This window comes from Sphingobacterium sp. (assembly GCF_039596235.1).
In the GTDB taxonomy this organism is placed as follows: Bacteria; Bacteroidota; Bacteroidia; order Sphingobacteriales; family Sphingobacteriaceae; genus Sphingobacterium.
Genome location: NZ_JBCNKE010000003.1, coordinates 346,029 through 403,699, shown reverse-complemented (window position 1 = coordinate 403,699; position 57,671 = coordinate 346,029). Strand labels below are relative to the sequence as shown.

The following is a 57,671-nucleotide window of genomic DNA, read 5'->3' as shown; positions in this document are numbered from 1 at the left end:
GCCCCGAAGGAACAGTAAAAGAAAGGCAGGTAATAGGCAAAAAATAGGAAGGTATTGGTCAGGTATTGATGCGAATAAAAAAGGCCCTTCAAAAACGAAAGACCCCTAATGCTATAATCTCAATTTTACGGGTAACTCACAGGTTCCAGTAAGCACGTTTAAAACGTTCGACCGCTGTGGCGAGAAAAAGACGTTTTCCATTGTGCTTCCTTACGGTTCCCAGCATCCCCTTATGCTGATAGCGATACAATGTCCGTTCACTGACACCCACATAATCCTGCACATGGGCAGCGTCCCACCAGACCGCTTCTGTGTCTCCCGCTTCGCTCTGGTTATGTTTCATGTTATGCAGCTGCTTGTAGAGCATATGCAACGCAAATAAAATAGCTCCTTCATTCCCCCTGCGGATGCTATTTCTGGTTTTGTTTAAAATAATCCTCATAAATCAGTTTTAATCCGTTAATTATTTTTATTTTTTCTCACCTGCCCTCGTTATCACGGACAATACCATGCCTGCTACGTTTGCCTGTGATTGTGTTCTGTTCGATCCACTCATCAAAATAGGTATACTTCCCTCTTTCACCTCTTCTTATTTCTATCCCTGATAGGATCACAAGCTTGGGCGTAATCGCGGTAATATGCTTGAGTGACACTGCAAAACTCCTATGTACCTGAGCAAAGCTGGCCTTAGGTAAGCACAAGACCATATCACCAAAACTTTCGTTGACTTCGATATAGGTTTTGTCTTCGATCCAGATCCGGGTCTGATCATTTTTAGCTTCGATATAGATAATATCATCATAATTGAGCCGTTGTTTTTCCGTCCCTCGGGTCCCATAAAAAAAACATTTATTCTCCTGGTCAAGGTCATTCAGTCCACGTCCCTGAATTTTGTCTTTTGCTTTGGCTATCGCTTTATAATAGCGCTCCTGTTCAAAAGGTTTAAGAAAGTAATCGGTCACTCCATAATGGAACATTTTATCGCCCACCTCTCTATTGGTACTACAGACGATGACCTGAAGATTGGCAATTCCCGGATTGATACGCTGCAAACTTTCCAGCTGGCCCAACACATCCAACCCACTCACGATAGGCATCTCAATGTCCAGAAATAAGATATCCAATTTGAGACGTCGCAAGGCTACCAGCGCTTCTTTCGGATTGGTCGTTGCATAGGCACATTCGACGCCGTCCGTTAGATCTACGTATCTTTTTAATTCTGCGACAATGTCAGGGTCGTCATCTACTATGGCGATGCGGATTTTTCGCAGCCGCCCCTCCTGTTTTAATATTTTCTTTATCGTATCCATGTTTAAAAATTTATTTCCAGATTCAAATAAAATATGCCTTCATTCGTCTTTTGGACCAACGAGAATGCCTCACCATATTCGAGACGAAGCAATTGCATCAATTTTTCCAATCCTGTCCCGCCATCCTCAAAGATCCATGCCGATTCGGCGGCCACTTTATTTGTGCAACTAATTAATACCTTATCTGTATCGCTAAAAACACGAATAATACCCAGCTGTGCAAGATCACTAAAATCACCATGTTTGATCATATTTTTATACAGACTCAGGAGCATAATGGGAATAATTGGCTTATTCAATTCTCGAATGTCGGTAATAAGCTCAATCCCTCGCTCGTCATACAAACGCATGAGCTGTTGGAGGTAAAAAAGCTCATCTTCCAGCTTCCCCAGCATGCTTTTACCAAAATTTAGCTTACGCATCGCATAAGCCTGTATGCCAAAAAACAGATCGATTCGAATCAATGCTGCACTTCTTTTCCTTGCCAGCCGGGTGAAGCTCTGTGTAAGATTGCCCATAAAATGAACAGTCCAGTCGCGAAAGAGCTGCGTTTTTCGATTTTCTGCCGATTGTCCCCTCAACAAGCCCAAATGCCGGAATAGGCCAATTGTCAAATTATACCCGACTTCCATGGCCGCGATGATCAGCCCTTTAAGCGCAAATGAAATATAAAAGGTCAGCACATCAATGACAAAATCAACAGACTTGAAAAGATGAGGATTCTTTAGTACCCGCCGGCTCAATTCCGTTGGGAACTGATAAAGCAATAAAAATACAGCCAGCGCCGTTATCAAAAAATAACTGAGCAGGGTTAATATGGTACTTATCGAAAACTTCCTGAATAGCATACGTCTTAGCCAAGCCCGATTGAGATAGCTAATAATCAACATGACCAGCCCTACTGGAAACATGAGTGGCAGATGTCCCCATCCATATTTGTAAACGTTCACAGTGCTGACCCAGATAAAGTAAATTGTCCAGCAAATCGCATGAATACGGTACGGTAATGGTTTTAGAATATTGCCCTTGGTCATCATTGGATTAGGTTACAAGTCAAACAAATCTTAATTTAAACAGATTTAAAATTATTTAAAAAGACAATTTATAAATTAAAAGGGATTTTCGCAAAACTGTAACAAGACTGGGACATTAAGTAATGGCCCCGATTTCCTTAAATTTCTGGCAGGCTATTTCAAATTCCTTTGCTCCTATACCCACCGAAATACCAGTGGTTATATCAAAGAGCATCCCTGCATCACCAGCCAGAAATGGTAGCCAGATCGCATTCCTGAGTTTCATTTTGGCTGGATCAGCCTGTCCGTCAAAAATTGTCGGTAAGCACTCCCATTGGAGCAGTTCCTCCACATCTAAGTCCCGCAGCAACTCAATTATATATTGCATGGCTACGGAATAATCTGCCTTACTTTTCACACAAAAATCTTCGGTAATCCGCAGCTTGATTTGTCCGGCTATCGTAGTCACTATAAGTGGCCTAATGGGCATACCCGTCCAATGGGCTAAAGCAGTGACACCCTCACGTAGCAGTAAATCAGTGTCATGCAGTTTTATCCTGGCCCATCCCCTACTAAGATCACCAATACGCAGTTGCCCGTCAATGAATATGATTACATCATAGCCCCTACGAAGGGCCTCCCCGAGTTTTAGCAATGGATTGCCGCGATCAGCTTTAATAAACAGCAGTTCAGCTGCAGTAGCTTCACGGCCAAAGGACAGTTTGTATTGCTGCCTATAGATCTGTCCCTGTTCTTCAAAGATATCTTCACGGAGCAGTATAGCCAGCTTTCGCCCCAGTGCCATGAGCGCTCTGGCAACCATCCCATATGGACCAATATGCATGCAGGACCAGATACGAGGCTGCCGATCGAGCAGCGGCAAGGAACTGGTCAACTGATCCAATAAAGTGTCATCTGTCCGATAATGCTGTTGCGCCAGCCAACTTTGCTGCATCTGCAGTAGCCTGATCAGATTATCCTTGCTATGGATCAATTCCCAGCGGTATAAAACAGAAATGCTTTTGAGGATCCGGTACCATCGATCGGTACCAAGGAATAATTTTTCGCTTGTTATTTCAGGACTTTTTTCCTGCTGTTTAGATATAGTATTCATGGTTGTTCGAATAAATTGGTTATTAAAAAGAGGGTGTCCGGATCACCCAGTATTTTTTTGCTGAAGCGTTATAAGTAGTATAAACTACATTTTTCTTCCGCAGATTCGATCATGAGCTTTACCGTTTCCGAATTGGAAAATGTATAAAGTGCCTGATCAGCCAAAAGCTGCATTTTCATAAAAAGCTCTTCCATAGCTATTGCATCTCTTTTTATCCATACTTAGCACCAAACTTGCCTTGTTCGGTCACTTTGCTTCCGGGCCAGAAAAGCGAGGTGATCACTTGGCTAATTTGGCAGAAATGCAAGAGTTAAGGATCATTTTTGGATGCATAGGTGCTGCGAACCTGTGAATCCTAAATTTGGCTAACCGTCAAATTCCACCGTATCTCACAACCGGTCCAACAGCTCTCCAATACCATGCACAGTTTTTTTTGGTCGTATTCCCTGTTTTTATTAGAATCTATGATTCAGGCCATTACAAACAGTAAACCAAACAGTTAAGAAAACCTATGTTAAAACCGATCATTTTATGGAAAGAAGTTATGACTTTAACCTACCCGAGGAATATCAGCTCGTCGAGCTGCAAAAGCATGAATTGAGTTATCCCATTCGCCACGCTCAAGAGCGGCATTGGATATCGCCCGACAATTGCATCAGCGAACAGACCTTTGACGGCCGCTATGGCTATCTCTATTACTATGAGTTTTGGATAGAAAAAGAAGCAACTATCCCAGTGTACATTACATTGGGTGACCTACATCTTAGCTATTCACTACAAAGCAGCTCGCCGATCCGACAGCATCACGACATCGATAATTTTGTGATGGATTTTATCGAAGGGCAAGGCGCTTATCTCTATCTGGCCAAAGGCGAATATAAGGTTAGCTTACCACAAGGTCATCATATCTTAGTCGGTTTTATATTAGATGCAGGGCTGTTCAGACCACCTGCCAACCGGCATTTTAATTTTTTACAGCATCTCGTCAATGCCAAAAAGGAGCAGTCCATCCGATCGGATAAAAGTGTTACATTTCGTGTAGGCGAGGTGACCAAGCGTCAATTGCAATTACTTTTTAGCAAGATCAATCCCCACATTCTTGATAATGAATATATGCTCTTAAAGCACCTGATCTTTCTGATCCAGCTGAGCCGGTTTAAGATAAGCGAGGATGGTGAGGAACAACTGATTGACCAAGCACGTAATTTATTACAGATTATGATTTTGCATCAAGGGGCTAAAGTCAGGTTATCGGATGTTGCCGCAGTGCTTTTAAAGTCCAGAGATCGTATCAACGAAGAACATAAAAAACAGTATGCTTATACATTTCATGACTACCGCAATCAGTTGCTCCTGGACTATATTGCTTCCATTATTGTGGGCAATGAAAAATTAGCTACCACTGCTGAGGAATGTGGCTTCAGCAGTATCAATGAGCTTCATAAATTTATCAAAAACCAGACTGGACTTACTCCACTGACCTTTAAGCAACAGCAGGAAAATGTGGGCAATGACCCATCGTCTAAAAATGATCTTCAAGAACCGCCCTCCTAGCCAATCCTATTTTCTACCAATCGACAGCTTGTTTTCTGCTTAACGCTCGGCCTTTTATCATTGTAATTTAGCCTAATAAAAGGTAGTAAGAGATTGAACAAAACAAAAAATGAAACAACACGAAAAATACAATCAAAACGATGGGATTGGGGCAGAAGCTAGAGCGCCAAATAATACCCGAAGAAATAGATGGGAAACATTTATAGAAGTCTACATCCTATTTGCATTAGTGATGTTGATCTTATTGTTTTTCGTGACAGGGCTAGGTAAAGTGTTTAGTCGTTCGGTTTTTGTAAGTCAGCTGAATAAGCAGCCTCTTCCTGACTGGTCAACAGCCATTTTAAGTTATCTATTGCCGATACTGGAACTGGGGACGGTAGCATTGTTATGTATTCCCAAATTAAGATTTTGGGGATTGGGACTTGCTATTTTGCTGATGACAGCATATACAGTTTATGCATATTTAGCTTTCATCGAAATCTATGGTTATGTTCCCTGTGCCTGCGGTAAAGTATTTGAAAAGATGAGCTGGAAGCAGCATTTCTTTTTCAATCTGGGCATTACATTACTAGGCTCTCCAGCATTCTTTATGGAGTATAAATTAAAAAGGAGATTAAAAAAACTATGCATAGTGAACTCTGACGGGAGTTCAACCAACAGGACACTGGTCAATAACTGATCTAGATCTTCGCTCGGGATTGCGACAATTCAGATATATCATAAGCATAACCTAAGGCAAGTCACCGGGACAAGATTTGGAATAATTAGAAACCAATGATCTGTATTTATAAACATTAAAATATTATCAACATGAAAAGAGTAAAATTATTTGTTCCAATTTTGGGAGCAATCTTAGGAATGGGTGTCTATGTTGGACACGCCAATGTAATGAGTAAAAAAGCAGCTAGTACTGCCGAACAATCATGGGAAGTTATTGATCCTACAGGAGATTTGACTGATCCCAACAACTATCAATCGTATTCGGGCGATATCGCAGATTTATGTCCGGAGGATGATGTTTTTTGTGGCATCAAAGCTGAAAATAATGCTGGCAAACCACAAATGACTCCACAATTGGAAGCTGAAATCAATAGCGGAGTGCCGACATCACATGTATTTTATCGAGGTGAATAGGGGCGATTAAGAAAAGAGAGGGCATTTAGCCCTCTCCTCTTACTATGGATTTTGCAGCAGATCGCCTTCGACAATAATCGTTGGCGGAATCCACATGGCAAAACGTTTATCATTCGGCTCTAGCACATACGCTTTTCCATCGACAATCCGTTTTATGCTTATGCCAGCATCATAAAGCTTATTCAATCGCTTAATATCAGCCCATCTGATCCCAAATCGAAAAGCCAGTTCTCTTTCACGTTCACCCAATATAAAATTGGTCAGTCCGGATTTATCTTTGGGTATGATAGGTAGCTTACCTGATTCAAAGCGTACTTTCAATAAATCCGTCATGGTATTGTTTGCATCAAGCAACTTATTTGATCTCGCTTCACATTCCGCTTTTATCAGATAAATTTCATCTGTGGCCAGGCCCGCAAACTCAGCCGTTCCTGTTGGTCCGCCATAGCTTCCCTTGAAATTAAAGAATCCATTTGTACTCTTTTTAAAGTATAGTGATTTCCTCAGATCGCCCTCAGGGTAACTTTCGAACAATAGCGTGTCAACATAAGATTTTGTTCCACCAAATATTTTGTCTGAAGCGGCCAAGCTACAGTGGAAGATCACTTCGCTATTCATGAGTTCAAAAGGTGTCGCAGCATTCGGCGGGATAAGATTATAGTTGATCAGATCAGGTTGGATCTGCAGGCAAAGGGTCGCGTACTTTAAAGCTTCATCCAAATTCCCCATATAGAGCAGTGTCCTTGCCAAAAGAGCGTAGACAGCAGCTTTGGAAGGTCTTGTTTTTTTGAGCGGCAAATCGGGAAGCAATGAAATTGCTTGTTTCAGATCGCTGATGATCTGTACAAATGTTTGTTCTAAGGTGGCCCGCTGGAAACTGATATTGATATCCGATGTATTACGAAGTGGTATCCCTAGTTCAAGCTTTGCTGTACCATCGTCATAAGCAGGTGAAAACTGCTGTACAAGCCAAAAGAAATTCCAGCTGCGATGAAACAATGCCGTTCCTTTTGTCAAGTTTTTATCTGCAACCGTTAATCCATCAAGCGCGGCCTCGTCGATATTGTCCAAGACAATATTGGCATACATAATCTTTTTATAACTTTCAGACCAGTCAGAAAGTTTCGTCTCTTTATTGTTCAATAAGTAGATGTCGCTGAGCTCGCTCCCTAGGCTTTTCACATCATTATCATTCATGAAATAATAGTCAGCGGCCACATCCATCCCAACGGGAAAACTACGAATGGTATACAGTTCATAGTCCATTAGAGCCTGCAAGTCTTTGACCGTTTTGGGAATTGCCAAAGAGCTCTTGGATTTTTCCTCCAAAAATTTATTACATCCAGCCGTAGTTACCAACATGCAGCCTAAGATCAGCCGAGTTAAAAATCTGTTCATAATTTTAAAATTGAGCGTTAACACCTAAGGAAAATTGTGCTGGAATGCGTATCGTGATGCCATTGGGATCCAGGTCAGTCTTTGTTGCTTTCCAGATAATACCAAGATTACGGGCATAGGCCTGCAGTGAAATACGTTTGAAATAAGTCGACTTGGCAGGAATCGAATAACTCAAACTTACATCCTGAAGCGAAATGTTATCCCCCTTTTCGACCAGGATATCCGAATTGATATAAAACTGATCCCTATTCGAGTTCAACGGATAGATAAATGCAGGCACATTGGTCGCGGCTTCGTCCCCCGGTTTTTGCCAGCGTTTGTAATAATCACTATGCAGCGGCGTATTGGATGACAGAGACGAATAGTTGACCGATTCCCTTCTGAAAAAATAGTTGAAGCGATAGGCAATGTTGACACCTAGCTCCCAAGCCCCATAAGTAAAAATATTCCTTAGGTTGCCAAACTGCTCCGGTACTGCCGGACCATGAAATACCAGGTCTTCGAGCGTTACCTTTGATTTTAGATTCGCATAGTTCATATAAGGCTCACCTCCCACGCTAAATTGTGGACTGCCAGTATCCGAAGTGAGCCCCATAAAGCGATAACTGACGAGATTATAAGCTGAGTACCCTTCTATTGGCGACAGGTTTTGTCCCGAAGCTACCAAATTGGCGATCACATTCGATTTATAGCTATACTTGGTAATCTTTGTTTTATTAGATGAAAGCAAAAGGCTTGTTCGCCACTTCAGAGCCGCATCAATATTCAGGGAATTGAGCTGGAGTTCCCAGCCCTGTGTTCGCAAACTCGCTGCGTTTCTATTGAGCAGATCGACACCTAGGGTCGGGTCCACATTGACAATAGCAATTAAATCTGTTGCATTTTTTCTGAAATAAGAAAACGATCCCGTTATACGATTCTTGAAAGCTGCAAAATCCAATGCGCTATTTAGTTGGCTCACGTTTTCCCAACGCAGATCAGGATTGGGAGGATTATTCACATAAGCGTTGGTAAACCCTCCCAATGAGCTCGCGCCGGAACTGTATGTTATAGTCGTCTGGGCAGGAATGGTATTATTGACATTTCCGCTTTTTCCATAGGTAGCCCGCAGAGAAAGGCGCGGCATCCATGTCCAGCTATAAAAACTTTCCCGGTCAATATTCCAAAGACCACCGACTGACCAGAGCGGTTTCCATCTATTATTGGTATTCACCCCAAATAAGTTGGACGCATCCCGGCGGGCACTTACAGAAATTGTATATTTCTTTAATAGATTATACGAGCCGTTAAAATAGACAGATACAAAACGGTCGACATTACGTTCATTATTGAAATTATACCAAATCCGCCCCCTTCCCAGCCCGGCATAATAATCATAAATGTTTCCATAATCAACAGGCTGGGATATTTCAAGATCCGGGTCATAACCATATTGCCGATAGGTATTCCCAAGTCCTCTATTATCCCTAATCTCCGTACCAACCAGCATGTTGATATCTCCGAGGCGAGCCTGCTTATCGTAAGAAAGCTGTGCCCTTACATTGTGTCCATATTGCCGGCTCGAAGTTCGATCCATGATATCACCCAGTGGAATGGGACGTTCGGGTAAATTTCCCTTCAATTGCGTGTATTTATTGACCAGGTCCCGTACATAAAATGAATTCCGATCCATGCGGTCCTGGTCGAGTCCATTTGACGTAAAATATTGATACCGCCACTCCGAGCGAAGTCCTTTACCCCATTCATATTGTGCCGCAAAGTCAAATTTGAGCACATTTGAATTATTGACTTTATCTAAAAACCTCTGATCCACCAACGGATAATAAGACCAGTCCAAGAGTTTACCTGTACCCAATGTATCCAGAAACCGACTTCTATAGTTCTGTTCCACACGGTTTGGATTCCCCTCCGTGTCTACAAGACGTGTATAAGGATATGCTGCACCAGCACTTCCGATCCGAACGGAAGTAATTCCATTGTCTGAGGTTTTATTCGCATTAAATTGTAAGCCACCGTTCAATATCAGTCGAGGTACCGGCCGCCATGTCTGTTGCGTGCGCAGCGTAAAACGGCTATTACCATTTCCTACGATATTGCTTCGTACCTGATCAAAACCCACCGACCATATGGATGCCAGCTTCTCGTTTCCGCTACTCAGCTGCATATTATACTGCTGATTGATTCCTTTTTGACGGAGGTATTTTGAGATGTCTCCCCGCAGATCACCCTGAGCAATTGAATTAAGCTTCGCATTAAGAGACATATCATCTATGAGGTTATTGCGGTGATCATTTAGCAGCTCCACGACGGGACTGATTACCGGATAATTGTTCCGGTTATTGAGCAGATTGTTGTAATAGCCCTGATCGAATAAAAAACGCTCCGTATTGATATAGGTCATATTGTCAACCTGTGAACGATAGTAAGGATCTTCTTTACTGACTACGGATAAATTGCTGGTCACCGAAAGGCGTATCGGCACATTAAATTTTCCTTTTTTTAGCGTAATGACTACTACCCCATTCCCCGCTTTGGCTCCCCATATGGAAGTTGCTGCGGCATCTTTGAGTACCGTAATATTTTCGACGTCATTTGGATTGATATCACTGATATCGCCTTCGTAAGGGAAATTGTCTACCACGATCAGGGGTCCCTTGATCGCAGCTGTAATGGTACTCAGCCCTCTGACCATAAAATCATTCTGCGCATTGCCACGCTTTTCAAATAATATCGCATTACTTAAGCCATCGAGCCTACCTAGGATATTCGTGCCTATCTGTCTATCGAGTTCCTCCTGCCCGATCACATCAAAAGCACCTGTTGCCCGTTCTTTTGGAACGGTCTGATAACCCGTTGAGACCTGTACCTCTTCCAGCTCATTCACTTTAGGACTTAGGTACACTAACCATTTGTATTGCTTTAAAAGTTCCAAAGACAGGGTATCAGGTAAATAACCCAGCCTGTGAAAAGTAAGACAGGTGACCTCTCCTTTTAAGGTCAGCTCCCCTTGTGCATCTGTAGCACCCAGCAGCTTGCCGCCACAGTCTTTTATTGACACAGCAGCTAGCGGTAATCTTGTATCTGCATTTTGAATTCGGATGACTTCTCCCTGCGCCAATGTTTTTAAGCAGGTAAGGACACAGCTGATTATTATGAGCAGAAAACTTTTCATCGTGCCCCCTCCTTTCCCTGAACTGCGACATAACCCTGCTCTGTCAGTTGCAGTACAGTGCTGTCGCCCCGATATCCATCTTCTCTAAGTACCAGCATGACCAGATTTCGGTTTTCAAGCGACAAAGTCATTCCCCGGGCAGCAAATGCTTGCTTTAATTGCTCCAGGTCATTGATATTATCCGGCAATGTGATACTGACCTGATCGCTGAGCCCCGTCTCATCAATCATAAACGGCAATGCGGCAATCTTCCTTCGGTTGAAAAGGTTGGGGATATGCTTGACCGCAATACCTATAATGGCGTTTTTTACCTGCTTGTAATCATTCTCCGCTTTTTGCAAAAATTTTCCGTTTGCAGTGCCATCACTCTCCATCAGGCCATTTAAGATCACTTTTGGAGATTGAGTGGATTCCTTGTTTATGATCAGCTTCCTAGGGTCTGCAACACGTATCACCAGGCAGTTTACATTCCGCTTCTGATATGATGCTGTCATGCCTAGATAGAAATTAAGGTCACGCTCCATTTTCCTATAGATCGCTTTATCCTCATAAGTGATCGGGCTCACAGACTCGTAGGTATATTCCCAAAAATGCTGAATAGTGCTCAGCTTATTGACTATACGATCGGGATCACTCACTTCCAATATACATCTGGAAGGGATCCTGGCTATACCCGCGCTATAATTCGAGCTATACTGAAGGGCGACTGCATATTGCATAAAAACATTGAGATTAGGTACGACTAATTGTTTGTAACCCTGCAGGGAATCCACATTAAACACAGAGGCCTGAGAAATTCCCCTACCGTAAGGCAAAAGTGTACTGTAATAATAATTGTGGATTTTATTATCATAATATGGGCCAAGCAGCGGTCTCTTAAATTCGATGACCTGGGCTGCTACTGGTACAGCATTAGTATCCCGGATCATTTGCCGCAGCGCAGGAGCATTCAGCTCACTGGGCTCCGACAAAGAGCGCACTACCCCCCTGTTATCGATACATACTGTGAATGGGATACCACTCTTCTCAAAATATTTGGTCAACAGCTTATCACCTACGACAGAGGAAAATGTATTTTTCAACCCCTGCGACCGGATAAATTCACTTTTATTGATGAATTTTTCGATCGCTGCACGGTCCTGATAAGTAACTGAAAGTACTTTTATCTGATCACCAAGATCATTCTGCAACTTATAAAGGCCTGGAAATGCGGCTATGCATGATGAGCACCAAGTAGCCCAAAAATCTAGGATGATTAACTTTTTACTACTATAATCACGCAGGGTCGTCTGCTTTACTCGAGCCGGGTGTCCTACGACATCAAGTTTCAAATCCCAAAGAGCCTGAGGGATAGTATCCCCTATTTTGAGATACTTGATTGGTAGCCCATCGGCCCCGCTGTCCTTGCGGGGCGTCTGAGCCGATAAACTAAACATAGAAACTAGAAGGTATAAGGTCACAAGTACCGTAATTTTTAGTATTTGAATATATAGTAGTGCGCTGCTATTGGATTGTAGTTTTAATTTTTTCATCATTTTAGGAGTTGGTATTGGATGGGGGTACGATTAAAGAAATCCGAGATTGCTTTAGAAGTATCTATCGCTTCTTTGTTTACCTCTAGTGAAATAGATACCTTACCGAGATCCAACTGAGTCATACGGATCATAAAATAGGCTATCAGGACGCGGAGAAGTTCGATAGAAAATTCAGACAATTTTGGATTATCCTTTTCCCTATCACCAATGTCAGGTTGCAATGCAACAATATAGTCATGAATTGCGATTAAGGGATACCGTTCCCAAAAGTTCTGAACATTCTTAACAGGATCATATCCTGATTGATGCGTCTCGAAAATCACTATATCAAGTAGGACTAGGTGGACGTAATTAGATTTCATTCTTAAGATTTTAATGGCGAGCTTAAGGCGTAGCTTTTCCTGTCCGACTAAATCAGCTATTTTTTCAGGCTATACGCCAGGTGTAATAAAATTGATTAATTGGGGGAGCTAGAATTCTTTTGAATAAGTATCACTAGGTAAATAATTGGGCGTCTCGAATTCCATAGCTGATGTGACCAGATCATTGCTGGCTGAATCGTACCGAGCTACTCGGGAGATTTAATAATGTTTTTTGTGGTTTGTTTTTTCATTTGATATAAAATAAAAAAGCATTGATTACACTATAACAATACATGTAATCAATGCTTTTTGTAGTATTTATACAACAAAAGTTGGGTGATCGCTTACTGTCGCCGTAACAAAAGCCCTGGCGAGGCCCCTAATCTCTGAGGAGCGATTAGGATGACAATACGGCGCTGATAAGTAAGCGTCAACCCTACCTCAGGAAATATTTTCCAAAGATAATGAATTGACGCATTACCACACTCGTATTGTCATTAATTAAATCGCCAGATTTGTTACGAGTATTGTTATGAGTCTATATTTATTAGCTTATGTTATTATTAATGTCTTTTCTATAATTTCATTTTTTTAATACAATAACAAAGATAAAATTAAAATGTAATACATGCAATACATTTTAATAATATTTTTTGAAGTCTTTAGTCTTTATGGAGAGTAAAGCAAAAATTAGTAAAATTGAACAATATATAATTGACTTTATTTATAAACTGAGGAAAGAGAAAAACTTAAATCAAGCTGATATCGCCACAATTATTGGAGTAAGCCGAGTTTTTGTAACCAATGTAGAAAATCCATCAAATAGAGCCAAATATAATATCGATCACATCAATGCCTTAGCTGACCATTTTGGAATGTCTCCAAGAGATTTTTTGCCAGAAAAAGCTATAATCTAAAACAATAATCAACAAATTTGGACAAGTACTCAACTGGAAATATTACCCTATTTCCCATTGAAAACAATTATAAAGTCTTATGGAATTTTTAAGGTAGTAGGGAGTTCAGATATTTTATGTTAAAACTTCACGTTATTACTGTTAAAGCAAATAATCCACATTTAAATTTCTTACGTTCATCATTTGCTCTTGCTGTACATAAATGTTTCTAAAATCTATCAAGTTCTTTAGGTCTTCGTCATCTGGATGAGGAAGAATTACATGGTAAATATATTCCTGATCATCCAAATTATAACAAACCTTTGTTACTAGTAATTTAAATTGTTCATTTTCTACAATACCAATATTATCAGGCATGTTTACTCCTAAATTATTAGTAAATATTAATGGAAAGTCTTCGCTAACTTCTTGTTCTGCTAGCTCTTTTATTATAATCCCATAAGAATTATTCTTTATCCCTTGAAAATTAAACAATAAACGATATCCTAGCTTCGAGAACGCTATTAGGTATGCCGCTTTTAATAATGCACTTTTATTGATTTCCGGGGTATAATCAACTTTAAACCTCAACTTTAACCCAGACCAATTATCTATAAGCCCCCTCTCTTTTAACATATTCACGGTTTTATTTGGAAAGCCGAATTTAACTTCCGCTTTTCCACCTTTTATTGGCCCACCATATAGTTTACCAGATAGTGCACCATTAATTATACCAGGCACATAAAATTTTGCATCTATTGGACCAACTCCATCTTTAAAATTTCTATACTTAAAGTAATTAAGTATTTTTTTATCTTTGGTTCCACCATCATTGTTATTAAACTCTTTGTCTGTCAGGATTAATGCTTTACCATTTAAACTGTATTGAGGAACATGCTCGATAGAAAGTTTATCGATATCCTTCCTATGGTAAGTTCTCAAAGACAATGGACATATGTAATGGTCGTGAAAATCGATTTTCACACCATTATCGTCTACGAAAATCAAATTAAACCGTTGAATTGTTTCGGTCAAATCTTTCGATAATTTTTCAAATATCTTTATTTTTGAATCTGTCTTCATATTCTTTTAAGCAAATTAGCTGCAACTACATTGTCTAAAATACCATAATATATCTGATTTTCTAGAGTATAGATTATTATATACAAGTTACCTTATCGCATTACTCATTATAACTAGTTTGGATTACAATTTCAGATAACTTTATTATTTTACGGTTTTCCTTTTTTTCATCTCTGTATACATGAATATATTTGAGATATTAATTTACTTTAATAATGTATTATGAAAATTTTCTCTGGATGGATCGTATTGTCCGTCATTATTGGTGTAATCGGGAAGAAAAATAAGTTTTGCTAACGGACTCTTTTTATCGCTAATATTTTCCTGTCATAGTTCTCATTCAGATACTTTTATCCAAAGATTCATGTTGAGCATATCGCCATATTTAAGCTACAAAGTAATTTTTTTCTTGACCTTTCTAAAATGGTACAATTCAACTGTAATATTCATTAAAGAGGAATTGTATTCAACTGAGAAAATAACTATATTAGAATGAATGTATATAGCAACTTTGCTAAAGCCTTTTATATAAGTCGATAACTATTTTAAAAAGGAAACTTTATTCGCTGTATTTTAATCAATTCTTTAAACATGAAGCTTGTAACCAAAGACAATCTTGAAAATTGGGCTAAGACTACTTTTTCAAAATCAAATCTACCATATCTTATTTCAAGATTAGTTAGAGCAACAACACCTAACAACACCAAAGCTGACTTCCCTTCTGGAAGTTCAACATTTATAGGCGGTTGGGATGGAATTGTTAGTTGCGAAGTTGAAACTGCTTACGTACCTCAAGGGATTTCATTATGGGAATTTGGAACAACGGACGACTGTAAAGGCAAAGCAGATGATGACTATGATAAACGAAAAAAAGACCCTTTAGAATTTAATCCAAGTGAGTGCACTTTTATATTTATCACGCCAAGAGTGTGGACGAAGAAGAATAAATGGATTAAAGCAAAGAAAACAGAAAACTATTGGAAAGATGTATTGGTATATGATGCAATAGACATCGAGCAATGGTTAGACAATGCTTTATCTGTTTCAAGATGGTTTGCATCTCAAGATGGGGTCGACTCGTATCCATTTGATGGGATAATGACAGCAGATGAGTTTTGGGAAGAGTGGTCAATTGGAGGGAAAAAGCTGGTGCTTCTTCCCGAATGCGTAATCTCTGGTAGAGATTATGAAAAGAACCAACTGCTCTCGACTTTACAAGGTGAACCAACTATTAAAGGTGTTAAAGCCTCATCAAAAAATGAGGCTATTGCATTCATCATCGCTTCCGCCAAAACATTTCCTATTGAAGAAGCAGACCGTTTTTTTTCAAAATCTCTGATTGTTGATACTGAAGGAAATTTTCGTGGAATACGAATAAATACTAACTCTCCATTAAATCTAATTCCAAGATTTGAAGATGCTCAACCACTTTATTCCGCTGTTTCTAAAGGTCATCATGTTTTGGTTCCGTTGGGTGCTGATGATGAGTTTAATCAAGAAACAATCATTTTGCCAATTATCGATAAATACGGACAGATAAAATCTTTAGTCGATAGCGGTATCTCAGAAAATGAAGCCGAAAAGTTTTCCCGAGAAGCAGGAAGAAATATTACTATCCTCAAAAAACTTCTCGGATTTCCGTATACCAAGGCAAAGTGGATGGAGAACGAAAACATTCGTGAAATTATACCTGCATTAATAATCGGAAGATGGAACGAAAGCTTTGTCGGTGACGTCGAATTGATTGAAAAGTTGTCAGGTCAAAACTATTCTGAGTATGCTGTTACCCTAAATAAATGGAAAAACCTTGAAGAATCTCCCATCATTCAAATAGGTGAAACTTGGCGGTTAACCTCTCCGTTGGATTTATGGACAAATTTATCTTCCTCATTGATTCCAAAAGATCTCGAATACCTTCAAGAATGTTTTGAATTAGCATTTAAAAGTGGTAATCCCCCAATTGAACCCGAAGATAAAAATAGCTATTCTGCTTATTTTTCCAAAAGTAAAAAATATTCTAATTGGTCAAGAGAGGGATTGGTTCAATCCCTAATATTGATAGGAAGATTAAATGAAGTAAAAATTCCTAATCTAAAAAATCCTCAGAGTTTTGTAGATGCTTTAATATTTGACTTACTGGATAACACGAGCGGAGAAATGTGGATATCTCTTGACCACGAATTGCCACTTATAGCAGAAGCTTCCCCTGAAAGTTTCCTGAAGGCTGTAAAAAAATCTTTAGCCAAAGAACAGCCCGAAATCATGGATATGTTTACCGAAGAAGATGGAATTTTTGATAAAACTAGCCACCATACAGGATTATTATGGGCGCTTGAAAGTTTAGCTTGGTTACCTGAACATTTATTAAATTCGAGTTTTATCTTACTTACATTATCACGGCTCGACCCTGGGGGACGATTGTTAAACAGACCATTAAATAGCATTTCTGAAATATTTAAGCCATGGTATTATCAAACACTCGCGTTATTTGATGATAGAATGGAGGTTTTAAAATACATTACAGAAAAAGAAAGAGAGTCGGGCTGGGCTCTATTAATTAATATGTTGCCTGATAGACGGGGTGTTGCACACCCAACCCACAAAATGCGCTGGCGCATGTTTGATAAAAATACAAATTTAGTTTATACCTACGAAGAAATATGGAAAACTCATTCCGAAGTTATAGAAATGCTGATATCAATTTTCGATAATGACGAACTGAAATTTGCTCAACTCATAGAGGAAATCCCAAACCTCTCTCCAAAAGATAGGAAGCGGGTACTAGAATGGGCGGAAAATACATACCAAAATGTTAAACAAATTAATTTTTCATCTTGGGAATCCATAAGAAAAATATTAAATCAACACAGGTCTCACCCTGACACGAATCGGGCTTTACCTGAATCAGAGTTGGCTAAATTAGAAACTTTTTATCACAAACTTCAACCAACGGACGCTATAGACAAATACATATGGCTCTTTAATGACCATTGGCCCAACTTTCCTGAGGGATTTAAATATGTGGAAAATGATTATAAGGAAGGACATATTCAGCAGCAGAACCGCATTAATACTGAAAGAGAAAAAGCGATAATAATTTTCCGTAGAGAAATAGGGCTAAATGAAACATTAGGATTACGCAAAAAGGTTAAACAACCAGGAGCTCTAGGTAGTGCTTTAGCTGGTATCATTTTCACTCAAGACGAGGTTTTAAAAGTTTGTGAATGCCTATATGACGATAAAAACACCATAGGCTTTATTCATAATTTTATTTATCAAAAGACTCTCCATGAAAATTTTAATTGGGTAAAATCATTGGTTTTGGATTTACAAGAACATGACTATAGCAATAAAGCAATATCAAATGCTTTAATACCACTAAATCAAAATCAACAATTGTGGGATTTCATTGCATCTTTGAACGAAGAAATTGAGAATGAATATTGGAAAAACGTCAACCCCAATTTTTACGGAGTTTCTGATAGAGAAAAAACGTTTGGGATAGGTAAGCTTTTAAAATACAAGCGCTTTTTTTCTGCCATTGATGTTTGTAATTACTTTATAGATGAACTACCAAGTAATCTTATTTCCGAAACACTTTTTAAGGCGGGAACAGAAGAATCTAATGAAACACCACGATTTAAAGGATATGTGATTGAACGGATTTTTGAAGAACTTGACAAACGAAATGATATTGACAAATCTACGCTAATTAAATTAGAATGGCTATTTCTTCCACTCTTAGATTCGTATGGTACAAGAAGAAATCCTATACTGTTGGAAGAAGAACTGACAAACAATCCGGAATTTTTCATCGAAATTTTAAAATGGGTTTATCTACCAAAAGATAAAGTAGTACTTGAGAAAGAAAGGAAGGGTATTTCTGATGATTTTATCCAAAACAGAGCAAAACAAGCTTACCATTTACTTCATTCTTGGAAGAAGATTCCAGGTATGAAAGAAGATAAATCGATTGATGCACCAACATTGCATGAATGGGTTTCTAAGGTAAGACAGTTGGCAAAAACAGTTGATAGGTTAGATGTTGCAGATTCCGAAATTGGAAAGATATTGGCTCAATATCCTGAGAACTTATCTCAGTGGCCACAGGAGGTTATATTCCAAGTTATTGAAGATGTTAACACACGTAGTATTAAGAGCGGTTATTCTACAGCGATGTTTAACAAAAGAGGGTCGACTTCAAGAGGCCCTTACGATGGAGGTAATATTGAACGAGCAAACGCTCGTAATTTCGAAAAATTAGAAACCGATTTCAAGTACAAATACCCAAACGTTGCCGAAATATTCAAACACATGAAACAAAGATATCTGGAGGATGCTAAGAGAGAAGATGAGGAAGCTCAGCGTAATAAATTAGAATATTAAAAATAGTTTTCAAACGAAATTGGTAAAACAACTATCTAATTTTTTGGACTTTATAAAATCATATTTATATTTGTAAAAATTATTACCTTTTTTAGGTAATAAAAATTTTAAAGAATGAAGATCACTTATTCTAATAAAATTAAAAAGAAGTTCTCATCGGCGACTGAGATCAAGAAAGCATTTGGTACTATGGCAAAAAAGCTACAAGCAAGATTAGATGATATTGAGGCATCACCCAACCTCAATGTCCTCATGCAAATACCCGCTGCCAATTGCCATGCGCTTTCTGGAAATCGGGATGGTGAATGGGCTGTAAATATTTCTCCTAATCACCGGTTGATTTTTGAAATAGACAACGATCCAATTCCGCTCACTCCAACAGGTGAGATAGATAGAATAAGAGTGACCGACATTCGAATTATTGATACGGCAGACTATCATTAATTCTAATCGAAATATAGATATGAGCAAGAACTTAGAAATAGAAAGAGAATTATTATCAAAACCTGGTGATACAATTTTAGAAACATTGGAATTTCTGAAAATGACGCAAGCAGAATTTGCTGATCGGATTGGCAAGACACCAGGAAAGGTAAATGATTTAATTTCGGGCAAAGCACCCATTACGGTGAACACTGCGCTTCAGCTTGAGAAAGTATTAGGTATTGATACTCAGTTCTGGTTAAATAGAGAAGCTAATTATCGTGAGAAATTGGCTCGAATAGAGCAAGAGGAATTTTTAGAACAATGTATTGATTGGCTTAAAGAACAACCTCTTAAAGAATTAAATGATTTGGGATTTCTATCTTCCAAAAAGCCTAATAGTGAATTGGCAGAAGAATGTTTAAAATTTTATGGCGTTGCCTCCCCTATTCAATGGAAACAGATCTATATTGATAATTATGTAGGTACAGACTTCAGAATGAGCAATAAGTTGAATGCTCACTTAAGTAATATGGCCGCTTGGCTAAGGATAGGAGAATTGAGACTACGCAAATTAGAATTACCAGGTTACAATAAAGATACTTTTAAATCTGTTTTGTTGGAAATCAAAACTATTGTTGAACAGCAACCAGAAGATTTCGCAGAACAATTAGAAATAAAATGTCAAGAGGCTGGCGTTGCAGTTATCTACTCCAAAAGTCTTTCAAAGGCGCCTATTAGCGGGGCGACAAGGTGGATTGCTGGTACACCATTAATCCAAATAACGGATCGCTATAAAACAAATGATCATTTTTGGTTTACATTCTATCATGAGGCCGGTCATATTTTGCTACATGGTAAAAAGGATATATTTATTGAAGATTTTGAGGAAATAGAGAATGATAAAGATAAAGAACAAGAAGCTAATGATTTTGCCCGTGATTGGCTTCTCCCAGATTCTTTTCTAGAAGCCATTGAAGATACAATAACAGAAGGTACTATTAGAAAAGTGGCGAGAGCATATAATACTCATCCTGCGATTGTATTAGGACGCCTTCAAAATTTAAACCGGGTACCATTTCATTTTGGAGGTAATTTGAAAGTAAAAATCAATCTAGATTATTTTATAAAGCATTAAAATCGTTAGCCATGGGTACACCTATTTATACACCAGTATTTAGATATCGTCAAGAAGAGAAAAAAGTTCTATCGAGCGTCGATTTTGGCGATAAAATATATCCTTATATCGAAATATTCAAGAAACTCGAGCGAAAGCATACTTCAAAGAAAAAAGCTGAACCTGAATTTCATCAAGTGTATCTTCCAATATTAAGGGCAATTAAAAGTGAAAAGGTCTTTATAGATCTACCTATTCAATTAAAGCCATCTAGTAGGATGAAAAAGGAAGTTCTTGAGTTCCAATCAAGGGTAATAGGTAACAGAACCGAGAGAACTGCTCATCTAATGAGTTTAAGTCTTTTAAGTCAAAAGGTTATTCCTGTTATCAGTACATATTGGCAAAGAACAGGAGAACCAAATTCTATTCTATTGCAAGAGGGAGATTTGAGATTAGTATTTGATAATCTAGCATTTAGGACTTCTTCACTAACATTTACGAATGACATGCAACAGATTTCGAAAGTAATAACTGAAAAAGACTATCTTTTCATTGATCTCGAAGAATACTCTCTTGCAAGTGAAGACGACTTATATTCCATTGATTTTATGTTGGATTATATTAAAAACTTTACAACATGTCCTGTAATTATTTTAAACAGTCCGATTCATCATAGTACGACCAACTCTGGATTAGATCACGGTATGCGAATCGATAAAGCGGACAATTTATTACAATCTACTTTTAGATCTTATGGAGCTATAGGCTTTGGAGATTATGTGGGTATCAAAAAGGACTTGTTGGAAGATGGTGGTGGAATCAGCCCAGGATTCATCTTTTATGATGCTGTCGAAAATTCATTCTATGGCTATAAAGGTAGAAATGGTAAAGAAGCTGATTTAGACGATTTAAGAAGCATAATAATCAGGGACGTCTTAAAGTCTGACCAAGTCACAAGAATGAGCTCCTCCCCTATTCAATATATAGATAACTTAAATCCGGGATGGAAATTGATTAAAGATATGTGGGCTGAAATAGAACCGCATAAAAGTCAAGCAAAATTTAAACGTATTGCCATGCTACATTACTTGTATTGTATTGATAAAAAAATAAAAGCGAATATAATAACCTAGTTATAGATAAGAGCGGGCTCTACATTTGTCTTAAAGAAAAATTGAAGATCTATTGGAAGGATTTCAGCAGAATTTTTAACAATAAAATCCCACCGCGTTTTGTATCGTTCCTTGAGTGTTATTTTGAAGATTTTATTAATTTCAATATTGTCAAGACTGCTCAAAATATCATCGGTATCTATTGTACCGAAATTCTTCAACAACTCTTTTTTCGTTAGCAGATTCAATTGTTCAGATGGATCCGTACTTTTATTGAAGGTGGGTTTACGGACAATTTCGTACCCATTTTGATCCACGGTAATAATCCCAAAACTTTTTGGTACAATTTCTAGGCATTTGACCAAGTGCCGTTCGTGAATGACTATGTTATTAAAGTCAAACGCACTTACGTAATCGCTAGATTGTTTTGAAAGCTTGGTTAAATTATCGAGGCTTGATTTGATCTCAAAACTCGTCGTGGCATCATCTACAGTAAGGAAATCTACTCGGCTATTTTTAACTTTGATCTCATAAGCCGCTACGACATCCCTATTAACGAAAGCTTTAAACAACTTGTACTTTAAAATAGGTTCTCCCTCATAACTATTCAACAAGAGATTATTAATCTCTTTATGTAAATCAAGCTTGCAAAATTTATTCGTTTTCTTTTCTGGATAAACAAGATTCAAAAGATTTCGCAACTTCGGTACATAGTCCAATGTACTATAAGCTTTTGCTATTTCTTTAACAATCTTAGAATCTATATTCAATTCACAAACTTGATTCATCTAGAAAACTTTTAAAGATTATTTTGACCTATTAACAAAATTTAGGCCTTCATGTTTTAATCTGAAACACAAAAATAGTTTGATTTTTTCTGATGACGACTATGGGCCTAGCCGGACAAACATACATAAAAAGTTGGGAAAATTACAGCAAAAGGTGAGGAAAATCTTTCTATCCAATATCTATAACTCTATTGCTTTTTCGGCAAAATTTCGATATTTTAGAAAGAGTTATTAGCCAAAATTAAAAGGGTCCCAGATTGAAAACTAGAACCATATAATTTAAGCTATTCACATTAAATCATTTAAACAATTATGAATGATATTTGGCATTTCTTAAGAGAATTTGAAAGTAAGGATATCGTTAAAAGGTTTTATAAAAGAAAATTCAATTACGAACTTAATACTGTAGATTTCGGATAAACTGACCATGCGATTCCGTGGCAAATTGACCACCTGATCTTCTGGCGAAGCTAGCTTTGGTGCTGTAGTAGTAATGTCATCAAATGTAATAATTAATACGTATCTATTCTGGTTTTATTTTCAAGCTGAACAGACCGTTTTTTTCGCATGGATTCTCCATTCATTTCCATTCTATGCGCATCGTGGACTATTCGGTCTAATATCGCATCAGCGATGGTTTTATCACCTATCACGTCATACCAGGCGCTAACCGGTAGCTGAGAAGTGATGATCAGAGAGGTTTTACCATGTCTGTCCTCAATAATTTCCATTAAGGCAGCCCTGCTTTGCGCATCGAAAGGCTGTATGGCAAAGTCATCCAATATAAGAAGCTGCTGCCGTTCAAGTTTTGCGATCTCCTTGATATAAGTTCCATCGGCTTTGGCCATTTTAAGTTTGGCAAAGAGTTTTGGGGTACTTGCATATAATACCCGATATCCCTGGATACAGGCCTGATATCCCAGCGCGGTAGCGATATAGCTCTTGCCAATGCCCGTGCTTCCTGTGATCAACAGGTTTTCGTTCCGCTGGACAAAGGTACAGTCGGCGAGCCTGTTCATCAGATTTCGGTCAATATTGCGCGAAGCTTCATAATTGACATCTTCCACAGCTGCTTTGTAGCGGAACTTGGCATAAAAGATCTGTCTTGCTATACGTCTGTTATGTCGGTCGTCCCACTCTGCATCGACAAGCTGGGCCAGAAGCTCATCTGCTGTATACTGGTCGTAACGTCCCCTTTCCAGACAGTTTTTGAAGGCATGGTACATGCCATGGAACTTTAGTTTCCGTAATTTTTCAAGTGTGTTGGTATTCATTCCGATTATTGTTTATGTATTATTTATAATATTCCTCTCCTCTGATATTGCCGTGCTCCGGCATTGGCAGTTCATCCGCAAAGGGGCTGTCCTGGTATTCGTCCATCCTGTTGGCAAGGATCTTCTGTACGGTCTTGTAACTATAGATACCGTAACTCAGTGCCCGCCCACATGCTTTTGCCAAACGTTCGTTGCCAACTTTTTTTGAAAAGCCAAGTATCCCCGCACAGGACCGGTAGGCCTGTTCAGGGTGCTGTTTGCGCTCCAATATTCCCTGTATGTACATTTTCACATCCTCACCTATGGATTCAGCCCATTCCAGGAAGCGTTCCGGCGTCCATTCGCTCACAAAGCGGTGGGAAGAGACAAGATGTGTCTTGTCGGTTGTATATCCATAAGCAGTCTTATCCCTGATATGTATGGCAACACGTTCATAATGATAGAATACCTCAAGCCTGGTCCTCGAATAGAGCATCTTTACCTTTTTCCCTATGAACCGGTACGGCACGCTATAATAATGGCGGTCTTCACCAAGACAGATATGGCCGGTTTTGGCCACGGTAGCATAGTGGAGTTTTTTGAACTCGTAACGTGATATGGGAAGTCCACCCAGAGAATGGCGCTCAATCTCCTCAAACTGTGACCGGCGACTATAACTCCGTCCTTTGAGCTGGCAATTGTTATGGAGTTCCAATTGATAACGGATTGCGGTATTGAGTTCCTGCAATGTATGATAGGTATTCTTCCGCAATGGGGCATAGATCCTATTGTATACGATCTTTACGGCCCCTTCCACAAGTGCCTTGTCCCGTGGGCGATTTGCCCTGGCTGGCAGTACGCTGGTCTGATAGTGGTTCGCAAAGTCGGAAAAAGTCTCGTTCAATGTGGGTTCATACCGGTTGCTACGGGTAACTGCCGCTTTCAGATTATCCGGTACGATAGCCGAGGGCACTCCTCCAAAGTAATGAAGAGCATTTTCACAGGCGCAGATCAGGCTTTCTTTGCTCTGATCCAAGACTGATTCGACATAGGTGAGCTGACTTGCGCCAAGAATGGCAACGAATACTTCTACGTCCTGGATCTCTCCACTGGAAGGATCTATTATCTGTAACTTTTTTCCTGCAAAGTCAATGTAAACCTTGTCCCCGGCTTTGTGGTCAAGGTGCATCACGGGGTTTACAATAGCTTTCCATTGGTTGTAATAAAAGCAGAATTGGGTATACTGCAGTCCTTCGGGAAATTCTTTCATGTAGGCTTCCCACAGAAGTTTTCGGGTAACTCCGGGACGTTTGAGCTCCTTATCAATATGGGGAAGGCAGCGTTGGAGAGCCTGAAGGCGACTGTCGGGTTTTCGCTCGTTGCTCTTACCGAACAGGTCTTCCAGCTCTTTGTCACCCAGCGAATTTACTTCTTCAAAGGTGAATCCGCTCTGCTGAAAGAACTTAATGTACTTCTTTACCGTGTTGCGCGACACGCCTGCCTGAATGGCAATCGCCTGTTTGCTACGCCCATGATCGTGAAGTCTCAGTATCTGTCTTATTTTGTTCATGCTGATCGTCGTGTTGGCCATAATCTTAGGGTTATTCTTCCCCAAAAATATGGTTACAGCTACAGCTCTAAAACTAACGGTGACAACTGGTCAGTTTCGTCCGAAATACCATGGTCATTTTCCGCCGGAACAGGTGGTCACTTTATTCCGAAATCAGGTGGTCAATATAAGCGAAACCTCCATTCATAGCATAAACCAGATAAATCACTTGCTTATGATAAAGGTACCAAATAGAAACTTCATAATTAATCTGGTATTTGTAATCGGAATAACAGGTGCGCCCACGGTCTCTGTCCCCGAAGGACTGAAAGATTTTATTGTCGCGAGTATACAGAATGACTAAATATTCTCAATAAATTTGAAGCGAGGAATGAAGACAATTAGTTATTACAATTTTAATTGCTGTCTTTGTTGATTTCTAAATATAATAGCAACCTGCCTTTCCTCCGAAGTATTTTTTTTAGTTGCGAGCAAAAGGTCTTCGACATGATCTATAGCAACCTGTCCGTATGACAATATAACATCACCCTGCCTCAGTCCATTTTTATAAAGACTACTTTGCTCATCTATTTGCACAACTATTACACCTTTCGTTTCAGACAGACCACTTGCTGATTGTTCTCCCAAAGTCTCTATAGATTTAATTTGCGTCCCGTTCCATTCAACAGGTTTACTAAGCTGAAAACCTTCATTTTGAATATGTATATGTGGTATTGGAACCTTATCAGCAATCGCTCTCAGCCTTGTATTGATAATTCCAAAATGTAACATTTTAAAATTTTTAAAACCTGCATTATTCCAGTTTTTTAAACGAAAATCAGCATTTAACATATCCATAAAATTTAAATCGACAACCTTGCCATGCACCTCCACTCCTTTTGCCTGATCTATAATCAAATCAACCTTATTTCCATAAATATTATAGTCGACCTCGTCACCCCAGTTTGTAATATTAATATCTTGGTGCGCCATCATAACAATATTATCACGAAAGACATCATGGCTATTTTGAAACCAAACATGAGGATGGAAACCGTTATTAATGATCACGTTATTATAAACCTTCCTATAAAAACCTTCTCGAAGCTTCAATCCGCCATTTAAACATACATTATTGTAAATTTCATAATTAGATGATCCGTCGTCCAAATCGATATCCCAGCCATGATCGCATCGAAAACGATTATCGTGTATTTTGGTTGTTTTTAAAGCATCAAGCAAAATAAGATTGGTATAATGAGCTGTTAGTTTATCCATTTCATTTCTGTTAGGATGCCAAAACCGATCTCTCCCCCAAGAATTAAAAGCACCATGGTCTCCCGTCTCCAACACCGTATTGAAAACATCATTGAAGGCAATTTCATGACCTCCCCAAGTACCATCTCCTATATTTATTCCTGCACGCGGTACATTATAAATTGTATTGTGCAATATACGCAAAGATTGAGCCATGGATACCTGTATTCCTGCAACCTGTTTTTCAATCAAACCAATAGCATTGATTAAATTGTCATTGGCCTCACAATCAGCCGGATAATTGTTAGTTTTTGGGCCAGTAATAGTATCCATCTCATGAAAAGGGACAAACTTATCGTATTGGAACGATGGTGAACGTACCGCATCTGGGTTACCGACAAAGTTAATTGCTCCGCCACCTATTTGCTGGATAAGGTTCCCTTTAATCTTTATATTACGGTTATAATTACTTACAAATATTGCATTTCCTCCAAGTTCAGTTAGATCATTTTCTAGTATCAAACAATCTGTCGCGCCCTCAATCTTTAAGGCTCCCTGACGGTAAATCGTCCAATCACTCCGAAGCAGCGGTTCCTTAGTTTTCATAAAAGTCGGAGCCGTATGTATAAATTGAATTCCACGGATCTCTACCTGACGCACAGGGAGGTCTTCACTTCCAGAAATAGTCACTAAATTCTCTAAGATCGGCGCAATGAATTCCACGCCCCGGGGAGTTTTGCCCTCCTCGGGTATATAATATAAGGTATTGGTCTGCTCATTTAAGAACCATTCCTGTGGCGCATTTAGCTCTTCAAAAATGTTTTCAACAAAACGATAAGTTTCGTGCATTTCACTAGGTCTATTATTCTGTTCCCCGCCCTTCAGTATTAGCCTGTTATCTTGATCCTTCGCAACAATTTCATAATGAAATCCTCCCCATCGCCCACTATGTAACGCATGAATGATTCCTCCTTTGGGATTTTTCCAGCCTGAGATACGCTCAGGGCTGACAACATCTACTGCATAGCCATTAAAAGGTAATATAGATGAATTATAATCAGGGTAACGCGCTCTAATAAGTTTTTTATTATTTGCATATAAACTTTGGAAAGTGAGCCCATTCGGTACCTTTGCTTGCCATACTCCAGACTTACCCCTAGCCCACTTTAAATCGAGTACCTTTCCCCCACTGATTGTTACCTTCTCTCCTTTAGCGGCTTTAATCCGAAAGGGATACTTCCCTGTCCCTGAAATTGTTTGATCAATCACTAAAGGATGATCTAAAAAATACCGCCCAGCCTTTACTATCAGTTCAACTTCACCCTGATTACTTGCTTTCTTCCATTCCTTCACACAGTTAATGCCTCTGTCAAGCGTTCTATATGGACTCGCAAGCGTCCCGCTATTATTGTCATTGCCATCTTTACTTACAAATATTCTTTTTATGACAGCAGTATTCCTTTGTGCAATTGACTTTGGCAAACCCATCATATACATTGCAATTAAAGGGATTATAATGAGTAATGTAGCCTTTATTTTCACGTTAATAATATTTATTGAGTTATATAAATTTCTTGGCAATCTATTGTGTTGAATCTGAATTATTTTACTGTATTTCTATACCATCAACTATCTTGATTTTTAACTTTATCATACTCTTTCACGTAATCCGGATTTTCAGTACCCATTAATCGATCCCAAATCCGAAAATATAACCCGTAATTTCCTTTAAACTTACTATGATGCATATTATGGTGTACAGAAGTATTTATAACCTCAAACAACCAGGTATGACGAAACCACTTCGGTGCAATTTCGTATCCCAAATGCCCGTAAACATTAATCAAAAATGCCAATATGGTGAATAAAAAAATCGTAATTGGATGTATTGGTAGCATAAAAACGATAGGGATGAGAACCAATCCCTCAATGACCGCTTCAAAAAAATGAAAACTATAGGAAGTCCAAGGGGAAGGATTCGTGCTTTTATGATGCACTAAATGTGTGAATTTAAAAATCGTTTTGTTATGCAACAATCGATGCATCCAGTAAAAATATGTATCGTGTATAATTAGGCTCATGATTAAACCAAAAGCAATAAACCATACCGGGTACTGGGCGATGTCGTTATAAATTAGTGTATATTGCTTTAATGGACTAACTTGTATAGCGACGGCGATTACAGTAAACACGAGTATACTCTGCATGGAATATCCTATCTCTCGTCTAAAATCTTTTTGAGATGCCAATTTCTGCTGGATTTTGTACTTCCCAAATTTTACCGGAAGTAATATGTAAAAAAGAACAAATGGGATCCCCGCAAGAAGAAAATAGCGGATAGTAGAAATACTTAGAATTTCGATTGATACTTCGATTAACTTTTTCATAAATTAACAAACATTTACTTCAAAGATAAAAAGCCCGTAGGGTCGAACTACTTTACAAAAGATAATTTCGAACCTTAACATATGATAATTTTTAGAAGGATTTCTGTTTTACATACATTCTTTTTCGAATACGACTTAGCGATACAGGAGTGATACCCAACATAGAAGCTATATATTTTCCTGGAACGCGATTAACGACATTAAAACGTTCAGCGAGTAGTTCACGATAACGTTCTTCTGGGGATTGCATCACAAAAGATTCCATCATCTGCAATGTTTCTGCAAGCATACGCATTAAGAAAAAATTGCGTAAAGGTTCGTATTCAGGATAGGTTTTTAATATCGACTCCAATATGTCATAATCCATTTCCAGGAGTATGACCGGTTCTAATGTGCGATAAATAAATCGTGAAGGTTTACGATGAATGATCGTATCATGCGACGCAATAAACTGCCCTTCCCAACGTAAAAATAGCGTTGCGTCATCCCCATTATCTTTTATTGAATAGGAACGCATAATACCTTTTTCGATAAAAGCAAGCTTACGATTGGTATCACCTCTTCGAATATAAACCTCGTTGGCATCTAATGATACCATTTTTGTCATATTAAACAAAGGTTGGGTATCATCAGGTAATATACCAGACAATTCAAAAAGCAATTGCTGCAATATGTTAATTGAAGTTTCCATATGATTAAATAACAACGGCCTCATATAGACGCCTCAATTTAGAGATCTATTTAGTTCGCCTGACGCTGCTGTAACCTTTTTCTGGTTCACGAAGCTACTGTTTAGAAAGGACATGAATTGTCCGCCCATTAATTTTGAAATCTACAGTATCCAGGCATGTTTTTAAGTATGTCAATATCGTTTGTATGTCATCTGGCTGATCAATATCGATCGTAAATCGTAAGTTCTTCATAGACGGGTGATCAAAAACAAACTGATAATCGTATGTCCTTCCCAATCGCTCGGTAATCTCAAACAAATCTACATCATCAAAGTATAATATATGATCCTTCCAGGCAACCCAGGGTCTCACTTCATCATTCGATAGAAATAATTTCGTCGAAGAGGTGCTATATTGACCAACTTCTCCTGCTGCCAATCGCTGTGTTTGTTTGTTGGCCTGTAGCTCCACACTGCCGCGTACAAGGGCAGTTTTGACTTCACCGCTAAATGTATTCACACCAAAAGCAGTACCTAACACTTTGATTTGTAGATCTCCGCTATGGACTATAAAAGTTTTATTAGCGTTGTGGGCCACATCAAAATAAGCCTCACCCTCCAAATAAACTTCTCTTGTATCAGCTGTAAACACAACTGGAAACTTAATGGAAGTTCCAGCATTTAACCAAACTTGTGTTCCGTCTGATAATTCAATTTTAGTACGCTCCCCAGACGGCACAACAAGCTTATCCATGACGAGCTCATCGCCTTTAATCGCAATTTTATCTTTGCTGATATATCGGATAGAATTGTCAGTGAACTGAATTTCACTTCCTTGCTCCGAAATATTTTCATGATGTGTGTCCACAGGTACCTCCTCTCCGTTTCCGCGGTAAAGCACAATTCCCTTCTGCTTCCCACTTTCTAACGAAGCGAGTTTTCCGTCTACCTCTGGGTGTTGATATAGAATAGTAATCCAAATTCCAATACCCACCACCGCCAATATTGCCGCAGCATAACTTATCATCCGTTTAAGCCGAAGCTTTTTCTTCCGATAAGCAAATTCCCGCATGCCTTCTGATAAGGAAAATTGTTCTTCAAATTTTTCACCATGCAACTTTCCCTGGACCTGCTCTGCAAATAGTAGCATGTCTATTTCTTCTTCCGACATGTCCCCTATATTCTTCTTATCACTCGGATCGAGACGAGCTAATATCTTATCCCAGTCCATTGGATCTTTATTCATATTCCTTCTATTTAATTAAAAACAAAAACACTATAATACCTATCAGCAATTGACATTCTTTTCGTAAAAAGATATACGCTAATTTAATCTGTGTTTTAACAGTATTGACTGAAATATCAAGATTTTCCGCGATCTGATGATAAGTCAATCCCTCTTTCTGACTTAGCAGAAAAATGGTCTTTCGTTTATCAGGCAATTGATTTATGGCATTCCAAAGCCCATTCTCACGTTCATTTTCCAATATTTTCCGGTCAGCATCGGTCTGATACGCTAAGCTTTCAGATGCCTCTGAGATATAGTCACTATCATAATTTACTTTACCAGTCCTTTTAAGATGGTTTATGGATAAATTTTTTATAGATCGATAAGCATAACTTTTGAAACTCCCCTGAATTCGTATACTATTCTTTTTTTCCCAACAGGATAGAAAGAAACTCTGCACAATATCTTTTGCTGCCTCCGGATCTTTGACGACTCTTACGGCTATATGGCAGAGAAAACAATAATGATCTCTAAATAATTCGTCCAGCAAGTGTTCCGTAAGCAATAAACTCACCGGAACAGGCTCCTCCCAATTTTCTTTTACAAAAGCGTTATGCATATCACGAATTTCGATAGGTTTTACCACCTCAATATACGAAGAAATCATAGTAACACAATAATAATCAGTTGATCCACTTTTTTGTTTTTTAATTACATGTATTTACCACTGATCCATTCATCAGTTCCAGAATACGTTCATTCCGAATAATCATCATTCCCTGCCGATCTTCAGTGATACCTTCCTGTAGACGATATGTGTAACGTGGAATACTATTTTCCAATACTGTTGGCATATAACGGAACTGAATATTGCCGACTGACTGAAGTGCCTCTCCTACTTCGATGATATGCGTAGAAACCACAAACAGACATGCTTCATATTCTGCAAACTCGCTTGTCACCGCCAAAGTACCGTCATAGGCATCTTTTACGTTGGTACCCTTAAACAATTCATCAAATATCAACATCAATCTAGCGCCACTGGCGGCAGCTACAGCTGCTTCTTTGACACGCATGACTTCGGCATAGAAATGACTGTAACCTAAACCGATGTTGTCCGCGACATTGATCGAAGAATATAATCCATCCCGGACCGAAAACTCAAAACTGTCAGCAGCCAGTGGAAATCCCATATGTGCTAAATAAAGAGCAATTCCTAAGGATTTCATCCATGTCGATTTTCCAGCCATATTAGCTCCAGTAAGGAAAAGTACATTATTGGATTCTTGCAACAATAGATCGTTTCCTACGGCTTTACTAATACTAGGGTGTTTCAAGTTTTTACATGCGAGTCTATTTTCTGTTGCAGGTAAAGCTGTGGCATATTGAAACCCTTTCACTCGCGCAATCTGAGCCACAGCATGATAAACGTCTACCTCATAAACAAAACGTAACAGAGATTCCATATCTGCGAGGAACTTACCCTTTAGCAAGTGCTCATAAAATGCTAAGGTACTTAAAGGCAACGCGCGATAAATATCGGTTCGTTGGAGTTTAATTAAAAGTGGATTCAACATAATTGCTTTTATCTCATCGACACGTACTTGAAATTGTGGTACAGCAGATACAAAAACATTCAACATTTTTTGCACCGTATTCAACAGCTGGATGACAGCTTGTAGTCCCTGTACATTTTTTTTGTACCGATCATCGCGGGCCAAACTTGACAAAAATTTATGCAATACCGTTGCACCATACACCAATGTCTTACTACGATAAGAAGTTGTATCCAAATATTCCCGCATGGTCGCTACGAGTTGTTTATCGAAGTCAAATCCAAAATTTTGCTGTTGAAAATAATGAAATATGGAACTACGATCATTAATAGCATGCATATCAGTTAAGGGATTGTTAAACATTTCGTCCAACAGCTGCTCCCCCCCGCGTGTACATACATTGTTAAATAGGTTATAGATAGTACCCGTTTTAAATTTACCTAACAGATTTAGCTCCTCTAGCGTCTGTTTATCGATTTTGAATTTTTCCATTTCGTTAACTGATTTGTTCCAAGCGTATCCCACTGATTTTTTTTTTGCCGTTTTTAAGGATTTCCAAAATCCCCTCATTTTGGATGATCAGCATACCGTGGCGGTCATTAGTCACACCTTTTTCTAAAACATAGGTATACACTGGTTTTGGTCCTACCATCTGTGTTGGTAAATACCAAAAATCGACAGCTTTTACTTGGCTCAATTTCTTGGCCGCTTCCACAATATGTGAAGAAATAATAAATCGACTAGTCTCTTTCGCTGCAAAAGCTTGAGCGACTTCTACCGTCGCTTCATGTGCATCTTTCACATTGGTTCCACGAAAAAGCTCATCAAAGATGATAAACAAAGATTTTCCTTTTCCCAGTTCCACCGCTATTTTTTTGACCCTTAGGACTTCGGCGTAGAAATGGCTGGCGCCAATCCCTAGGTTGTCTGGTAAATTAATTGTGGTATAAATGCCATCCATTACAGCAAAATTCATTGCTGTTGCTGCGATTGGAAATCCCATATGGGCTAGAAAAACTGCTGTTCCGATCGACCGAAGAAAGGTACTTTTGCCCGCCATATTCGCACCAGTCAATAGGGTCAGGCTAATCGTACCTTCCATAGTCACATCATTGGCTATTGGTCGGTCGAGTTCGGGATGATAAAGCCCCTTGATATGTAGCACTTTGCTACCTTTAGGGTGTGGGACGGGATAAACAAAATTGCGCCCTCGTGCGATAGAAGCAATAGCTAAATAGACATCTAATAAATAGATATGGTTCAACAAAGACTCGATCCTCGCATTTATTTTTGTTCTAAAAAGCAAATCATAAGCTGTCACAGCAGAGAAGGACACTTTTTCTTCCTGATGTTCCTTAAACACAGGTGCGAAAGCTTCCTCATCCAAAATCTCGTTGATGGCATCACGTTGCGCCCGATAGGCTACTGCGTGAACGATTACATCTGTATTTATAAACGTGCGAATGCCCTTTAAGAATTGGATTATGGCTGATACACCATTCTGAATATCCTTTTCTCCTAGTCCCTGGCTGGTGGACATCGTCGAAGTGCTACGATTGTGGATATATTTTTCCGTCATATCAAAAACGACGGAGTCAAACGGAAAACTGACCTCATTCGCGGTAAAATAGCTCAAAATAGCCACCCGGTCAGCGATTGCCTTTTCGTCGGCCAAAGGCTGGCGAAATAAGTCGCGGAGGAGGTTTTCTCCTCCTCGGGTCCGGGTTTTATTATAGATTTCAAAAATCCCTGTTTGCTCTCTTTTGCCAAAGATCCGAAGATCATCGAGCGTCTGTGCATCTGTTTCTAATAGTATCATCTTATTTACGTTTACGTCTAATTAATACAATTACGCCGATCAATAATAGCAGCACCGGTACAATATAAACCAAGCTGAAGCGTATTATCTCTGCGGTTTTGTTGGAGATGGTAAAAAGAATATCGATCGGATCTGCCGGAACGACATAAATTGGTAGGCGGTTATTATCTAACCAGCTAAACATCGCTACTGAAAAACCGCCGGCTCCCTTTCTGATTGTAGAAAGGAAATCTGCATCGCCAGCAACTAAAATCCGTTGTTCTTGTCCGTTTTTCTTCCTAGACAAACCCAACATCGCAGTATAACTTGCTTTACGTGTATCTCCCTTTGTCGGTGTGAAAACCGGCGGAACAGAATCTACGACTAAGGCGCTCACGGTATTATAGGCATGGCGTAATGAATCTGTTTTTAGAATTTCAAATGGTTTGAAATCGTTTTGCGCTGTCCGCTCCACTTCAACCATACCCTTCATCGATAAAGAACCCTGTGTCACTGGTTTCTTTGCAGCTAACCTTCTTCGTTCCAATAGAAATTGATCACTCAAGTTGAATCCTTCCTTGGTGATCATCGGTTTGATCATATCGGGCGATTCATTTGGGGTTACTTCAACTATTTCTCCAGCAGCTAGCTGCACACCTAATCTCGACAACAACGGATTTAACATTTGTTGTTTTCCTGGTTCGCCAAGAAACACCGCTCGTCCTCCTTTCTCAATATATTCCCCAATTTTTTGTTGTTTTACCGGACTTAGCATTGTCTTAGGATCGGCTACAACAAGGCATGCTATACCAGAAGAAATATGTTGATGATCTAAGTTGATCGTATCGCTGTCAAACCCCATATTGATCAGCGCAGTCCGATTCGTTATATCGTTTGTGAAATAATTAAACTCCCGCTCCCCAGTTTTATAAATACTTCGCTCCAGATTTCCACTGGTAAATAGAATTTTAGGAAGATTATTTTCTTGCAGACGTTTAAATGCTGCAGCTATATTCATCTGGTCTGGCCAAAACGGACCGTCGTCAAACGTACGTAAGAATGTTTTCCTTCCTTTGTACTCCAGTTGCATAACCAGGCGTTTATTTTCTGGAGTCAGATCAATACGTTTTCTGAGTTCTTCCGGTGATATAAAGCGGTCGGGGTCTACCCTATGTATCTTAGCCACTAATCCTGCAATCTCTTTTAACGACTTCTTCGGAAATTGTTTAAACAGCGTGCTGTCTCCTGGCATGACATCGTAGAAATAGACGTAGTCAAATTGGATATCGGGTTTGAAGCGAACAAAACCTTCCCATAAGTACATCTCATATTGTTTCCGTTGCTCGGGCAATCCACCACGGGCAATGCTGTTGTCCAACAAATTAATATATAAAGTCACTTTTAAAGGTGATTTTCGATCAAATTTATGCAAGAGGGACTGAATATTAGGGTGAATGGTATTGACATCATTTCTTGTTACATCCCAATAGCCAATCAGAGCTGGTCTGGATGAGGCATATCCCAAGGTGAGTACGACGAGTACGACAGCTATGTACTGTGCAAAAGACTTCGTCCATTTCTTTGACTCCATAGCCCCTTTCACCTTAAAATATGTAAAACAAAGGAACATACCGATAATCAGCAAAAAATACAGTACATCGCTCGTAGTAATCAATCCTTTTAACATACGTTCAGTTCTACCAGATATGGATAAGAAATAGGTTAATTCCCGAACGAAATCGTATTGTTGCCAAAGGTTACCCACCGCAGACAAAGCAAAAATAACGATAAACGTCGCTACGCCTGATACAATCTGATAGGTACTGAGGCAGCTCATAAAAATCCCGATTGCCGCATACGTACAGATTAATAAAAACAACGATAGTAAAGCTGAAAGTACAATTCCGCCGTCAACATTAACAATAGTCAGTAGGCTGATCACTAAAAAGATAGATAAAATCCCCAAAAGGCAGACACAATAAAACACAATCGCCAGATATTTACCGAGCACAATATGAGCCGGTTTGACAGGTGATGAATAAAGTAGTTTGATTGTGCCATTGTTCAGCTCACGGCTAATTAAACCCATGGTTAATAAAGGCAAAAAGAAATATAAGTTACCGATGACACCACTAAAGAGCCCGCCACGCAATAAAATAATTTCAGTTAAGGAAGTCTGCACAAACCCCTCAAAGGCGGGATTATTTTGAATGCTGATATCCTGAAAGTTGGTCATTTGTGATAAGCTCCCCGTAAAAATAAAAGCACAAAGTAACCAGAAGGCGATTCCCAGAAACCAGGCAACGGGTGAATAAAAAAGATTACGAATCTCGTTTAACGCAATCTTGTAGATAAGTTTCATTTGATTAGCTTTAGAGTAAGTAAAATATGTATCAATCTGATTTTTAAGCCCTATTGGCTTGGGTAGAGAGTTGCTTAAATACGTCTTCCATCACACCTTTTTCCAAATTTATTTCTCTAAGCCGCCAACCATGCGCCACACTCGCTGAAATAAGACGTTCGGCAATATCTTCGCCCTGTTCGAAATATATTCGAACTTGTTTCTCCGATAAAAAGTCAACCTTAGTGACACCATCTATGATTTGTAGGCTATTTGATACTGGTGGATTTTCCAAATGCATCAATAGGCTCTGCGGTTGTAAATAATTATTGAACGCATCAATGGAATCCGAAAAAATGACCCGACCACCTTCAATCATAATAATGTCTCGACATAAGGCATGAATTTCACTCATTACATGCGAGGACAGTAACACTGTACGATCTTGAGCGATTTCACGGATTAGTTTGCGAACTTCAATGAGCTGATTGGGATCCAAACCGTTTGTGGGTTCGTCCATGACCACCAAACTAGGCTTATGTATGATGGATTGTGCAATTCCAACACGCTGCTTATATCCTCCAGATAGGTTTTTAATCAACCTATTGCTAAAGTGGCTGATCTGGCATTTTTCTTTCACTTCTTCAACAGCCGCCCCAATTTTCTTCTTATCTAGCAGACGTAGTTCCGCCGCATAGCGCAGGTACTCATCCACCGTGAGATCTGTATAAAGTGGTAAAATCTGAGGTAAAAAACCGATTTCCTGTTTCGCACGAAGAGGATCTCGTCTCAGATCTATTCCATTGATCGAAACTGTCCCTTCGCTTTGTGTCAAAGCCCCACAGATAATATTCATCGTCGTTGACTTGCCGGCACCATTTGATCCCAGTAGCCCTACGATTCCTGTTTCGTTGATTTCGATATTGATATCCCTGATAGCCCAATTCATGGAGTACCGGTGGGATAAGTTACTTACTTTTAATATGCTCATGTTTATCAGCTTTTATTAGTCAATAAATATTAATGTAAATTGGCATTGCCTATTGCTTGCAGATCTAGGTTATATTTCGTTTTGTAGTAAGCTAGTAAGGCCTCATATCTTCTACGGTATACTCCTGTTGGATCAAAGTCAGCGTTTAGGTATTCTGCTTCAAACGCTTCTTTGGTATGCGAGGTAATTCGACTCACGTAATCGAAAATATCATCAGCGGCAACGGAGGTAGGGTTGAACATACCAAATGATTTATAATTCCAAGAGCCCACATATGAATAATTAATTCCTTCAATAAACGCTGGAGCTTGTTCCATTTTCCCCCTCGCCACAGCCGAAGACCATAATACGCCATGAAGCTGGCCTCTAGCTTTTATTTTCCTCGCCGTCGAAAAGCTGTCCCATCCCGCATCTACATTACTGAATGCAATATGCGTTTGGGTACTGGCCACATCGCTATACACTGGGGTTTCCTCGGTATTCATCGTGTATTCAATTTTTTTGCACAACAATATTTTATAAGGAAGCATAGTCTTTAAAAGCTCTGGAGAATAGTAGGCAAACAACTCTTTATCGAAAAAATTTAGGGCCGTCTCCACATGGGCTGGATCAGCCTGTTGGGCGACGTATGAGATGTTACCGTTGAAGTTCCAGCGGAAATCGGCATCAGTAAACTGATATAGGATAAAGGTCTTATACGTTTGATAAAAATTAACAATACGTGAATCATACGCATGATTTCCCTGTGGTAAACTATACTCTAACTTGATCACGGAAGGTTCCAGTGCAGCCTCTTTTTTACAGCTTACGAGTAATCCGATAAGGGTAATTCCGTAAAAACATATTTTTAGATAATTTTTCATAAAATTACAATTATTGAGGTTGGCGAATTTCGGCTAATGGATTTTGGACGATCTTGGGATTTAAACCGATCACACGAAGGGGTATTGGCCACACATAACTCGGATCCCGTTCTTGAAGCACAAATTTTTGAGCTTGAGATGCAGAAGAGAAACTAAGGTGTGTGATCTTGGGCATACCATAACGGCGTAGATCGAACCAACGCCCACCTTCGCTATAAAACTCTCGACGGCGTTCCTCATGAATATGGCGCAGGAGGTCATTGCCAACAGTCTGCAATGTCCAAGGTACATATTTGTCTTCTTTGAGACGTTTTTCACGTAAAGCATTTAAGAGATCGAGACATTTTTGACCGGCCGCGACATTGCCTTGTTTATATAACTGTGCAAAGGCCTCTGCGCGGTTCAGATAGACTTCGGATAAGCGGAATGACTGCGCTGGAGCAGCCCCTATATCGGCCGTCGACAACTTACGCGTAATTCCATTAGACCAATAAATACCCTTTCGTAAATCACCATCTTCGTAACTAGACATTAATTCCGAAGACATCCTATACACTAAACTATCGGCAACGATCACATCCCCAATTGTTCCAAATGCCCAAATGGTTTCTGGGTTGTTTATACTTATCACAGGCTTTTCTAACGGTTTTACCTCCCCCCAATTGCGCAAATCCATTAATTTATATCCTCCGGCCATCAAGTTTTCAGTATGCTGAATTACTTCATTCCATTTATCCATGTACAAGTATATCCTTGAGGCAAGCAAATGCCCTGCTTCGCTACCCATACGATATTTACTATACACCTGTCCGCTGCCTTCAATTAGTCGAATCCCTTCTTTAAGATCTGTTTCAATTTGTGCATACACTTCAGCAACAGTATTGCGGGATTTATAATCAGACTCCACACCGCCACTAATTAAAAGTGGAACAGCAAGATTTTTGTGTGGATCCGTCTGTGGATCATTATAAGGCATCCCATAAAGGTTTACCAGGTTGAAGTAATAAAAGGCCCGTAATAAATAAGCCTGTCCGCCCACATAATCTTTAAAGCGTTGTTCACCCATCATTTTAGGCAGATAGTCTAGGGTGGTATTACAGGCCTGAATTGCGGCGTAGCAGGATCTCCACGAAGACACCGTCACAAGGCCACCGATTTTTTCCGGCATATCTGGTTGCCAAGTGTAAGCAGGATACATTAATTCGTTTTGCTTATAAGCGATCATCTGGATATCGTCATTGAGAAAAGGTTCTTCCGGATGGAGTGCAAAATCGTTCGGATATGCGTCTCCCATCATGTACTCATTCAACGATTCGGCCGAGCGAGGTACCACTTCGGACTGCGTAGACTCTTCCAAGAATTTTGAGCAGGAGCTCGTAACACCTATCAGGCCCACTGCGATAAAATACATATAACGTCTCATCATTTATCAATTAAAAGGATACATTTAAACCTAAATTATAGGTGGGTACCTGAGGAAGTGCGGAAGTACCTGACCCTGGTAATTCTGGATCCTGACCTTTCCAATCTTTGCTCACTACCCTGAAAACATTCGTCATCGAAAAAGACACATTTGCACTCATTAGATGCATCTGTCTAATAAAAGATTCGGGAATTCTATAACCAATTTGAATACTACGACATTTTACATAGTCGGCTTTGGCCAGTTGGGCTGTAGAGTGATCATACATCCAGTATCGGCTTTCAATATTGCTACCAAAATCAGCCGTCTGAATAATGTTGCCATCTACAAAGCCCGGAATATCTGTTTTTAATTCGTCGCCAGGTTGTTTCCAGCGATCGATCATCCAGCGTGGCATATTTTGGTCGGGTTTGGGTACAGTTTGACTACTAGTTCCATTAAATAGTGCATTACGCAGTTTATGAGCGCCAAAACCGAAGCTGAATTGCGTGGATAAACTAAAATTTCGATACCGAAGTTTACTCGCTAATCCCCCCGTGAACGGGTAGTGGTTTACACCGGCCTTAATGAAATATTGGTCCATGCCAAGTAGGTGCGGATCTTCTACATCATCAATCTCCTTAAATAATGGCATTCCGTTTTGCGGATTTAAACCTTTAAAATCAAACACATAAAAGGTTCCCAAGGGCTGACCAGGAACTTGGGCGGAGCCAGCGGCATATTGTCTAAACGTATAGTTGACCACATCGGAGCCCTGATTTAGCTTATTCTTGTTGAACGAGCTGTTTGCACTAAGGGACCATTCCCAATTTTGTTTCCGTAGAAAGTTGAAATTAATGTTTACCTCAAGGCCTTTATTGATTAATGTCCCTCCATTAATAATCATCTCTTGTATCCCATATTCTAATGGTAGGCTAAGGCGAGTCAAAGCATCTTTGGTTTTCCGATAGTAAAATTCGGTAGTGAGATTAACGAAGGATTGAAATAGACCTATGTTGATTCCTAGATTACTTACTCCTGTCTTTTCCCAACGCAGATCCGGATACGCAAGAGAACGCATTGTTAATTGATACTCGTTGGTTCTTGGATTTAAAGCGCCTGCCAATCCAGATTCTTTATTTTTTAGTATCAAATCTGGTCCCACATCTTGCACTGCATTCCCTTGATAACCATATGATCCTTTCACGCTTAGATCACTTAACACTTGGTTATCACGTAACCAGGGTTCATCCGATATATTCCACCGCCCAGATATACTCCACATCGGAAGGAAACGACTATTTGTGTATTGTCCAAAGCGATTTGATGCATCATAACGAAGGTTCGCATCAATGATATATCTTTGATCAAACGCATAACTTACATCCGCAAAACCAGAAAACAGATTGTCTATCTTATTAACTCTATTTTGGATCATCCAGAAATAGTAGTTATCTTTTTTTGCAAAACTTTCGCCTCGGTCTTTAAGATAGCCATATTGGAATTGGCTATTGCCAAGGCGTTTACTACTATTTATTTCCTGTCCAATTAAAAAAGTAAGTTGGTCCCGACCATTAAAAAGCAACTTTCTATAATTTAAGACATTTCGCCAGGAGTATTTGTACAGATTGGTATAGTTCTGGTCGAAGATACCACCAAAGGGTAAAGGCGAATTCAACTCATCCATGCTCCCGGGGACCACAGTTCCATAATCATAACCTCTAACGGTAGCCACATCAAAACTCCTTTCGGTCGAATATTGTTCATTGTTTATTGTTGAAAGTGTCCCGCCAAAGGTTGATGTGAATTTCAAATCGTTTAAAATCTGATAACTTATATTTAATGCACCAGAAAATTGACTGTTTACAGTTGTATTTCCAGTTTGGTCAATCTCATTGAAGATATTGAAATGCAGTGGGTAGGAAGTTTCATTCGGATCCGTGCCAAACATGGGTCTCTTAGATTCGTAAAATTGGGTCGATGGAATTGTTCTACTGGTGGTCAGTGCGTAGGTCATCGGATTATTGAGTTTAAGATTATACCCTGTACCCTTATTATAGCTACCATCTAACTTGAAATCGATTTGCCATTTGTTTCCAAGTTTCGTATTCATACCTATACTTCCACTAATGCTGCTCAATGCATCTTTCCTTGCCGATCCTTTGTTGTTGCTATAGTTCAAAGAAGAATAAAATGAACTTTTTTCACTTCCGCCACTCAGGCTGAGGGAATGGGATTGATTAAAGCTATTTTGAAACAAAAGATCAAACCAGTCGGTATTCTCTGTTTCCATCTGATTTACCCGGGCTTCAAATTCCGACTGCGTGATACGTCTATTCACCAGATCCAAATAGGCGGCTTCGTAACCCACGTCGAGGGGGGCACCTTGAAGAAGTAATCCCTGTTTGATCAATTCGGCCGACAATTGAATCCGCTCTTTCGAATTCATCAATTTCATATTGCCATAGGAAGGTTTTTGTACAAATCCAAGACTCGTGCTATAACTCAAAACGTTAGGACCAGCCTTTCCCTTCTTCGTTGTTATAACGATTACTCCATTAGCAGCACGTGTACCATACAGCGCTGTTGCGGCAGCATCCTTCAAAAAACCGATACTCTCAATATCATTGACATTAATCCCTGCTACGGAATTGCCCATTAAATCGGTATTGGCAACACTAGTACCACTACGTACCCACGAATCCAAAAAAGATGGATCTATCCCCAACGGATTATCGGGATTTATATCACTCGAATTTTCACGAACAATACCGTCGACTACCCAAATGGGGTTTGCATTTCCGATCAGGGTGGAGGTACCACGCATCCTTAACCGCGGAACAGAATTGGGACTACCGGAGAGTGTTTCTACAGATAATCCGGGTACCTTGCCTTGCAACATGGATGCGATATTGGGTACATTCGGTTCAGCGACGTCCTTTCCCTTTAGGGAAAAAATTGATCCTGTTGATAATTTTTTATCGATGGTTTGATATCCTGTCAAAACGACTTCATCTAGTGTCGAATCCTGAGGATTGAGCACAATTTGCAAATCCTTTAAATTGCGTATGGTAACCTTCAGAGGTGCAAAGCCAACATGACTAAATTGAATTTGGTCACCTTTATTGGCTGGGATTGAAAAATTACCATGCTGGTCTGATAGTGTCTGAATACCTGTTGTACTATTGATGACTGTAACGAGCGCTTTCGGTTGATTATCGGCAAGTACGACCTTGCCATTTACAAAATTATTAAGTACCGCGCTTATACTTATAGCTATTGCAGATGTATTTGGGATATCAGCCTTACTGGCTTCTTTAATAATGACAACATCATTCTGGATGACGTAATAAAGCCCGGTACCTTTTAGAATTCGGTTTAATAGGTCTGTTAACTTTTCGTTTTTAGCTTCAACAGTTTGTACCGCGACTCGGTCCACCACTTGTTCACTGAAAACAATGCGGATTGAAGATTTATCCCGAATTGACCTTAAAATCTTTCCGAGTTTAGCTTTTTTAACGGAAAGCGTCACAGGTTTGTTGATCATTGTTTGTGCATAGGCCATCGTCCCCCCAAGCGACAGCCAAAACGATGACAACATAAGAACACGAGCAAAGCGATTTATTGCCATAATTCGTTAAATTTAGGTTAGCGATTAATGTTAGGTCGATTAATTCAACACATCTCCAAGTTGTTTATTAATATTTTCGCCATACAGACCAAAAGCAATTATTTTTCCAGTAGGATCAATTAAAAAATTCATTGGAATAAAAGCGACATTGTATAACGTTGACACTTGTTGATTCGAGTCGTCTAAAAGTTGTTTCCAAGGCATTTTTTCATCGGTTAGCGCCTTACGCCATTTTTCGGGCTCTGTATCGATAGACACACTCAAGATAGTAAATTTTGGAGAGTTATATTTCTCAAAAGCAGCTTTCACAAAAGGCATCTCCTTACGGCAAGGTGCGCACCAACTTGCCCAAAAATCCAATAAAACATATTTACCTTTAAAATCCGATAATTTCACAGCAACACCTTTCTCATCGTTCAATGTAAAATCAGGTGCCTGCTGATTAAGCAAATTAGAGGACAACTTTGGCTCTTCTAACGTTAACATTAGATGTGCTAACTTTGATCTTTGAGCATTTGCCCCCAGCCCTTTCACTAGAGCTTTTACTTCATTCAGCGGTATTTTATTTAATAAAAATGCATTGATCACATAAGCACTAATGGATTCATCTGGATATTTGGCGATCCAATCTTTTGTAGCACTCTTTCCTTTTTCCACATAAAGCAAAAAATCTTTTTGCAAGTTTTCCAGCGCTTGAGCGTCCCCAATGGCCTGCGCTTGGGCCATTTTCTGAGCCAATTCATTCGGATAATTAATGCCACCACCACAACGATTCAACATAAATGCGTCCAATTCTTTCCATCGATCGACAAAGGAACTCCCGGTAATGGCAACATCCTTAAATGAACTGCCCTTGCCAGATATATTAACTTGGCCCGCTCCCATATCCATGAAAAAAAACTCATTTTCCTTGGGCTGCAATCCCAGCTGCACAATATAAATAGTACTTGAATCAGCGTTGGCAGTAAACTGAAACTTATTATTGGCGACACTTGTAGAGTCAACGCGTTTGGTGATAAAATCCGTCAAATAAACTTTTTGACCATCGTTCAGTGTTTCGAACTCCGCATTTATTTTCAGTTGTTGTTGTGCCATCAATTGGACTGAAGACATTGCAAGCAGGCCTGTCCAGAGGCTTCTATTAATTTTCATATTCATATGATATTGTTTAAGTTGATTTAAAGATGTTTTCTCAAATATTCGTCTATTTCGTTATTTAGATTACCAATTGTACGCATAACGACCTTACCTTCTCTATCCAATAAGATTTTGGTAGGAAACGCAGTTATTCCATAAGCCTGAAGCACATTAATTTTTTGATTCCTCTCTTCGGCAAGTACATGAATCCAAGGAATATCATCTTTTCGAATCGCCTCCTTCCAAACTTTTTCACGATCCTGCATGGTTTTACTATGGCTTTCATCTGCTATTGCAAGGATTTCAAAGCCTTTATCTTTATATTGATGATAAAGTTCCTTCATGTGCGGGTGCGCCTGACGACAAACCACACACCAGCTACCCCAAAAGTCAAGCAAAACATATTTACCACGAAGATTACTCAACTTCACTAGGTTACCATTTTGGTCGGTACGTTGAAAATCAATTGCTTCGGCACCAGTGGTGGTTACTTTAAGACGCGAAATTTCCTTTTTTATCGATTCGGCTGCATTCAACGCTTTAAGAGCCGGAGACAAAGACTCAAATGCCAATGAATACCCTTCGGCGGTATATGCATTGAATTCTTCTGCTAAAAGATAGAGACTAACGTAAGAATTAGGGTGTTGCCTAACAAAATCCTGTTTCGATAACTGTATGGATCGGGTGATATTAGTCCCCTCCTTGTTTATTATTTCCATTACATCCACCGAATCTTTCATTCGTGTAAGCTGTTTTTTCAATCTATAAATATCAGCATTAGTATTAAGGTTGACATTCAATTCATTGATATCATCTAGATAACATTCATCCCGAACGTTATCTCTCTCAAAAAAATGACGTAAGGTCGCCACTTCTAAAGCGTAGGTAGTTTGGAGAGCATCATTTTCCGCGCTCCAATTAGACAACAATGCACAGGCCTCAGCAACATAAACATCGTTTTTTGCGTTTTCTAGCCAATCAATGTACCATTTTTCACCTGCTGCAGATCTATCACTTTCAGATACTACATCAATCTGTTCATCCTGTGGTACCTTCAGAAGAGTTTTAAGGTAAGCTTTCCTTTCCTTTTTCTTTTCTTCCTGTTGTTGATAAGCTTTAAAGTTTAATGCAATCGGTTCCTTATCCGCTTTCGCTATTAATTTCGCTAAACTATCGATTTGTTTAAATGTATATCCATAACGCAATTGTTTGGCCCATGCTTCAATTTGATCCTTAGCGAAGGAATTGGATAGCTGAAAGTTTGTTGTAGGGATAGGAACATTTGGAAGCGCCGAATTGTAATCCTTTTCCAACTCACTTACATAAGCGCTGGGACTAGGGAGCAGAATATCCGGCTTTACACCAGTTTTTTGTGTTGTTTGACCTGTCGCCCGATAAAACATAAAAGATGTCAATGTCAACGAACCTAAACTTACTGCCGGAATATTCTTGCTTTCATCTCCCATTTTTCCAATTGGCCAAACGTCCTGTGCGGATCCTTTTCCATACGATGTCGGTCCTCCGATAATGACCCCTCTCTGATAATCCTGTATAGCCGCTGCAAATATTTCCGATGCCGACGCACTTCTTTCGTTTATCATAACCGCTAATGGCCCCTTGTAAATCTGTTCCAAATCGGCCTGCATCACTTGAACTCCAGCACGACCTCTAATCTGCGCTTTGGGTCCTTTGCCCGTCAATGCTCCAGCTAATCTAACTACTTCATTCAAAGATCCACCAGGGTTATTACGCAAATCAATAATCAGACTAGTCATCCCTTGTTTTTTTAACGATTGTATATGTTTCATTACATCCAAAGATGCGTGAGCACCATTCGGATTGGCTACATCATCATAAAAATCAGGCAAATAAACGATCCCTATTTTTTCTTTTCCTTTTTTAAATAGAGCACTTCGAGCCAATTGTGATTCGTTTTTAAGTTCTGTACGTTTTAAACTGACGATTTCTTGGATTGAGTTCCTTTTAATACGCAAACGGACAACCGTCCCACTTGCCCCGCGGATCATATCGATGACATCCTCAGCTGGCAGAGAAAATACATCTTGCATTTCACCTTTCTCATTTTCAATCTGAAGTATTTGATCACCGACATGGATCAACCCCGTATTATTAGCCTCTCCTCCTGGCTGGACTCCATCTACAAAGTATTCACCTTCATCTTCTTTCATAGATATTCCAATTCCAAAGTAGCGTTTGGCTATATTTTCCTGCTTTTGTTTAGTTTCCTTGGGTAGGTTATATATCGTATGCGGATCCACCTCAAAAAGAATGGCGTTCATGAAATAGCTAAAATTTATATCCTCAGCTTCGGGTTTGGTCATACGATCGAAAAAGGCGTCCATCCACCTCTTTACTGCCGCTCTACTTTCCTTTTCTATCTCCCTATCTTTTTTACCATTATTCTTATCCTTTATCAAATTAAATTTACGTAACACACTAAGTTTTAATGACTTTCGCCACCTTTCCCTCTGTTCCTTCAGCGAGCCAGCATATTCGTTTCCATCTCGAAAGGATTCATTAACTGTAAATACAAAAGGCTTAGCTAGGATTTCATTACAGATAGTACGTAATTCCTTTAAGCGTTGCAAATAGATTGTATTACTTTTTTCGAAAAATTCAATAGAATTCGCCTGAATATCTTCGTCCAGCCTACTTTTATACAATCTTAACTGCCGAATGTCTTCTTGCAAAAAGATCTTATGGTTTATATCTAAGTAACTAAAATATTTATCCCACACTTTTGAAGAGAATTCATCATTCAGCTCCATTGGATACACATGTTTCTGTGCAATATAATACATAGTCGTTTTTAAAATAAGCTTCTGCCTTTCCACTCGCGGTAAATTTTCAGTTGCTTCTACAATTGTTCCTCCTATCAAAAGAGACGAGAGCAGGATAGCTTTTATTCTCCAACGTGTTTTAGGAATTCTGATCATGGTTAGTCAATCGTGTTTTTATAAGATACTATAAACAAAGACAACCAGAACTAATGATAGGGTGAATCCAATATGAATTTTTTTTTATTTTTTTTTAAACGCACTGTTACCACTTGTTATTGGAAAGATCAAGTTGACATTCTTATTTTGCTTTTTAGCATTTAAGTTTGAACTGTTTTAACTACCGACTATAAACATCCCCTGATTATGGATTACACCGTTTACTCTGATAAACAAATTTTTGAACTAGTTTGTAAAGGCGATGAACGGGCCCTTCAACACTTTATGTCACGGTTTTGGCAATCGTTATATAAAACAGCTTTTCATACATTTCAAGATGCTGAGGTATGCCAGGAACTGGTACAAAATGTATTTATTAAAATCTGGAGAAACAGAGAAAAAATCAAATTAAAGTATTCAATTCATACTTATCTATTCAGTTGTGTTCGTTATGAAGTCTTTCACGAAATAAAAAGAACGATGAAACATGCTGAATAAAAAAAAGACGAAGCCAACTTTGTAGATTCATTTGATCCCCTTATAAGAATGGAATATGCCGAGCTGCTCGATTATGTTGAACAATTAATCGATAACCTTACAGAGAAATGCAGGCAGATATTTAATGGTGAAAATATAGGAATAGTTGCAGCAGGAGGTTATGCGGGCAATGCCAATCCAACACTCAATTATGTACGCAATGGTCTGATCAGCGAAAATGAAGTTTATGATATTGATGGAAGAACAGGTCCTATTCCTGCATTTGAAAAACATAATGGCGCTATTGGAATCTACGTTGACGGTGCGCGGAATATCATTGTTGAAAGAAATCGTGTCTATCGATGTGGTCGCAGTATTGGGCTGGTAAGTGAAACGGATAATTTCCCAACACAAGATTGTATCGTACGGAATAATTTAGTTTATGGAAATTCGCTTGCTGGCATTAGTCTAGGCGGCTATCTTAATTACACCGGTGGTGGAACAATAAGATGCTATGTTGTGAATAATACCCTGTACAAAAATAGCTTGGATCGCGGGTATTTTGACGAGTTCGAGGGAGAAATTCGATTGGTCGAAAATTGTATCGATAATGTGCTACAAAACAATATTATTTGTACAGTTCCTGAACGTCCTTTTATAAACAAATATACGAGGTCTGGACGAGGCAACAATATGGATTATAACCTCTATTTTAGTGAAAGTAATAATACTTGGATCTGGGAAGGAAAGACAATCTTATCTTCTGACCAATGGAAAAAAGTTTGTAACACCGATCTTCATTCAAATTACAACCGAAATCCATACTTTGTGACCCCTAACGCTAATGATTATAGGATAAAAAGAGGTTCGCCCGCACGATCTTCTGCTAACTACATTTCCAAAAAGATTAATGGAGATTTCGATCTGAACGGAGATCTTAGAATGGTTAAGGGATTACTGGACAAGGGAGCCTATCAGTTGCAATAAAAAAACACTAACATGTTTTCTTTGTATTCCACCAGGAATTTATGTAATATTGGCGAATAATATACCAATATTATACCGATTGAAAAACCAGTATCAATGAATGATAAATGCTTCAGAACCAATAATGGAACCATTAACAAAAGTTGAAATTCAACAATTGTTTGAACAATATTATGTTCCCCTCGTGGAATTCTCCTGGCGGATTGTCCAATGCAATGAGTCAGCCAATGATATTGTACAGGATGTGTTTGTCAAATTACTTGACAGGCCTTATCCTATTGGTTCACATGCTGGATCAAAAAAAAGATACCTCTATACTACGGTTAAAAATGCCTCTTTAAATTATATACGTAAAGGTAAAACTTCCCAAAAATATATTGAAGAAACAAGTTTTGATGAACCGGAGGAAACATTACTTCTTGACGCTTTGATCTATGCAGAAATTGTTGGTCATTTAGAAAAAGCCATTGATACACTTCCTGAGGGGTGTCAACAGATCTGTAAATTGGCTTACCTCGAAGAAAAATCAAATATTGAAATCGCAGCGCAATTTGAGGTTTCTATTAATACCGTCAAAACTCAAAAACGCCGGGCCTTGCTTTTACTTCGTAAACTCCTTAGCCCCTTCTATCGCGGGCTAAAAATTCTTTTTTTATTATTTTTTTAAAATTCTTTTCACCCATTTGGCCTACGACTGTGTCTTTGTCTACAGATGCAGGATAGGAAGGTTAAATCGAATGAATATCCTTTAACTATCTCTTATTATAATAACATGGATTCAAAACACTTTAGAGCGGCAGAACTTGTCTCAAGATATGTACGGAACGATATCTCCGAAGCTGAACTTCAAGAATTGAAGCAGTTAACGGTGGATTTCCCGCTGCTTAGCAGTTGGATCGAGGACCATGGCGTCAAAATAGAGGATATTGATCAACGCATTAAATATTACCAATCGGTAGACAAAACTGAGATTTGGAAGGATATAGTAGCTAAATCCAAGGTAAGAAGACAAAGCAAAACACTTTGGAAGTATGCCGCTGCCTCCGCTGCAATCTTAATATTATTTGTTAGCCTTTATTTTTATCACAGCAATCCTTTAAAATCTGACCTAACTGCCGAAAAGGGAAATAAAATCCTCCCAGGAACAGAAAAAGCGATCTTAACGCTATCAGATGGAAAAACTATCGAATTGAGTGGAATGCAATCTGAAACCATATCAGATGGAAATACCTCGTTAAAGGTTCACGATAATCAATTAGATTATTCCGCTAATTCGGGCAAAAAAGTAGCCATCCATAAATTGAGTGTTCCATTTGGCGCTACTTACCACATCCAACTGGAAGACGGAACCCGTGTTTGGCTTAACGCAGACTCTGAATTGGAATTTCCGTCTATTTTTTCCGGGAAAGATAGAATAGTTTCAATAAAGGGAGAGGCTTACTTCGAAGTTGCCAAAGATGCATCCCATCCTTTTAAAGTTAAGGTCAACGGTACCGAAATCGAAGCATTGGGAACGGCTTTCAACATCAATACCCACCTTTTTGACAAGAAAGTAAAAACAATCCTCACAGAAGGAAAGATTAGAGTCAGTGAAGGCGGTCAAAATAAAACGATTGTTGCAGGCCATGCAACGATCAGTGGCCAAGGAAAAATTGAAGTCAACAAGGCTGATTTGGAAGAAGCTTTGTCCTGGAAAGAAGGCTACTTCTATTTTGACAGCAAAAATCTAAAAGATATTCTCGGCGAAATATCAAGATGGTATGCTATCGATATTGATATACAACGAACATTGACAAACGATCATTTTAAAGGCGGTATAAAAAGAAGCTCCTCTATCACAACAGTATGTAAAACACTGGCCGACCTTACCGGGTTTCAATTTATCATAGAAGGCAACAAACTCATTATCAAATAAAACCAAATGAAAAGCATATGAACCAGTCCGCAAAATAATACGCTACCTAGCGACAAAACCTAATGTATCCCCTTTTATTTAGCGAGGAGACAACTCACATTTATTCTTAACCAATAGTATAAACTAAAACCAGTCAAATGATATGGACAGCAACCCTCATGTCTTTTTTTTAAATCGTCAAATCAAATTTGACAAAGTCGCCAACAGCAGGGCCAGCTATCTGACTGCGCTCGTTCTTGGGACCGTTTTATCTTTGTCATCTTTAAATCTCAAGGCGCAGACCGTAGATCTAGATGTCAAGAATGTTCCCTTAGCTACTGCATTTTTTGAAATACAGAAAGCAACAGGATATCGATTCATCTACAACGAATCAATTTTAAAACAGAAACGTCCAGTCAGTCTTTATGTCAACAAGGCTTCTTTAACGGCTACATTGGATAAACTTCTCGAAAATCAGTCATTAAGCTACACCATCCACGATGGCACCATTGTAATCAAAGCCTTGAAAAACACCACGCCTCCTGCATCTTCAACCAAGACGCCAACAGCAATAGACAAAAAAATCCCAAAAGGACAAGCATCGGGAACCGTTAGGGATGAGGAGAAGAAACCCATTGCTCATGTCTCAGTTCAAGTAAAAGCGAACTCACTCTTTGGCACAGTAACCGACGAAAATGGAAATTTTAGCCTTACGAATCTGCCTGAAAAAGCGATACTGGTATTTACTTCAATCGGCTATACGCCAGTTGAAGTAAATACCAGTACGCTTACCGCATACGAGTTGAGCCAGCTTCAAATTGAATTGAAGAAGATAAATAGTGCGCTGGATGAAGTTGTAGTCGTAGCACATGGTGTACAGAAAAAAATTAGTGTTGTTGCAGCCATGAGTACAGTGGATCCCAAAGAGCTTATCAGTCCGGGCCGATCACTGACCAACCAACTGGCTGGCCGCGTGGCAGGAATGTCCTTCAACCAAACTTCGGGACAACCCGGCAAGGACGGAGCCAATTTTATTATCCGTGGTATAAACTCTGTCAAGGGAAGTTCTGATCCTTTGATCTTGATCGACGGACTCAAAAGATCTATTGACGATGTAGACCCCAATGACATTGCAAGCTTTTCTATCCTCAAGGATGCCTCCGCAACAGCAGTATATGGATTGGAAGGAGCAAACGGTATCATTGTGATCACGACCAAAACGGGAAAAATCTCTGAAAAACCCAGTGTCAATATGTCCATATCTTCCTCCGTCAACAATGCTACTTTTAAACCGCATTGGATCGACGCGGTAAAATATGCGCAAATGCGGAACGAGGCCTTTGCCGTGCGCGGCAAAGAAAAACCCTATTCGGATGAAATCATAAAAAAATTTGGAGATAATGACATGGATTTTTATCCGAATGTCGATTGGTATAATGCATTATATAAACCAAATAATTTATCGCATAGAGGAAACTTCAATATTGGCGGTGGTGGTAATGTTGTGACTTACTATATGTCTGGCGGGTATTATATCGAAGACGGAATGTTTAAAGGAAATCTCCAATCATACAATTCAAATGCTAAATATAATCAATTTAATTTCAGATCGAATTTAAAAGCTGATATCAGCCCGACCACAACATTGGGACTCGGATTTGACGGCCGCTATAACACAACGACAGAACCAGGACAGGGAACAGATCAAATTCTCAATATCATCAATGAGATCAATCCCACCCTCTTCCCCACACAATACTCCAATGGAACAGCTCCGGAGGAACCTGCAAACGTCAAAAATCCTTTTTCAATGCTCAATAAAACGGGCTTTACCCGTGGCTATTCCAATGTGATGAATACCAACCTCAATATTACACAAAAACTTGATTTCTTATTGAAGGGGCTATTTTTTAACGGTATTGCCTCTTTCTCGAAAATCAATAATTATACACACCAATATATTAAGGATTATCAAAAACACCGCCCCGATTTTGCGAACAGCTATAACGGTACAGGTCGTGATAAAGATGGAAATCTCGTCACGCTCAATACTACGCCAGATCTGGATGACAAGATGCGATTTGAGCCATCGACACCTACAGGGTATCGTGTTGTCGAGATACAGGGAAGTGCCAATTATGCCCGTGATTTTGGAAAGGATTTCACAACAACAGCTTTTGTACTGTACAAACAGCGTGAATACATGGATGATGTCCCTAATGATGACAATGGCAATTCCCTTTTGGTGAATGCACTACCGACAAGGGAGCAGTCTATTGCAGGACGATTTACCGCAGGTTTTAAAAACCGCTATTTTGCAGATATTAACTTTGGCGCCTCTGGATCGCAAATGTTTACTCCCGACAAGCGCTGGTCTTCCTTCCCCTCCATTGGATTGGGCTGGATCCTATCAGAGGAAAAATTTTGGGTAGGCATGAAGAAAACGGTCAATCTATTAAAATTTCGGGGTTCCTATGGTGTCGTCGGTGCACCAGGGGATGCTAGGCGCTTCGGTTATATGGCAACCACAGGTACACTTGATGGCTATACATTTGGTTTTGGAGGTACAGCATATAGCGGAACAAATATTTCAGGTGTGGGAGAGAGTCGACTGGAACAGCTTGGCTTGACCTGGGAACAAAATAAAAAGATGAACTTCGGTATTGAACTCGGCTTATTCAATCAATTTAAAATGATACTGGACATTTTTAGAAATACGCGTGAGGGCCAGCTGATTGACCTGAACAAGCTTCCTTCCACGCTGGGACTAGCTTCAATACCAAAAGCCAACCTCGGAAAGATGTATTCCAAAGGTTTCGACCTCGATCTGTCCTACAGTAAAAATTTCGGCGATTTCCGGATCAACTATATTCGTGGAATCCTGACCTACAATATAAATACGATTGTAGAAAATGGACAGCTCGATCCAAAAATGCCTTACCAAAGTGGAATCGGGCTGGACTGGGGGCGCGATCTGAATTATATCGCTCTAGGGCTGTTCAAAGATCAAGCTGATATTGATAATAGCCCTGTACAGACCTGGAACAAGGTCATGCCTGGCGACATCAAATATAAGGACATTAATGGTGACGGTCTGATCACTCCCGAAGACCGTATTTGGTTGGGAAGCACAGACCCCAAATGGACATATTCACTGGCGGTGGATTTTAATTATAAAAATTGGACCTTCTCTACCCGTGTAATCGGAAAATCGGATGTATTCCGTACCCTTAATGGCGGACGTATCCCATTCAATGCTTCAGGCAGTCGCGGCGCAATCTATGAAGCGGCCTACAATGATCACTGGACACCTGAATCTTACTCGGGGACGAAATCCACTGAAAATCCAGACGCTGCCTATCCCCGTCTAGCTGTTGGTTCGGAAAACATCAATAATGTACAACAGTCTACGTTCTGGGAACGTGAAGCTTCTTATTTACGTCTAGCAGATGCCGAAATAGGTTATACCTGGGTACCCAAAAACGGTAAACTTCCATTCCAGAACATCTATTTCTACGGCCGCGGAGACAATTTAGCAACATTCTCCAAATTCAAGGACTGGAATCCTGAACAGAAATCATCGTATGCTTATCCATTAAAACGCACCTATTCTCTGGGAATGAATGTCAGATTTAAACTGTAAAATCCATATAAAATTTGTAAAAAAACATTTAGGTCAGTACGCCTGCATGAAAGTACATATACCATATGAATAAATAAAACTATTCCAATGAAAACACTCAACATCAAGAACATAAGTTTAGCGATCGCATTATTGACTACCCTACAAATGCAGTCCTGTAAATACCTGGATGCGGAGGAATATCTGCATGAAGTGGATAATCTGAACGATATCTGGACCTCCCGAAAAAATATTCGTGAAGCTTGGGCTGCCTGTTACGGTCATCTTCCCAATTTTACCGACATGCATCAATCCTGGCCATTCAGTGGTGCTGGCGACGAAGGGCATGCAGGACTAGATACCTATATGGCCTTGCAACTATCCCAAGATAAATACAATTCCGACAATTTACCCTGGGAACTGAACTACTGGGCCAAATTATATCGGGCTATCAGGGCTTGTAATCAATTTTTAGAAAATTCGCCTAAGGCTAACGACAAATTGCTCAAGGAAGGCGAAGTCGAAAGCTATCAAACAGATGTGCGTTTTTTACGTGCTTACTATTATTCATTGATCTTGGAGATCTACGGTCCCTTTGTCATTGTTGATAAAACAATAGATTACGCGAATGAAAATACCTATCCGACTAAACGTGCAACCCTGGAAGAATGTATCAATTTTTTAACTGCCGAACTAGATCTGACCATTCAAAAACTGCCCAGCCAGGCACAAATATTAACCTCTGACCTAGGTAGGCCGTCCAAAGCTGCTGCTATGGCAGTAAAAGCACGCATACTCCTATGGGCTGCAAGTCCGCTAGTCAACGGCAATACGGAGTACAATAGTTTTGTTAATCCCGAGGGTCAACCTTTCTTTGGAAAAGGATACGATGAAAACCGCTGGAAAAAAGCAGCAGAGGCCTACAAAATGATCATTGATATGAATCAATATGAATTGTTTACCCTGCCAGCCAACAACAATTACAAAACTGTTCCTCTAGGTGACTTCCCCGGCAATACTATAGCATGGCCGAATGGCCCTGCCGGGATTGATCCTTACCGATCTTTCAAGGCCTTATTTAGTGGTGGCGACAATTACTGGAACAAGGAAGTGATCTGGCAGGTCAATAGACAAAGCCAAACATATAATCTAACGGCACTGGGTTGGCCTAGAGGTCACAAAGCCTCAAATGCTGTAAATACTACCCGTATAGCCGCTACTCAAAAGATTGTTGACGGATTTTTCATGAATAATGGCGCTACAATAGAAGAAGAAAACCAAAAGCTTTATAAAGATTTTTCTACATCATCTGCTGCTGACGGGCATTATATCTTAGGCGATGGCAATTCACTCAACTCACCGATCCATACAAACTTTTTCAACGGAAATCGATATCCAGCGGTACCAAACCGTGTATTGAATCGTGAACCGCGTTTTTATGCGACGATCGGTTTTCACGGCCGTGGATATAAACAGGATGATAAAGTAGATCCTTATTATTATGTGGACTATAGACCTGAAACTGCCGATGGCTATTTTGAGACCGATCGTCCTTCCTTGCGTACTGGCTATGCCGTTGTCAAATACATCAATGATGATGATATGCGCATAGAAGGAACTTACGAAAAACAATATCCCGTATTCCGATTGGCGGAAGTATATCTCTCCTATGCCGAAGCACTCAACGAAAGTCAGCCCGGACATCCTGATATCCTGAAATATCTCAATTTGGTACGCTATCGGGCAGGGCTTCCTGGATATAGTCAAGGGACCAAAGATGAAATCCGAAACAGGATCAAACACGAACGCCTCGTGGAAATGGCTTTTGAAGGAAAACGTTATTTTGATATCCGCCGTTGGAAAGATGCTGAAAATGTACAACGCGACAGCTGGGGCAATCCCAAAGGATCAGGTGGTCCAGTATATGGAATGAACTACAAAAAAGCAGATATTACTTTTTATGACCGTACCATTATCGACGGATATTCCTTCAAGAAAAAGAACTATTTCTTCCCCCTCCCATACAATGATGTCGCTAATCACTGGGGTAAACTGATCCAGAATCCGGGATGGTAATACAATCTGTAATGATGAAAAAAAACATGACGATGAAACCAAATAATATAAAATACCTTCTACTGTTTGCTATCTGTCTCTTCCTGACAGCTTGTGGTAAATTGGATTATGAGAACAAGGAGTTCTACAAACAGGAACTCTATATTGTAAATGCTGAATCGACATCCGCGTCGGAACGTTCTATCACGGCAATACAAGCTTATACATTCGTAGATACGCTCAAAATCCTGAACGACGATTATGATGTTGAACTCATCGAAGACCTCCGGGATGGCTTTTTCGAAGTCAAGTTTAAAATTGGCATTGGTGGTTCACTAACCGCTGACAAAGACATCCCGGTCAAAGTAGCTTTCGACGAAGAAACACTGAATGATTATAATATCGAAAACAACACAAAATATTATATCCCTGAATCTTCGCTGTATAAAGCAAATGCTCCGTATGACAATGTCACGAAGACCTTCACAGTCACCATAAAAAAAGGAACGGCATCCAGTGCGCTTATTTTTTCGATACCGATCAAGCGTACCGACAGTAAAAACTACGCCAACTTTGCATTCCCGGTTAAACTCGTTGAAGGCAATACCCTTCCTCAAAATCATTTTTATGATAATTTTTTAATCGCCAATCTCATAGTAGACGCTCAAAAAGTAGTCAACTGGTCGGGTTTTCCAATTCCAAAACTTCCGGAAGGACGCTACCATTCAGCGCGGCTACAAGCTAATGCTGCGGAAAATAATGTAAACGGAGTACATTATAATTATAAATACATCACCCGCTTAAGCAACGATCCAAATGATAAAGGTCAATTTATGATCTGGGGTACGGGTTTATGGAGCTTTGAGGTATTTGGACTACATGGATCAGGTTGGATGTACAATAAATTCTATTTAAATGATGAGGTCTATGGCACTTATACAATGGAGCCTATTGCATTCGGGGACAGTAGATTTCCCTGGGGGACATTTGCTTATGCCACAACACAAGGGGTAACCATTGACAACACCTATGATCCGAAAACAAAAACCCTGGTTTTGCACTATAAAAATGTAATTGGTCAGGACTATACCGATGTTCTTACTTATATCGATGAAAAATTAGACATCCGCGATGCAAATACCCAATTCGGGCCACACAATTGGCAGTACGTGAGACAACAAGGTTATAAAAACTGGTTACCAATAGACGGAAAATAAAA

At 39.4% G+C, this 57,671-nt stretch carries 42 protein-coding genes; 15 read left to right on the top strand and 27 right to left on the bottom strand.

All coding sequences use genetic code 11. The features are described from left to right. Positions 1 to 136: 136 nt before the first annotated feature. The 5 genes from ABDW32_RS09070 to ABDW32_RS09050 form a co-directional block, all read right to left on the bottom strand. Positions 137 to 442, bottom strand: a complete 306-nt coding sequence (locus ABDW32_RS09070; protein ID WP_077436503.1) for a hypothetical protein — start codon at positions 440 to 442, stop codon at positions 137 to 139. 37 nt (positions 443 to 479) lie between these two features. Next, on the bottom strand, positions 480 to 1,310 hold the full coding sequence (locus tag ABDW32_RS09065) for a LytTR family DNA-binding domain-containing protein (protein ID WP_343561578.1): 831 nt from the start codon (positions 1,308 to 1,310) through the stop codon (positions 480 to 482). A gap of 2 nt (positions 1,311 to 1,312) precedes the next feature. After that, positions 1,313 to 2,347 (bottom strand): hypothetical protein, encoded by a 1,035-nt coding sequence (locus tag ABDW32_RS09060; RefSeq protein WP_343561576.1) that lies wholly within the window; start codon positions 2,345 to 2,347, stop codon positions 1,313 to 1,315. 112 nt (positions 2,348 to 2,459) lie between these two features. Next, the gene (locus ABDW32_RS09055; RefSeq protein ID WP_343561574.1) at positions 2,460 to 3,437 is read right to left on the bottom strand and encodes a hypothetical protein; all 978 of its coding nucleotides are present in this window, start codon (positions 3,435 to 3,437) and stop codon (positions 2,460 to 2,462) included. A 68-nt stretch (positions 3,438 to 3,505) separates the two neighbouring features. Further along, the gene (locus ABDW32_RS09050) at positions 3,506 to 3,631 is read right to left on the bottom strand and encodes a hypothetical protein (RefSeq protein ID WP_262507827.1); all 126 of its coding nucleotides are present in this window, start codon (positions 3,629 to 3,631) and stop codon (positions 3,506 to 3,508) included. 337 nt (positions 3,632 to 3,968) lie between these two features. Between ABDW32_RS09050 and ABDW32_RS09045 the strand changes: the two genes are divergently transcribed. From ABDW32_RS09045 to ABDW32_RS09035, 3 genes are all read left to right on the top strand, one after another. Further along, on the top strand, positions 3,969 to 4,991 hold the full coding sequence (locus ABDW32_RS09045) for a helix-turn-helix domain-containing protein (RefSeq protein WP_343561571.1): 1,023 nt from the start codon (positions 3,969 to 3,971) through the stop codon (positions 4,989 to 4,991). Between the two features lie 109 nt (positions 4,992 to 5,100). Then, positions 5,101 to 5,670: a MauE/DoxX family redox-associated membrane protein gene (locus ABDW32_RS09040; RefSeq protein WP_343561569.1), complete on the top strand. Its 570-nt coding sequence runs from the start codon at positions 5,101 to 5,103 to the stop codon at positions 5,668 to 5,670. Between the two features lie 131 nt (positions 5,671 to 5,801). Then, entirely contained in the window at positions 5,802 to 6,125 is a 324-nt protein-coding gene (locus tag ABDW32_RS09035) for a hypothetical protein (protein WP_343561566.1), read from the top strand. A gap of 42 nt (positions 6,126 to 6,167) precedes the next feature. Here the strand turns inward: ABDW32_RS09035 and ABDW32_RS09030 are convergent, their stop codons facing one another. From ABDW32_RS09030 to ABDW32_RS09015, 4 genes are read right to left on the bottom strand one after another with little or no spacing between them, the layout of a single operon-like run. After that, positions 6,168 to 7,523 (bottom strand): RagB/SusD family nutrient uptake outer membrane protein, encoded by a 1,356-nt coding sequence (locus ABDW32_RS09030; protein WP_343561564.1) that lies wholly within the window; start codon positions 7,521 to 7,523, stop codon positions 6,168 to 6,170. A gap of 4 nt (positions 7,524 to 7,527) precedes the next feature. After that, the gene (locus ABDW32_RS09025) at positions 7,528 to 10,695 is read right to left on the bottom strand and encodes a SusC/RagA family TonB-linked outer membrane protein (protein ID WP_343561562.1); all 3,168 of its coding nucleotides are present in this window, start codon (positions 10,693 to 10,695) and stop codon (positions 7,528 to 7,530) included. Then, the gene (locus tag ABDW32_RS09020; RefSeq protein ID WP_343561560.1) at positions 10,692 to 12,230 is read right to left on the bottom strand and encodes a TlpA disulfide reductase family protein; all 1,539 of its coding nucleotides are present in this window, start codon (positions 12,228 to 12,230) and stop codon (positions 10,692 to 10,694) included. Before ABDW32_RS09020 ends, ABDW32_RS09025 begins: the two co-directional genes overlap by 4 nt. Continuing rightward, on the bottom strand, positions 12,227 to 12,592 hold the full coding sequence (locus ABDW32_RS09015) for a hypothetical protein (protein WP_343561558.1): 366 nt from the start codon (positions 12,590 to 12,592) through the stop codon (positions 12,227 to 12,229). The genes ABDW32_RS09020 and ABDW32_RS09015 overlap by 4 nt, the downstream gene beginning before the upstream one ends. Positions 12,593 to 13,263: 671 nt before the next feature. Here ABDW32_RS09015 and ABDW32_RS09010 point away from each other — a divergent pair. Further along, the gene (locus ABDW32_RS09010) at positions 13,264 to 13,509 is read left to right on the top strand and encodes a helix-turn-helix transcriptional regulator (RefSeq protein WP_343561556.1); all 246 of its coding nucleotides are present in this window, start codon (positions 13,264 to 13,266) and stop codon (positions 13,507 to 13,509) included. 141 nt (positions 13,510 to 13,650) lie between these two features. Here ABDW32_RS09010 and ABDW32_RS09005 read toward each other — a convergent pair whose 3' ends face one another. Further along, positions 13,651 to 14,571 (bottom strand): hypothetical protein, encoded by a 921-nt coding sequence (locus tag ABDW32_RS09005; RefSeq protein WP_343561554.1) that lies wholly within the window; start codon positions 14,569 to 14,571, stop codon positions 13,651 to 13,653. 591 nt (positions 14,572 to 15,162) lie between these two features. Here ABDW32_RS09005 and ABDW32_RS09000 point away from each other — a divergent pair. From ABDW32_RS09000 to ABDW32_RS08985, 4 genes are all read left to right on the top strand, one after another. Further along, a complete protein-coding gene (locus tag ABDW32_RS09000; protein ID WP_343561552.1) occupies positions 15,163 to 18,957 on the top strand; it encodes a hypothetical protein in 3,795 nt (1,264 codons plus the stop codon). Between the two features lie 114 nt (positions 18,958 to 19,071). Continuing rightward, entirely contained in the window at positions 19,072 to 19,401 is a 330-nt protein-coding gene (locus ABDW32_RS08995; protein WP_343561550.1) for a type II toxin-antitoxin system RelE/ParE family toxin, read from the top strand. A gap of 19 nt (positions 19,402 to 19,420) precedes the next feature. After that, on the top strand, positions 19,421 to 20,518 hold the full coding sequence (locus ABDW32_RS08990) for an ImmA/IrrE family metallo-endopeptidase (RefSeq protein ID WP_343561548.1): 1,098 nt from the start codon (positions 19,421 to 19,423) through the stop codon (positions 20,516 to 20,518). 11 nt (positions 20,519 to 20,529) lie between these two features. After that, positions 20,530 to 21,630 carry a hypothetical protein gene (locus ABDW32_RS08985; protein WP_343561546.1) on the top strand — a complete coding sequence of 367 codons (1,101 nt, stop codon included), beginning with the start codon at positions 20,530 to 20,532 and terminating at the stop codon, positions 21,628 to 21,630. On the opposite strand, the gene ABDW32_RS08980 is transcribed toward ABDW32_RS08985, so the two are convergent. From ABDW32_RS08980 to istA, 3 genes are all read right to left on the bottom strand, one after another. Next, positions 21,627 to 22,397 (bottom strand): sce7726 family protein, encoded by a 771-nt coding sequence (locus ABDW32_RS08980; protein WP_343561544.1) that lies wholly within the window; start codon positions 22,395 to 22,397, stop codon positions 21,627 to 21,629. The genes ABDW32_RS08985 and ABDW32_RS08980 overlap by 4 nt on opposite strands. Positions 22,398 to 22,909: 512 nt before the next feature. Further along, a complete protein-coding gene (gene istB, locus ABDW32_RS08975) occupies positions 22,910 to 23,671 on the bottom strand; it encodes an IS21-like element helper ATPase IstB (RefSeq protein ID WP_343561542.1) in 762 nt (253 codons plus the stop codon). 19 nt (positions 23,672 to 23,690) lie between these two features. Beyond that, the gene (gene istA, locus ABDW32_RS08970) at positions 23,691 to 25,241 is read right to left on the bottom strand and encodes an IS21 family transposase (protein WP_343561540.1); all 1,551 of its coding nucleotides are present in this window, start codon (positions 25,239 to 25,241) and stop codon (positions 23,691 to 23,693) included. Positions 25,242 to 25,269: 28 nt separating this feature from the next. Here istA and ABDW32_RS08965 point away from each other — a divergent pair, with 28 nt between their 5' ends. Beyond that, positions 25,270 to 25,563: a hypothetical protein gene (locus ABDW32_RS08965; RefSeq protein ID WP_343561538.1), complete on the top strand. Its 294-nt coding sequence runs from the start codon at positions 25,270 to 25,272 to the stop codon at positions 25,561 to 25,563. A 44-nt stretch (positions 25,564 to 25,607) separates the two neighbouring features. On the opposite strand, the gene ABDW32_RS08960 is transcribed toward ABDW32_RS08965, so the two are convergent. From ABDW32_RS08960 to ABDW32_RS08895, 14 genes are all read right to left on the bottom strand, one after another. After that, entirely contained in the window at positions 25,608 to 28,037 is a 2,430-nt protein-coding gene (locus ABDW32_RS08960) for a PDZ domain-containing protein (RefSeq protein ID WP_343561536.1), read from the bottom strand. A gap of 44 nt (positions 28,038 to 28,081) precedes the next feature. Next, complete coding sequence (locus tag ABDW32_RS08955) at positions 28,082 to 28,843, bottom strand: sterol desaturase family protein (protein ID WP_343561534.1); 762 nt, start codon at positions 28,841 to 28,843, stop codon at positions 28,082 to 28,084. A 91-nt stretch (positions 28,844 to 28,934) separates the two neighbouring features. Then, positions 28,935 to 29,534, bottom strand: a complete 600-nt coding sequence (locus ABDW32_RS08950) for a Crp/Fnr family transcriptional regulator (protein WP_343561532.1) — start codon at positions 29,532 to 29,534, stop codon at positions 28,935 to 28,937. A 94-nt stretch (positions 29,535 to 29,628) separates the two neighbouring features. Then, positions 29,629 to 30,759: a FecR domain-containing protein gene (locus ABDW32_RS08945; RefSeq protein WP_343561530.1), complete on the bottom strand. Its 1,131-nt coding sequence runs from the start codon at positions 30,757 to 30,759 to the stop codon at positions 29,629 to 29,631. A gap of 7 nt (positions 30,760 to 30,766) precedes the next feature. Beyond that, a complete protein-coding gene (locus ABDW32_RS08940; protein WP_343561528.1) occupies positions 30,767 to 31,408 on the bottom strand; it encodes an RNA polymerase sigma-70 factor in 642 nt (213 codons plus the stop codon). A gap of 40 nt (positions 31,409 to 31,448) precedes the next feature. Continuing rightward, the gene (locus tag ABDW32_RS08935; protein WP_343561526.1) at positions 31,449 to 32,789 is read right to left on the bottom strand and encodes a DNA mismatch repair protein; all 1,341 of its coding nucleotides are present in this window, start codon (positions 32,787 to 32,789) and stop codon (positions 31,449 to 31,451) included. Between the two features lie 4 nt (positions 32,790 to 32,793). Beyond that, positions 32,794 to 34,116, bottom strand: coding sequence for a DNA mismatch repair protein (locus ABDW32_RS08930; RefSeq protein WP_343561524.1), 1,323 nt, complete (start codon positions 34,114 to 34,116; stop codon positions 32,794 to 32,796). Between the two features lies 1 nt (position 34,117). Next, positions 34,118 to 36,457, bottom strand: coding sequence for a Gldg family protein (locus ABDW32_RS08925; RefSeq protein WP_343561522.1), 2,340 nt, complete (start codon positions 36,455 to 36,457; stop codon positions 34,118 to 34,120). A 43-nt stretch (positions 36,458 to 36,500) separates the two neighbouring features. Next, on the bottom strand, positions 36,501 to 37,427 hold the full coding sequence (locus tag ABDW32_RS08920) for an ABC transporter ATP-binding protein (RefSeq protein WP_343561520.1): 927 nt from the start codon (positions 37,425 to 37,427) through the stop codon (positions 36,501 to 36,503). Between the two features lie 29 nt (positions 37,428 to 37,456). Beyond that, positions 37,457 to 38,290: a hypothetical protein gene (locus ABDW32_RS08915; protein ID WP_343561518.1), complete on the bottom strand. Its 834-nt coding sequence runs from the start codon at positions 38,288 to 38,290 to the stop codon at positions 37,457 to 37,459. Positions 38,291 to 38,300: 10 nt separating this feature from the next. Further along, the gene (locus ABDW32_RS08910) at positions 38,301 to 39,716 is read right to left on the bottom strand and encodes a RagB/SusD family nutrient uptake outer membrane protein (RefSeq protein WP_343561516.1); all 1,416 of its coding nucleotides are present in this window, start codon (positions 39,714 to 39,716) and stop codon (positions 38,301 to 38,303) included. A 7-nt stretch (positions 39,717 to 39,723) separates the two neighbouring features. Next, on the bottom strand, positions 39,724 to 43,323 hold the full coding sequence (locus ABDW32_RS08905) for a SusC/RagA family TonB-linked outer membrane protein (protein WP_343561514.1): 3,600 nt from the start codon (positions 43,321 to 43,323) through the stop codon (positions 39,724 to 39,726). 39 nt (positions 43,324 to 43,362) lie between these two features. Beyond that, entirely contained in the window at positions 43,363 to 44,481 is a 1,119-nt protein-coding gene (locus ABDW32_RS08900) for a TlpA disulfide reductase family protein (protein ID WP_343561512.1), read from the bottom strand. Between the two features lie 20 nt (positions 44,482 to 44,501). After that, complete coding sequence (locus ABDW32_RS08895) at positions 44,502 to 47,417, bottom strand: S41 family peptidase (RefSeq protein WP_343561510.1); 2,916 nt, start codon at positions 47,415 to 47,417, stop codon at positions 44,502 to 44,504. Positions 47,418 to 47,963: 546 nt separating this feature from the next. On the opposite strand from ABDW32_RS08895, the gene ABDW32_RS08890 reads away from it, so the two are divergent. The 6 genes from ABDW32_RS08890 to ABDW32_RS08865 all read left to right on the top strand — a co-directional run bounded on the left by ABDW32_RS08890 (position 47,964) and on the right by ABDW32_RS08865 (position 57,669). Beyond that, positions 47,964 to 48,881 carry a hypothetical protein gene (locus ABDW32_RS08890; protein WP_343561508.1) on the top strand — a complete coding sequence of 306 codons (918 nt, stop codon included), beginning with the start codon at positions 47,964 to 47,966 and terminating at the stop codon, positions 48,879 to 48,881. 124 nt (positions 48,882 to 49,005) lie between these two features. Then, positions 49,006 to 49,548, top strand: a complete 543-nt coding sequence (locus ABDW32_RS08885) for an RNA polymerase sigma-70 factor (protein WP_343561506.1) — start codon at positions 49,006 to 49,008, stop codon at positions 49,546 to 49,548. Between the two features lie 105 nt (positions 49,549 to 49,653). Then, on the top strand, positions 49,654 to 50,796 hold the full coding sequence (locus tag ABDW32_RS08880; protein WP_343561504.1) for a FecR domain-containing protein: 1,143 nt from the start codon (positions 49,654 to 49,656) through the stop codon (positions 50,794 to 50,796). Positions 50,797 to 50,938: 142 nt separating this feature from the next. After that, the gene (locus tag ABDW32_RS08875) at positions 50,939 to 54,418 is read left to right on the top strand and encodes a TonB-dependent receptor (protein WP_343561502.1); all 3,480 of its coding nucleotides are present in this window, start codon (positions 50,939 to 50,941) and stop codon (positions 54,416 to 54,418) included. An 87-nt stretch (positions 54,419 to 54,505) separates the two neighbouring features. After that, on the top strand, positions 54,506 to 56,473 hold the full coding sequence (locus ABDW32_RS08870) for a RagB/SusD family nutrient uptake outer membrane protein (RefSeq protein ID WP_343561500.1): 1,968 nt from the start codon (positions 54,506 to 54,508) through the stop codon (positions 56,471 to 56,473). A gap of 32 nt (positions 56,474 to 56,505) precedes the next feature. Continuing rightward, on the top strand, positions 56,506 to 57,669 hold the full coding sequence (locus ABDW32_RS08865; RefSeq protein ID WP_343561498.1) for a DUF1735 domain-containing protein: 1,164 nt from the start codon (positions 56,506 to 56,508) through the stop codon (positions 57,667 to 57,669). Positions 57,670 to 57,671: the final 2 nt, after the last annotated feature.

What these genes read in the sequence shown, in the direction of transcription:
- ABDW32_RS08925 (WP_343561522.1), bottom strand. Translation starts at nt 36,457, where the DNA reads ATGAAACTTATCTACAAGATTGCGTTAAACGAGATTCGTAATCTTTTT.
- ABDW32_RS09060 (WP_343561576.1), bottom strand. Translation starts at nt 2,347, where the DNA reads ATGATGACCAAGGGCAATATTCTAAAACCATTACCGTACCGTATTCAT.
- ABDW32_RS08910 (WP_343561516.1), bottom strand. Translation starts at nt 39,716, where the DNA reads ATGATGAGACGTTATATGTATTTTATCGCAGTGGGCCTGATAGGTGTT.
- ABDW32_RS08880 (WP_343561504.1), top strand. Translation starts at nt 49,654, where the DNA reads ATGGATTCAAAACACTTTAGAGCGGCAGAACTTGTCTCAAGATATGTA.
- ABDW32_RS08965 (WP_343561538.1), top strand. Translation starts at nt 25,270, where the DNA reads ATGGTTACAGCTACAGCTCTAAAACTAACGGTGACAACTGGTCAGTTT.
- ABDW32_RS08955 (WP_343561534.1), bottom strand. Translation starts at nt 28,843, where the DNA reads ATGAAAAAGTTAATCGAAGTATCAATCGAAATTCTAAGTATTTCTACT.
- ABDW32_RS09010 (WP_343561556.1), top strand. Translation starts at nt 13,264, where the DNA reads ATGGAGAGTAAAGCAAAAATTAGTAAAATTGAACAATATATAATTGAC.
- ABDW32_RS08940 (WP_343561528.1), bottom strand. Translation starts at nt 31,408, where the DNA reads ATGATTTCTTCGTATATTGAGGTGGTAAAACCTATCGAAATTCGTGAT.
- ABDW32_RS08905 (WP_343561514.1), bottom strand. Translation starts at nt 43,323, where the DNA reads ATGGCAATAAATCGCTTTGCTCGTGTTCTTATGTTGTCATCGTTTTGG.
- ABDW32_RS09020 (WP_343561560.1), bottom strand. Translation starts at nt 12,230, where the DNA reads ATGATGAAAAAATTAAAACTACAATCCAATAGCAGCGCACTACTATAT.
- ABDW32_RS08885 (WP_343561506.1), top strand. Translation starts at nt 49,006, where the DNA reads ATGGAACCATTAACAAAAGTTGAAATTCAACAATTGTTTGAACAATAT.
- ABDW32_RS08990 (WP_343561548.1), top strand. Translation starts at nt 19,421, where the DNA reads ATGAGCAAGAACTTAGAAATAGAAAGAGAATTATTATCAAAACCTGGT.
- ABDW32_RS09055 (WP_343561574.1), bottom strand. Translation starts at nt 3,437, where the DNA reads ATGAATACTATATCTAAACAGCAGGAAAAAAGTCCTGAAATAACAAGC.
- ABDW32_RS08900 (WP_343561512.1), bottom strand. Translation starts at nt 44,481, where the DNA reads ATGAATATGAAAATTAATAGAAGCCTCTGGACAGGCCTGCTTGCAATG.
- ABDW32_RS09040 (WP_343561569.1), top strand. Translation starts at nt 5,101, where the DNA reads ATGAAACAACACGAAAAATACAATCAAAACGATGGGATTGGGGCAGAA.
- ABDW32_RS09070 (WP_077436503.1), bottom strand. Translation starts at nt 442, where the DNA reads ATGAGGATTATTTTAAACAAAACCAGAAATAGCATCCGCAGGGGGAAT.
- ABDW32_RS08895 (WP_343561510.1), bottom strand. Translation starts at nt 47,417, where the DNA reads ATGATCAGAATTCCTAAAACACGTTGGAGAATAAAAGCTATCCTGCTC.
- ABDW32_RS08875 (WP_343561502.1), top strand. Translation starts at nt 50,939, where the DNA reads ATGGACAGCAACCCTCATGTCTTTTTTTTAAATCGTCAAATCAAATTT.
- ABDW32_RS08930 (WP_343561524.1), bottom strand. Translation starts at nt 34,116, where the DNA reads ATGATACTATTAGAAACAGATGCACAGACGCTCGATGATCTTCGGATC.
- ABDW32_RS08890 (WP_343561508.1), top strand. Translation starts at nt 47,964, where the DNA reads ATGGAATATGCCGAGCTGCTCGATTATGTTGAACAATTAATCGATAAC.
- ABDW32_RS09045 (WP_343561571.1), top strand. Translation starts at nt 3,969, where the DNA reads ATGGAAAGAAGTTATGACTTTAACCTACCCGAGGAATATCAGCTCGTC.
- ABDW32_RS09035 (WP_343561566.1), top strand. Translation starts at nt 5,802, where the DNA reads ATGAAAAGAGTAAAATTATTTGTTCCAATTTTGGGAGCAATCTTAGGA.
- ABDW32_RS08995 (WP_343561550.1), top strand. Translation starts at nt 19,072, where the DNA reads ATGAAGATCACTTATTCTAATAAAATTAAAAAGAAGTTCTCATCGGCG.
- ABDW32_RS08870 (WP_343561500.1), top strand. Translation starts at nt 54,506, where the DNA reads ATGAAAACACTCAACATCAAGAACATAAGTTTAGCGATCGCATTATTG.
- istA (WP_343561540.1), bottom strand. Translation starts at nt 25,241, where the DNA reads ATGGCCAACACGACGATCAGCATGAACAAAATAAGACAGATACTGAGA.
- ABDW32_RS09050 (WP_262507827.1), bottom strand. Translation starts at nt 3,631, where the DNA reads ATGGAAGAGCTTTTTATGAAAATGCAGCTTTTGGCTGATCAGGCACTT.
- ABDW32_RS08945 (WP_343561530.1), bottom strand. Translation starts at nt 30,759, where the DNA reads ATGAATAAAGATCCAATGGACTGGGATAAGATATTAGCTCGTCTCGAT.
- ABDW32_RS09025 (WP_343561562.1), bottom strand. Translation starts at nt 10,695, where the DNA reads ATGAAAAGTTTTCTGCTCATAATAATCAGCTGTGTCCTTACCTGCTTA.
- ABDW32_RS08950 (WP_343561532.1), bottom strand. Translation starts at nt 29,534, where the DNA reads ATGGAAACTTCAATTAACATATTGCAGCAATTGCTTTTTGAATTGTCT.
- ABDW32_RS09005 (WP_343561554.1), bottom strand. Translation starts at nt 14,571, where the DNA reads ATGAAGACAGATTCAAAAATAAAGATATTTGAAAAATTATCGAAAGAT.
- ABDW32_RS09015 (WP_343561558.1), bottom strand. Translation starts at nt 12,592, where the DNA reads ATGAAATCTAATTACGTCCACCTAGTCCTACTTGATATAGTGATTTTC.
- ABDW32_RS08915 (WP_343561518.1), bottom strand. Translation starts at nt 38,290, where the DNA reads ATGAAAAATTATCTAAAAATATGTTTTTACGGAATTACCCTTATCGGA.
- istB (WP_343561542.1), bottom strand. Translation starts at nt 23,671, where the DNA reads ATGAATACCAACACACTTGAAAAATTACGGAAACTAAAGTTCCATGGC.
- ABDW32_RS08920 (WP_343561520.1), bottom strand. Translation starts at nt 37,427, where the DNA reads ATGAGCATATTAAAAGTAAGTAACTTATCCCACCGGTACTCCATGAAT.
- ABDW32_RS08985 (WP_343561546.1), top strand. Translation starts at nt 20,530, where the DNA reads ATGGGTACACCTATTTATACACCAGTATTTAGATATCGTCAAGAAGAG.
- ABDW32_RS08935 (WP_343561526.1), bottom strand. Translation starts at nt 32,789, where the DNA reads ATGGAAAAATTCAAAATCGATAAACAGACGCTAGAGGAGCTAAATCTG.
- ABDW32_RS09000 (WP_343561552.1), top strand. Translation starts at nt 15,163, where the DNA reads ATGAAGCTTGTAACCAAAGACAATCTTGAAAATTGGGCTAAGACTACT.
- ABDW32_RS09030 (WP_343561564.1), bottom strand. Translation starts at nt 7,523, where the DNA reads ATGAACAGATTTTTAACTCGGCTGATCTTAGGCTGCATGTTGGTAACT.
- ABDW32_RS08865 (WP_343561498.1), top strand. Translation starts at nt 56,506, where the DNA reads ATGAAACCAAATAATATAAAATACCTTCTACTGTTTGCTATCTGTCTC.
- ABDW32_RS09065 (WP_343561578.1), bottom strand. Translation starts at nt 1,310, where the DNA reads ATGGATACGATAAAGAAAATATTAAAACAGGAGGGGCGGCTGCGAAAA.
- ABDW32_RS08980 (WP_343561544.1), bottom strand. Translation starts at nt 22,397, where the DNA reads ATGAATCAAGTTTGTGAATTGAATATAGATTCTAAGATTGTTAAAGAA.